Origin of the sequence: Oceanobacter mangrovi, assembly GCF_019740315.1 — a bacterium.
In the GTDB taxonomy this organism is placed as follows: Bacteria; Pseudomonadota; Gammaproteobacteria; order Pseudomonadales; family Oceanobacteraceae; genus Oceanobacter; species Oceanobacter mangrovi.
In genome coordinates, this window is the sequence record NZ_JAHXZR010000006.1 from 230,687 (window position 1) to 276,421 (window position 45,735).

Consider the following 45,735-nt stretch of genomic DNA (forward strand, 5'->3'; position numbering starts at 1 on the left):
TGTCGTACCTGCTCAGACCAGCAGCAGGGGTTGATTCTGTCGCCCGATACTTTTCAGCAGCTGGATATGGAAGAGCAGTGCGAAAAACAGCAGCTGGTGATTCCCGCTTCCGCCTTGCGGGCGGTGGCCGAGTCACTGTTACATACACCGCTGCAGCAACCGCTGAGATTTGATCCCGCGATGGACATGCGCAACCCGGCCATTCAGGCCTGGTGGCAAATGGTGCAACAGCTGATGGGACAAGGTTCGAGCATCCAGGCGCTCTACAGTCACAGCCTGCTGACCCGCGATCTCGAAACCGCCCTGATCAAGGGCTTGTTGCTGGCCCAACCCAACAGCATCAGCAACCAGCTGCAGCAAACCAGCAGCCAACCGCATTTACCGGCCTATCTGGAACGCGCCTGCCGGTTTATCCAGCGTCATATGCAAGATGATATTGGCATCGAGGCCATTGTTGCCTGCACAGGCGTTAGCCGCTTTACGTTGTTTTCGGCCTTTCGCGACTATCTGCACACCACACCCATGGCCTGGCAGCGTAATCTGCGACTGGACAGCGTACGCGAGTGCTTGTTGAAAGGAGCCGCTGGCCAAAGTGTCTCGGCAGTAGCGCTGGATTGTGGGTTTTCCCATCTCGGCCGTTTTGCCAGCCAGTATCGTGAACGCTTTGGCGAACGACCGTCCGATACCCTCGCACGTAGCAAGCTGGCGGCCGATTAACCGCCAGCCTGGCCTCTATATCAGGCGTTAGCGTCGAAAACGCAGGGTTTCTGACGGCAGCTCATCAAAACGCTGGCGGTAATCCTTGGAGAAACGCCCCAGATGACTGAAACCCCACTGGAAAGCCACATCGGTAATCGACACCGTCCCATCGGCATGCTTGAGCACCTGATTCACCCGATCCAGCCGCAGATCCCGTAGCAATGCCATCGGCGTGGTATCCCGGTACTTGCGGAAACCGGCCTGCAACGAACGCACGCTGACACCCACCTGTTCCGCCAGCGATTCCACCGACAGCGGCTGATCCAGATTAGCGCGGATATATTCTTCCGTTTGCTTAACGAAATACGGCGTCACCTTGATCATGCCCGGATTAGCCAGCTGTTCAGACAGGTTGCTGTCAATGCCGTACAACAGCGCGTTCAGCAAGGTCGACTCGAACTGTTTCATGACTAATGGCTGATGAATCGGATGGCGACTTTCCAATAGTCCTCCCACCAGCATCATCAGCAACTGCATCACGTAGGCACCGCCCGGGCTGTCGAAATCGAGTTCCGGCTCAAACGATGGCGTCTGCTGACTCCATTGATCCAGATGCTGACGGCAATGATGCTCAAAATCGGCTTTTTCAATGCGGATCACCAGCTGGGGCGAACCACCCTGCCACAACATCGACAGCGGCTGATCCGGCGACACCAGTGAAGCCACTTCCGGAGAGGAAATAAAGCGTTGGCTACCGCAGCTGATTTCGGCGTACCCCTTCATCGGCACCTGAATCAGATAAAACTGCTCCAGCCGGTCCGGCATGATTTGCACACCGTGGTTGTACTCCAGCCGGTGCAAGGTCAGTTTACCCAGCGACATCTTGTGCATCGTCGCACCCACCACGCTGGAGCCACAACGGGAGCGTAATTCGTGGGGTTTGAACACTTTACCAACTTCGTCGCACACCGCCCCGGTGTCATTCAACAGGAATAACTGGTTGCGGTTTGAGAACAGGGACGTTTTTTCAATCGATCCAGTGTTACCAACGTGTGTCTGAAACATGCTCGCCTCTGGGTACTTGTGTATCATACTGGTGCAGCGGCCCTCGACGGATATTGCGTTATCCGGATACTCGCTGCGCCAGGTGGATAAATAGCTCACCGACAGGCAGGTAAGATGCCTGAACTGACGGGATTTTATTGATCCAAAGCAAATACCAGGCCACTCAATTCGACAAACCAGACGCAGGAATCACCATGACCACAGCCATTATTCTGATCAAATGCGCCAGCATGAAACTTGAAGGCATCAACCAGTTTTTGCTGGAGCAGCCGGGTGTTCGACAAGTGTATTCCGTAGCGGGTAACTTCGATTTGGTGGCGATTGTTGAAGCCAGCAGCAATGAGCTGGTCGCCCAGCTGGTGACCCAGAAGATTCATCGTCTTGATGGTGTGCAGGATACCGACACCATGTTTGCTTTCGCTTCCTGCTCAAGCAAGGATATGGAAGCCATGTTTGACGTGGGCAATGAGTAACAGATAACAATCATTGCAGATGTAATCGCCCCAGGCCTATTACATCTGCAACCCGTTAGAGTTTTCAGGGTTTCAGGGCGCTATTCATAGACGTCCTCACCAACAACCAACCGGTGCCCATTGGTATCCACATTCGCCAGATTACCGCTGAAAGTACTGATGTAGCTGTCGGCGCTGAGCGTCCAGCGGCTCGACGGATCAAGAACAACACTGACGTTGCCGGCCGCGCCTGTCGGATTAATACTGCCTACCAGTTCTGACGCCTGTTTCATGGTCAGTACCAGCGACGAAATATCATCCACCAGAATTTGTCCTGCAGCCTGCTGGGCAATCAGGTCGGTTTCGCAGATACCACCATTGCTGCCTGGGCGTCCCCAGCCACGTTTTTCGCTATTCCCGGCGACCCGCAAAAACACATTCGTGGCGGGATGCAACGCCACATTTTGCAGCTGGATATGGGCATGGGTGTTGGTGACATAAAACAGGTCACCGCTGTGGCCAGTGAGGCTACCACCCTCCATCATAAATTCGCTTTCGCCCGATTCGGCATCACCCGACATACTCTGATACAACATGACGTTCTGGATGTTATCGGCGTCATCCCGCTGCATGAAGCCACTGACTTCGCTGTTGCTGATGTGAACCCGGTTGCGGCCTTCAATAACGACAGCTTCTGAGCCGGTCGACTCCAACACCGCATTGGCAACGGCAATATCCGCAGTGCTGTAGACCGCCGGAGAGCCCAGACCATGAGAAACATAACGCCCGCCATTCACTATCAGGGTGCCGCTACCACGGTCTGAACGAAGTGCTGCCGCAGATTGGCCAGTCGTTTCAATGTCGCCGTTGGCGACTTCCATCCAGCCCCCACCGGCAACCATGACACCACCCGAATTGCCCTTGAGGGTTCGAATCCGTATGTTATTCAGGTGTACCCGGGTACCTTCACCATAGGAAAAGACGCCATTACCACCGTTGGCATTGGTGTTGATTTGGCTATTGGTAATCGTCAGGTCGGCGCCATCCAATGCCAACACCCCGGCATTGGCGCCGTAGAAGTTACTGGCATCGCCTTGTGGGGCTTCGCCAGCGGTTTTTTCAACCCGAATCAGGTTGGCAACCACATGAGCGCCATCTTCTACCCGGATCACGTTTTCACTATCTCCATCCGCAACAAACTGCTGATTGGACACGTCGTTGGTCAGCTTGTTGGCGTAGCTGCCATGATCAATCGGTTGCATTCCAGGACCGCCTCCTGGCATTCCGCCCGGTGGTGGACCAGGCGGACGACTTCCAAAACCACCTGGAGGCGGGCCTGGCGGCATGCCTGTCGGTGGAGCCATAGCGTCATTTTGACTGGCCAGCGGCTGTCCATCTCTGGTGGTTGCAGAACTACAGCCACTGAGCAGCAATTGAGAAGATACAGCCACGACGATAGCTGCAATCAGGCGACGTTCCATCGCACGCTGTTTCATATCGAATCCTTGGGCAGGCTTTGAGAAAGGCATTGGATATCACCCTGAGAATAACAACCAGACAATCTCGGGTTAGTCGTAGGACTATAAAGTGGTTCCCCGTCAATTGCTGACAGGGAGTGTCAGAGGCCTGTATATCTGCAAGAGAAGTTAAAGAGACTCAAATCGACCGCTGCAGGTCTTTACCCCACTGCTCGGTCTGGCTGTCGAGCTTGTCCAGCGTGCGTTGCCACTGTTGACCCAGCTTGCGCAGTGTCTCTGTTTGCAGCTCATCCAGCCGCAGCCGAATACGTTCAAGCGTCATGCGGCTGCGAGTAACGGCTGATAGATTGTTGTCATCCAGCTGGTCACGGCTTTGTTGCAATTCTTCCACTGAGGCTTCCAGCAATTGCCGGTCAGTACTGTTGTCTGGCTGTTGTTTGAGCGCTTCATCAAGTGATTTTTCCAGCTCACGAATCTGCTGTTCAAGCTGGTCGCTGTAGTCTTCGATCATTTCATCGGCTTGCGCGCGGGCGTCGCGAGAAATATCTTCCAGCTCGCTCGACAACTGTTCCATTTGGGCAGTCCAGTCACTGGAACTTTGGTTAAACTGATCGCTGAGGCTGTTACCCAATTTGCTGAGTCGATCAAGCAGGCCGTTCAACAGCGAGCGTTGCTCCAGCGACTGCCGGGTGGCATCAAAGTCCACCAGCCATCGGTCCTGCTGTCGCACCAGGTAAGTGGTGAGGTCACGGCCCTGCTTGTTGTTGTCGAGTCCGGTAATCCGAGTGGTGATACTGGCCTGATCGCCGTCCACTACGATTTTGCCCAATGTGACGATGGCACGGTTCCAGTCCTGATCGCGGAATTTGGCGGCCGCCGGATTCTCCAGCGTCGACAGGCTGGCAATGTCGTTCTGGTCATGGTCACGCACCGCAAGCCAGAAAGCACTGGTCACTTCTTCAGGTGTTTCAGGCCCCATGCATGCGGCCAAAAGCACCGAACAGAGTACGGTGGCAAACAGCCGGTACAGTGGAAATTTCATCACGGGCTCCTGAATAATCCTTGGCTGGCGCATATTGTAGCGTCTGAAATGATTGGATGGCGAACCAGGATCAGTGTTCCGTGAAGCAGTTGTAATTTGGCCGGTCGTTGGGATTTGGCAGATATGAAAAACAGCGGGACTGAAACAGTGTGATATGGGCGGCACTGGGGATGCGCCGCCCACAGGTTCAAGCCTGATCAGGCACGCAGCAGCGCTTTGATCATTCGCTCGGACAGCTGGTCTTCAGTGAACTGTGGTTCATTGGGTGGATACAGGGAGTCTTCCACCAGTTCAAAACCATTGTCGCGAGCCAGGGCAAACAGCTCTTTCATTTTAACGCAGGCTTTCAGTTGTTCAGCCAGCTCGGCGTCGGAGCGAGCCTTGTCAGAAAATGCCTTGATCACTGCTACTGACATTGTTGGATTCCTTTTTCAGCTAATCGAGTGTTAGGTCTGCTGTTTTTTGCAAAAAGCAATCCAGCTCCAGAGTCAGTGAATCAGCCTCCAATTCAAGAGCTTTTCCTTATTTTTCATACACTTGAAGGAATTCAAGCATCCAAAGCAATAAATACGATTACAGACACATTGGCGACTTTGCAACAAGCCATTGTCTGATCATCAACAACCACCCGGCCAAATGTCGTCAGCCCATCAACCACTGATACACATACAGAGTGATGCAACACAGCGGAATCATCAAAGCGGCGTAATATCGGTTGGCCCAGGCCATTTTGCGGGCACTCATACCATAACGCGCCTGTAAACTCAGCTGCACACCAGACAACGGCGACAAGCCGACACCCACTGACCAGCCCATCAGCAAGGTAATACCAAACAGGTTGGGGTCCGTCACACTGGGGCCGATGAGACTTCCCGCCAACGCCACACTGGTCACCGGATGCATACCGGCAATGGCCACTCCAATCAGCACCAGCAAGGTCAGGCAGGCTTCAAAAGCACCGAACTGCGCCGGTGCCAATGAGATATTCAACGAATTCAGCGTCGCCGCCACTCCCGCCGCCAGCACCGCCGCACCAAGAAACAGGGCAACTTCGCTACACAGCCCTGGCAGCCCGGTTTTTACATGGCGTCCCATATCAATCAACCCCTGCCCCCTGCGGGTCAGCAGCGACCAGCACAGTGTGAACAGCAAGGCGATCAGGGTCACCAGTGTCAGTACGGTGGTATCAGGCCAGATCAGATGGCTGACAATCACCAGCAGCGCCAGTACCAGCGGCATCCATAATGATGACCACTGCAAAGGGTAGCCCATGGCATCAGCGGCGGCCGGGTTTCGCTGAATTTCCCAAGCAGAAAAAACCAGCGCCACCAACGCCAGTGGCAAGCCAAACATCACCAGCACACCCAACTGGGCACCAGGTGAGTTCAATAACGTCATCCCCATCGCCGCAAAAAACGGCGACCAGATAGCACAGGTCGAAAATGCCCGCAGCAGCACCATACTCTGGGCTGGCAACAATGGCTGGTTATTACGCGCATGAGCCAGCCGGTCGCCGACAATCAGTACAGCGGAGATATTCAATACAGAAGCAAACAGGTGGGTGCCAAAGAGGGTTTTCTGCAGCACTCGGGCACCGGTTGGCAAATGTTCTTCCGGAGCAATGCCAGCCAATGCCACCAGCCGCAAAAAACTCACCCCGATCAGCATCGCCAGCAGCGACTGGTTACCTTCCAGCGCTTTGAGGAAATAGCGCATGTCAGTGCCATTAAGGCCACCAAAGATCAGCCCGGCAACGCCAACCACCAGCAGGATTCCAATCTGTTTTTGCTGTGCCCGTTTGATTCGCGGTGCCAATAAAATAGCCGCCAGCCACAAAGGAGTACCGACCAGCCAGGCAGGTACAGCAGCACCCAGCAGACTGTTCAGCAAAACCATCAGTAGTGTCAGAAGCAACAACAGACCGGCGCTGGTTGCCAACAGACCCGAGCCTGACAACCAGCGTGTAAGTAGAAAAGACAAGCGTTTGACTCCGCAACAGCCTGCATGACAGATGCAGGCCAGATAAAACCGTCATCATGCCATCAAGGCTGGTCACAGAGCAGAGTCCTGCCAGCAATATTGTGTTTTATTGCCGTTTACAGAGTCAGGCCATATCGGGGTTTTCCAGACCCGTTTTATACCGGCCTGATTTTACACTACATGGCCTGGCGGAATATTTCGCAGACTTCCTCAAAGGTCGGTTGTACCGGATTGGTAACGCCACAGGCGTCCTTCATGGCATTGGTCGCCAGTGTAGGAATGTCCTCGACTTTGGCACCCAGCGCGGCAGTGCCGGTCGGTATATTGATGTCGGTCGACAAGGCCCGAATCGCTGTAATACAGGCGTCGGCAGCCTCAGTCATTGCCAGTCCCTGCACATTACAGCCCATCGCCACAGCGACATCAGCCAAGCGTTCGGCTGCAACCCGCGCGTTAAAGGCCTGCACATGAGGCAGCAGAATGGCATTACAAACGCCATGTGGCAGATCGTAGAAACCACCCAGCTGGTGTGCCATGGCATGCACATAACCCAACGAGGCATTGTTGAAGGCCATACCAGCAAGGAACTGGGCGTAAGCCATTTGTTCGCGAGCTTCAGCGTGCTGACCATCCGCAACGGCGGTACGCAGGTATTGGCTGATCAGCCGAATCGCTTGCAAAGCACAGGCATCAGTGATCGGCGTAGCTGCGGTTGATACATAGGCTTCAATAGCATGCGTCAGCGCATCCATGCCAGTCGCAGCAGTCAAAGACGCTGGCATACCCAGCATCAGGTCCGGGTCGTTAACGGACAGTACCGGTGTGGTGTGCTTGTCGACGATGGCCATTTTTACGTGGCGGCTGTCATCGGTAATGATGCAGAAACGGGTCATTTCACTGGCAGTACCCGCCGTAGTATTGATGGCAACCAGCGGCAATTGCGGTTTGGCTGATTGATCGACACCTTCGTAATCAGTAATCGAACCCCCGTTAGCTGCGACCAGTGCAATCGCCTTGGCGCAGTCATGGGGCGAACCACCGCCCAGCGAAATAACAAAATCACAGTCGTTGGCTTGCAGCACTGCCAAACCGGCTTCGACGTTGGCGACATTCGGATTGGGTTTAACCTCATCAAAGATGACGGAGGTAACCCCCTGAGCGGACAACAGCTCAGCAACCTGGCCCGGCAAACCAATGCTGACCAACGGTTTATCGGTGACGATCAGAGCTTTTTTCCAGCCGTATGAACGAATTGCGGTGGCCGCCTCGCTGAGACAACCACTGCCCATCATGTTGACACTGGGAATAAAAAAAGTGGTAGCGGACATAAGGCCTGACTCCCTTGTATTGGAAACGAGGGAACAGGCTATACCGACCGGTTGATGATCATCTTGACAGGGAGCAACTTCGAATGGGCGGTAGTGTAAAAATAGTACCAGCGAATATTCCCCTGACGCCTGACCAGCCAGTCAGCAGTACAGCCTCAGGAAGTACCAGCGACAGCCGCTGAGCCAGCATCCGGCATTGGGTTTTCGCTGGGCAGCGCACAAACTCGATTGCGGCCCTTGCCCTTGGCCTGATAAAGCGCCTTGTCAGCCCGTTCAATCAGCTCATTCTGACTGATACCATCGCCTGCAACATGACTGGCCAAACCAACCGATATGGTCACGCGCTGCCACGGAATTGACAACTCATGAGGCATCCCGGCATCATGAATTTTCTGCCGTAACCCTTCTGCCAGTTCGCGCGCCCTCGCCTCGCCCACCCCCGGTAACAGGGCGATAAACTCTTCACCGCCGTAACGTGCGACCATCGCATTAGTGCCCGCAAAATACTCCCTCATCGCGATAGCGATACTTCTGAGGCATTCATCGCCCAGCATATGGCCCTTGCTGTCGTTGTAGCTCTTGAAAAAATCAACATCGCACAACAACAGGGAAAACGCTTGCTGAGTAGATTCCAGTTGCTGCCACAATTCATCGTAGCGACTATTGAAGGAACGCCGGTTGGCAATTCCAGTGAGACTGTCAGTATGCGAGTAGCGGTATAGCTGGTCAGCCAGTTGGCGGTTTTTTTCCGCCAGCAAAATGCTGTCGTACAGGGTACGGTAAATCCGTTGCGATGAACTGATCGCCAGAATGGTGTAAACCAGAAAACCAGAGGCCAGAATCAGACCATCACGGGTTCCGGTAATCGCCTCAAAATAGATCAAGGGTCCCAGTGCTGGTATCAAAAAGGAAACCAGACCAATCCTTGAGGCAGATGACGTTGAAGCCGCACCGGCACAATGACCGGCTTGCAGAATGACCATCACGCCAACTTCAGCGGCCGGGACATTGACCACCACATAACCACCCCAGGCCCCCCAAACCAGTCCATTGACCAGAGAAATCAACTGCAGAATATGGCTGTGGTGACGAAGACTGCGATGCTGAAAGCCATGATGGCGATAATTCAGGAACAACAGCACCCGAATAAGTGGCAGTAGAATGGCCGCCATGCCATAAGACCACAACACTGCGGGATCTATTTTTTCGTGGTAGGCCAACAGGTTACCAACAACCAGAAAGGTATTTCCGATCGCGACAATTGGTAACTGGGAATAGATAGAAGAAACCAGTTCCTGACGGGGACGAGAGAATTCTTCCCGTAATGAATTCATCGAGTCGAGCTTCCATTACTAACAATGTTGTCAAACAATCCGATCATAACGAATCCCGCCAGTCTCAACAGTAAATATTTTTTCCCGGTGCGCCAATTCCCTATAGTTTGGCAGACAATTCAGGTTTTGGCTGAAGATTGGCTGCGAGACACCTATACTGGCGCACAATTTCGCTTTCCTGCTATTACGAAACCAGACATGTCGCGCAAGCTCCCCGCTCCTGACCAAGTACGTCCCCAAAAATCCCGACCGCAGAGTGGCAAATCGGCTCGTCGGCCAGGAACAGCGTCCAGCAGCAATCCTGAACCGGCAGCTGGCAAGCTGGCCAAACGCGGAAGCCTGCACCCGCGTAACCGCCATCAGGACAGCTACGACTTTGGTGCCCTTAGCGCTTGCTGCCCGGAGCTGCTGCCGTTTATCCGACTGACGCCAAAAGGCAACCATTCTATTGATTTCACCGATCCGGCTGCCATTAAAGTTCTTAATCGGGCACTGTTAAAACACTGGTACCAGATCGAGCAATGGGACATCCCCGAAGGTTATTTGTGTCCGCCAATTCCTGGCCGGGCCGACTATATTCACAATCTCGCCGATTTACTGGCAGAGGCGAACCAGGGCAAACAACCGGCGGGGAAAAATATTCAGGTGCTCGACATTGGCTGTGGCGCCAGTTGTATTTATCCGCTGATTGGCCACAGCGAATATGGCTGGCGTTTTATGGCTGCCGATATCAACCCCGGCTCACTGGAGTCATCCGCCGCCATTCTGACTGCCAACCCCAGACTGCAGAAAGCCATCACCCTGCGCACCCAGACAAACCGCCAGCACTATTTCAGCGGCATTTTGCAAGCCAATGAATTTCTCGACCTGACGCTCTGTAATCCACCCTTCCATGAGTCTGAGCAACAAATGCAGCGCGGCAACGAGCGCAAATGGAAAAACCTCGGTAAATGGGATGGTAAACCGCAGGACCAGAAGCAGCTGAATTTTGGCGGTCAAAGCAACGAACTCTGGTGTGAAGGCGGCGAAGTCGCCTTTATCAGCAACATGATTCGGGAAAGCCAGCAATTCGCCAGCCAGGTCTACTGGTTCACCTCACTGGTTTCCCGTCAGGCGGCTATTCCGGCGTTGCAGAAGGTGTTACGGTCGCTTGGCGCAGTCCAGCAACAAGTTGTTGAAATGTCTCAGGGCCAGAAAAACAGTCGTTTTCTTGCCTGGAGTTTCCTCACTCCCGAACAGCAGAGCGTCTGGCGCCAATTGAGGTGGCTGAAAAACTGAGTACCCGCCAATGCTGTTGTGCTGATTGTTGTCTAGACTTACCACGATAACCAGATCATGGAGCCGGGCATGCTATTCAGACGTACAAGCAAGGTCGATGAATCGGCGGAATCAGTCACCGCACTGAAAAAACGGATTCATCAACTTGAGCAGGAAAATCAGCTGCTGCACAAGGTAAGAGTTGTCGCCGATATGCGCAGCGATTACAGCCTTGAGCGTATGGACCGCAAACTCAATTTGCAGACTATGGCGTCCGAATCCGCTAACGCGATCAATGATATTCGCCACACTCTTGCCGCCATGGCAGAAGGCATCGGCGAGACCGCTGTCTCCATGCGCCAGTCCAGCAGCAGTATTGTCGACATCCAACAGGTGCTGTCACAACTCGGCAGCCAGCTCGGCTCCATTCATCAACAATCCAACGATGCCTCCCAGGCAGTCACCGGACTGTCGCAGGTCGCCCGGGATATTGAGGGCTTTATTGGCCTGATCAAAAGCATTTCCGAACAGACCAACTTGCTGGCCCTGAATGCTGCTATTGAAGCCGCACGAGCTGGTGAACAAGGTCGCGGCTTTGCCGTAGTTGCTGACGAAGTCCGTAATCTGGCCAAACGCACCGCCGATGCCACCGCTGAAATCAGCCAGTTGATCGGCACCATCAGCACTGAAGTCAATCGCGTTTCCAGCGGTATTCAAACAGTTGGTGATCAGGGAGCACTATTGATTCGCGAAACCGACACTATCTCAACCGGCATCGATGGCATTGCCAACCTGGGAGAACAGGTCAACTCCAGCCTGGCTTACGCGGCTTCGGTCAGCTTTCTGGAAGCGGTCAAACTGGATCACGTGGTCTGGAAAAGTCAGGTCTACGCCTTTATTCGCACGGAAGACAAAGACGGCGCCAACAGTCTGGCCGACCATACCAGCTGTCGTCTTGGCAAGTGGTACCACCAGGGCCAGGGCCACGAGATGTATCGTCAGTTCAGTGCCTATAAACGCCTGGATAAATGCCACCGGCAGGTTCATGACAATGGCTTCGGGGCCATTAATGCTGCGCTTTCTGGCAAACACGGGGAGTCCATCAGCCGCTTGCAACAGATGGAAGCAGCCAGTGTTGAGGTGATTCAGGTTCTGAGCGAACTGGAAGAAGAAATTCGCAACCAGTAGACAGGCAGTTAGACAAGCGCTGCCCGTTCAGGCAGCGCCGTCAAAGATCAATGGCGAGCGTGATCGACCATGTCTTCAACAATTTCCTGCTCTTCGTGCAGGTCATTGGACTCATCCGGATGAGGCAACAGCAGGTTCAGTGCAATGGCAACAATACCGCACAGACTAACGCCTTGCAGATGCCAGTCGCTGGAACCAATCGACATACCGCCAATCCCAAACACCATGGTCACTGCGACGATCACCAGATTGCGCTGGGCGCTGAGATCCACCCGGCCCTTGATCAGAATGTTCATACCTACACCGGCGATCGAGCCAAACAACAGAATCATGATGCCGCCCATCACCGGCGTCGGGATGGTTTGCAGCAAGGCACCAAACTTGGCGATAAAAGCCAGCAAAATCGCGAACACCGCTGCCCAGGTCATGACCACCGGATTAAACGCCTTGGTCAGCATTACCGCACCCGTTACTTCAGAGTAAGTGGTGTTTGGTGGCCCACCGAACAATGACGCTGCCGACGTTGCCAGACCATCACCCAGCAAGGTGCGATGCAAGCCCGGTTTCTGGACGTAATCCTTGCCAGTCACACTGCCAATCGCCAGCACATCACCAACGTGCTCAATTGCAGGTGCAATCGCCACCGGCAACATAAACAGGATGGCTGCCGGGACAAATTCCGGCATCACAAAACCCGGCAGGCTGATCCAGCTGCTGGCACTGACTGCGCTGTAATCCACCATACCGTTAAAGGCCGCCAGTGCGTAACCGACTGCTACCCCAGCCAGGATCGGCACCAGCCGGAAAATGCCTTTGGCAAACGTTGCCACCAGCAAGGTGGTCAGCAAGGCGGGCATCGACACCATGATGGCATCGGCATAGGGGAACAGTTGCGCTGAGGCATCACCGGTTTTGCCCAGCGCCATGTTGACAGCAACCGGGGCCAGCCCCAGACCAATCACCATAATGATCGGACCGGTAACCACTGGCGGCAGCAAGCGATGCAGGAAACCCGGGCCACGCAGAGCTACCAGCGCCGACAGCACCACATACACCAGACCGGCACAGAACAGGGCCCCCATGGTGGCAGCCTTACCCCAGGTTTCGACGGCAAAAATAATCGGTGCAATAAAAGCAAACGACGAGGCCAGGAATACCGGAATCGAGCGTTTGGTGGTGAACTGGAAAATCAGCGTGCCAAGACCGGCAGTAAACAGCGCCACACTGGGGTCCAGACCGGTAATCAACGGCACCAGCACCAGCGAGCCGAAGGCGACGAAAAGCATCTGGCCACCAGCCAGCAGCAATCGCCAGCCAGAGTACAGATTAGCGTTTTGAGTTTGCATGAATCGTTTCCCTTGGTTTTTTAAACGGGGTTAACAGCGGTTTTTGACAACGTTTATTTGGTACCAAAAATCTTGTCGCCCGCATCGCCCAGACCCGGCACGATGTAGCCGTTTTCGTTCAGGTGGCTGTCAACCGAGGCGGTGTAGATATCAACGTCCGGGTGAGCTTCCTGCACCTTGCGAATACCTTCAGGAGCGGCCACCAGTACCAGCGCACGAATACTTGTACAGCCGTGTTTTTTCAGCAAATCAATGGTTGCCACCATAGAACCACCAGTCGCCAGCATAGGGTCAACAATCAGCGCCATACGCTGGTCGATATCTCCCGCCAGCTTGTCAAAATAGGAAACAGGTTCGAGGGTTTCTTCATCACGGTAGAGACCAACCACACTGATCTTGGCACTGGGAACCAATTCCAGCACCCCGTCCAGCATCCCCAGACCGGCACGCAGAATTGGCACCACAGTGATTTTTTTGCCGCGAATACGCTGACAGGTTACCGGGCCGCACCAACCATCCTGCTGGTAGTCTTCCAGTTCCAGATCCTTGGTCGCTTCGTAGGTCAGCAAGTTGCCAACCTCTCCGGCCAACATGCGAAAACCACGGGTACTCATATGCTGGTTACGCATCAGGCCGATTTTGTGGCGCACCAACGGGTGACGAATCTCATGAACGCTCATGTTTACCTCTGGAATTAACGCTGTTGTACAAAAAAGTGCGCAATTTTCTCACAGAGACAAACCTGACGCTAAGGTCAAGATTACTAATTTGTTAAAAACGGCGAGAGGATTCCCTGCCAGAGCTGCTAATTGACCATTCGGACAGCCCTGCCAGGGTCGGGGAAAGGAAGTACCTAGAACGCAGTAGAAGCGGTGCTGCTACCCGGTGCGGAAACCACAATCTGATCATTTTCGACGATAAAGTCCGGTGCACCATGAATGCCGTATTGATAATACAAGGCCAGCGTCACTCGTTCGCACAGTTGGTCAAAGTCCCTGAACAACAACCGGGCCGGATGATCACACCGGAGGATCCCCGCCTCATCGGCCAGCTCAACGTGGTTAATGCGATCAATGTCCGCAGGATGGGTGTGCCAGAACTCGGTTTGCTCCAGCTGCAGATCGTATTCAATCTGCAATAACAGGCTGCGGGTGTTCTTGTCTGCAACGCTGACCACTTCTGCCGGAATGTTTTTCAGCAGCTGATCCTTTTCATCGAGCGCGGCAAAGTTGCTGTCGAGCACCCAGCTGGCCGCCCGGGCCAATTTCCGCAGATTCACCGAAGATGCGCGGAACTGCTTGCTGCCAATCAGTTTGGCTTCGTACAGGTCGGCATCAAATTCCATCTGTCGAGACATGCTTCGGGTCATGCGGATATGCAAGCGCAGTAACATGGCAAACAGCCTGCTGATCTTGTCCATCAGAAACGCAGCAATGACCAAGGCATACTGCAAAGGTGCATACTCCACGGTTTCCAGCCACTGTTCAATTTTCTGGGTCCAGTAATCGCGACCACTGGCGCATTCTGCAAGCCAGCTGCTGACACGATTGATCCAGAGATAAGCCATCATGGATTTGGGCTGATTGAAGTGGCCAAATTCGTGGGCAATCACTCCCAATAATTGCTGCACAGAAGAGCCCGCCACCAGCGACAACCCAAGAATCAGCTTCATTTTGCCCCGTGCCAGGCTTCGGAAGCCATTAACCGGTGCGGCAGCAGCATTGACTTCACTGTTGAGTTCGACAACCTCGGGAGCTGGCACTCCCATGGCTTTCGCCATGGCATCGATCACCTGATAAAACTCACGGTGATGCTTACGCTCCAGCACCACTTTTTTGCCGGAATCCGGCTGTGGCCACAAAGGGTACAACAAGAACAGCACCAACAAGCCACCGGCGATCAGCGGAATCGCCAATAGCAGCAGCCATACTTGAGACGTCAGGTAATACTTGCGGTCACTGAACTCACCAAAAAGCTGTGCATGACCATCGGTTACGTACCAAATAACCGTCAGCAGCACGGCCAGAATCACGGAGCCGTATATTGCCGGAGCCAATAACGCCGACACCAAAGCCTGAAGGACGGACTTTTTGTAGTGCAGCGACTTTTCGGCAGGCTTCAATGGCTGTTCGAATACCCCATTCAGTTCGCCAAATACCACCGCTGAAGAAACCGAGGCCTGTGGATCTTTAACCGTATAAGCCTCCAGCCGCACATCCAGACCGATTTCCCGAAAACGATCACAGACCCTTAACGCCAGTCCCTGATCCATATCCCGCTTGATGGTCAAATGGTTGTTCAGCAGTGCCCGGGCTTGTTCCGGTCGCAACTGCATCGCCAGCAATGACTGGTAAACCTCATCTTCGCGAAAGCCAGCCAGCGGCGCGGCTTTAGAGATCAGTTTGAATTTTTTGGTCACGTGAATTTTCCGGGTTTTCTGAAAACCCGTTCAAATTAGCGAATTTTATGGTTCGATTCCGGGACGTTTTCTGGATTCTGACAATTTATGACCCTGTATGGCAGTTGGTGTCAAAAATTGTCACTCAGGTCTCACTTTCCCTGCCGCTATCACACCTTCAGATAAATGGACAATGCGTTGTTAACGCCCAGGCAGCAGCAGGTCGATATTGTCCTGTTTCCGACACAAATTCTTATCGCGTCGCCTATCACACCACTCAAAAACTCAAAAAACCCTTCTATTTCAATGACTTGTCAATGGCCTTGCTATTGCACCCTGGCTGTAAAACAGACAACGACAAACTGACTCAAACCAAACCAGCAAGGTACCGCCATGAAATTTGTGATCGACAAACCCTTTGTAGACTCGTTGGTGGCAGAATTCGCCGAACTGGCCTTTCTGGCTGAACAGCTGAAATTCGGCCCGCGCGCGGAAGTGCCGTTCCAGCAACTGGCGCAGCAGCACATCGAACACCTGTATCAGCTGTACCTGGCAGCGGGTGAAAGCCATCGCAGCCAGTCAGCACTGGTCGCTACCCTGCTGCAAGCCTTGACCGACGGCCAGAAGGTCTATGCTAAAGAAGATCTCGAATCCATGGTGCCTGACCTGCTGGGTTACCTGGCAGACAGCGAACGCGGCTGGCTGTTCAAGGTCAACCAGGCTGGCAAACCACTGCCCTTTTTGGTCACCCGTCTCGATTTCACACCGCCAGGAGAAGAAGAATCCGGCCGTATTCTGCTGGAACTGAAAGCCAATTCGATGGCCAAGGTCACCACCACCAGCCTGAGTTTTCTGGAACGCGATATTGATGGCAAAACCCTGCCCGAAATGCTGATCGCCAAGGGCTATCTGAAAGAAACACCAGACATGCTGGCCAGTTATGACGATGCACTGGAGCGTTATCATCAGTGGCGGCCACAAACCGGCACCCAGTTTGAAGCCCGCGGCACGGGTATCTACACCGAAGACCCGGCATCTGCTCACCGCGCCCGTGACTGGACCCGCAAAACCCGAGTGGTGCTGTCATCAAGTGGCGGCTGGGCCCGCCTGGTAAACGACGAAGCCATTATTCAGGATCGTGAACTGACCTTGCAGGTGCCTGGCCAGGTAGCTAACAAATATCTGCGCAAGGCTGGCCGCAGCATGAACTTCAACGACAAGGTTGAACGGGCCGTTGAGCAGGTCGTCGGTGGCATGAACGACACGGTTTTCACCGAAATGCCGGTGCACGGTTACGTGCTGATGTTCCACCTCGACCTGCATCATCACTTGTGGGTTCACGTCGATGACATGCGCCTGTACCAATACAAGCCGGAACTTAAAGACAAGCTGGTGCTGCCACCAGAGCATACGGACCTGATCGACATTCTGACCGCCGAAATGGACTTGCTGATGGATGACATCGTCGAAGGCAAATCCGGCGGCACCACGGTACTGTGTGCAGGGCCTGCCGGGGTGGGTAAAACCCTCACTGCCGAGGTATATTCGGAAATCATCAAACGGCCGTTATATCGGGTCCACTCCGGTCAGCTCGGCCTCAACGTGATGGAGATGGAACAGGCCTTAAAAGACACCCTCACCCGCGCCCAACGCTGGGGAGCAGTCATGCTGATCGACGAAGCTGACGTCTATATCAAACGCCGTGACGACAACATCGCCGCCAACGCCGTGGTCGGCGTCTTCCTGCGGGTACTGGAATATTTCAATGGCCTGCTGTTCCTCACCACCAACCGTGTCAACGACATCGACGAAGCCATCGTCAGCCGCTGTATTGCGCTGATCAAGTACCATCCACCAGGAATTGAAGATCGCCAGCGCATCTGGCGAGTGATGTCCGACCAGTTTGGTTTGCCGCTGAGCGACGATATGGTCAACACCCTCGCCGAGCTGTTCCCGCAGGCCTGTGGTCGTGACATCAAGGGACTGGCGAAACTGGTGGCCAAGTATTGTCACCACAAATCCGTACCACCGACGCTTGATGTGTTCGAACGCTGCAGTGGTTTCCGGGGTATGGAATACAAGGTGTCCTGACCTGCTGAACGGATTGGCAGCGGCCTGCCGAATGGCACTCGCTGCGCTCGTTTATTCGACCTGCACAAACATATTTTCAGGTTGAATAAGGTGCGCAGCAGCCATCCAGATCAGGAAACCAGCGTTTGCTCAGCCCTCTTGCGCGGTGTCAGCAAATAAAACAAGGCTGGCACCACTACAATCGCAGTCACCGTAGACGCGCCCAAACCATAGATAATCGCCATACAGAGCGGGAACCAGGTCGGATCAGATATCGCCAGTGGTACCAGACTCAACACCGTCGTCAGACTGGTGCTGATAATTGGCCGCAAACGATCACTGGCACCCAGCACCGCCGCATCATGCAGGCTTTCACCAGCCTTGAGATGCTGATTCATCGTATCGATCAGGACGATGCCGTTATTCACCGCAATCCCCGCCAGCGACACAATGCCGATCATGCCCGAAAAAGTCATTGGAGTGGCACTGAGGAAATAACCAAGGAAAGTCCCTGTCATGGCCAGTGGTACCACCAGAAGAATAATCGCCGGCTGCAGGAAGGAGTTGAACATCAGCGTCAGCAATACATAAACACCCAGCATGGCGATTACAAAGGCAGCCCCCATATCGCCGTAACTTTTGCCGGATTTGGCGACTTCACCGCCGAGGCGATAGTGATACCCGGCTGGCCATTGCTGCTGCATCTGCTGTAATACCGGAGTGATGTCGTTAACGATTTCAGTCGCGGTACGACCATCGGTCTGCGCCATCACAGTCACCGCCCGCAGGCCGTTTCTGTGCACATAAACCCGAGGCACATCCACCACTTCAAAGTCCGCCAGCTGCCACAGGGACACCGTTTCACCGGACTTGCCTGCCACCTGCAACATACCCAGCTCAGACAAGTGCCGAGGCCCACCAAGATTCCCCTGACGACTCGGCCAGTCGACACTGAGACGAATCTTCAGGTCATCCGCGATACCGGCAACCTTGTAATAGCCGACTTCGTCATCAGACATCGCTACCCGGATCTGGCGCGCCAGCTCGGCTTCATCCAGTCCGTGAAAGCTGAGCATTTCCGGCCGCGCGTGAAATCTCAGCTCATGCAGCACCGGGCCAAGGTTGTCCGCCACGTCGGTTGCTCCTGGCACCGCCTGCAACCCCCGCTTTAGTTCCGCCGCCTGGCCAATCAAGGTGGCATAGTCGGCGCCAATCAGATCAATTTGCACCGGTGCCGAGGTGTCCGGATTACCACCGATGTGGACCAATTTGTAAGTCAGCCCGGCCTCATTGGCCAGTGCCTTGTCCAGACCGTCACGAATCAGCGGCAAATAGTCGAACGACAACATTTCGCGCTGCTCTTTTGGCTGCAACGTCAAACTGAAGCCAACCAGATTGGAACTCTCGGATGGTAATAGCGCATCACGGATACCAGCCATGGTCATCGGGCTTTTCGCCCCCACATAGACCACTACTTTTTCGATCCAGTCCTGCTGACGCAGGAAAGCACCCGCCTTATCTGCCACCTGCTGGGATTGCTCCAGCGTGGCATCTGGCGGCAATTCAATCGACACCCCGATCTTACGGTCGTCCGACTCCAGATACATCAGCGAAGGCAACAAGCCCGCCAGCAACACAGCAGCAACAAACAGGCTGAAAGCCAATCCGACCCAGGCGACAGAATACCAGCGGCTGGCCACCACATAACGGCGCAACCAATTGGCCAGCCCGGTCTTCATGGTGTCTGTCAAACGGTCGATAGGCAGTGTGTGAGGCGTCTGACGAGCACCGGACTCCAGCACATAACGCGATAGCGGAATACAGATCAGGAAGGCCACCAGCAGGCTCAACAACAGCGTTACGACAATGGTGATTGGCAGGATACGAATGAACTTACCGTCGATACCGCCGACCATCATCATCGGCACCATCGCCAAAATAGTGGTCAGCTGTCCGGCGACCGCTGGCAGCAGGAACTGTTTGACGGTACTAACCGCTGCCTCGCCAAATGATTGTTTACGCACGTAGAGGTTCTCGTGCATGCCCTCCATTACCAGAATAAACACGTCGACCATCAAGCCCAGCGCCAGCACCAGACCAATCATAATCATACTGTTGAAGGAATAACCGACCACGGCCATCACCGCCAGCACACCCAGAATACTGACCGGCAACGCCAGCCCGGCCACCAGCGCCTCACGCCAGGTCAACAACAGCATCAGCACCAGAAAGACGATCACGACTGCCTGTTGCATCGATGAAGAGATGTAGTTAAACGACTGCTCTATGATTTCGCCATCATCACTGATGTGCGTCAGCGTCAGACCAGCAGGCCAGTTTTGTTGCTGGAATTGCTGTGCCAGCGCCAGCGTCTGGTCAATGACCGCAAAGCTGTCAGCCCCCGGCAGCTTTTTGATATCCAGGGTTACGCCAGGCTGATAGTCACTACCATCCATACTGAAGAAAGTACGACTGGTTTCACGATCCAGCCGCAGGCTGACATTGGCAATATCACCAAGCCGCACCGTGTGATCGTCACCACGCCGTAACAAGGGCAGCTGCTCAACCTGTTGCAAGGATTCAAACCGACCCGCCATATAAAGATTGAAGGTGTTTTTATCGGCTTCAAATTCGCCCCAGGCCATGTCGGTATTGGCCGCCTGCAAGCGATTCAGCACCAGCAGAGGCGATAAACCCAGCTCATGCATGCGCGAAGGGTTAAGCTCGACGTGCAGACTTTTTTCCCGCAAGCCGCTGATGTCAGCACTTTTGACCAGCGGCAGGCCTTCCATTTCGTCCTGCAGTCGTGAAGCCGTATCAGACAGCAACAGATCATCCACCGGGCCACTCAACGAAAAGCTGATCACCGGCATATTGCTCATCGACATTTCTTCGATGTCCGGCTTCTCGATGCCAGCATCGGAGGGGAATTTGGCTTGAGCCTTGTCAACCGCCGCCCGCAACAGCCCCATGGCTTCGACCTTGGACATATCGGCATCAAATTCTACCGAAATCACCGAATAGGAGTTGTAGGAACCACTGGAATAGCTGTCCAGCCCTCGCAGGCCGTTAATCTCATCTTCCAGATATTTGGTCACCTGCTTCTCGATTTGCTCTGGCGCCGCGCCCGGCCAGACAGTGGTCACCACCGCCGACGGTATATCGAGATCCGGGTAGTTTTCCCGCACCATGCCGGTGTAAGCCATCAAGCCACTGACCAGCACCAGCGCCAGCAACAGCCGCGCCAGCAGGGTTTCAACAAAAAGCTTACGCAGTAACGGGCTCACAGCATCAGCCTCCTACTGCCACAGCATCAGCACCATCTACCAATAAATGCTGACCACGGCTGACCACCTCGTCACCTGGCTGCAGGCCATCGCTGACTTGCAGCAACTGCAAGCCTGCCGCCCCCAGTGTCACATCGCGGCGTTCCACCTTGCCACTGGCGGTATTGAGCACAAACACAAACGGTTGGCCTTGCTGAAACGACAAAGCATGAATAGGTATCGCAACAATGTCCGTGAGCACCCGGGCTTCAATCCAGGCCCGCACATACTGACCTTCCAGCAAGCCCCGATTACCATCACCAATACGTACTCGCACCCGCTGGGTACGGCTTTGCAAATTGATTGCCGGACTCACCGACCACACCCGGCCTTCACTGATCTGGCTGAAGTCAGCCTGCTGCTCGGCCTTGTAAAGTGCGGCATCGTCACCGGCCAGCATCACACGTTGGCCTTCTTGCAGCAGCGCCGCCTGACGGGTGTCCAATTCGACTGACACTTCCAGGCTGGCATCATCAACCACCACAATCGCTGCCGAAGCTTCCTGATCGCGATCGTTGTTACCACTGCGAGACGGATAAAAATAATTCTGCTCACGGATATTCATGGCGGTGATCACACCATCAAACGGCGCAAACAAACTGGTTTTTTCGAGAGCAATAGTGGCGCGATTAAGCTCTGCCACGGCCCGGCGGATTTGCGAGTCAATCTGGCTAACAGCTGTCTGGGCCACCTGTACCGCCGTCGCGGCGTTGAGATTGGAGGTTTTTTCGCGGTCAAAATCCTTGCGAGAAATCGCGCCGGTTTCGAACACTTCCTGCGAGCGGGCGAAGTTGGCATCACTCAATTGCTGCTCGTTTTCAGCCTGTTGCAAACGGGCTTCCGCTTCGCGTTTCTGGGCCCGCATGCTTTGCAGCTGGGCTTCCAGACTTTGCACATTTTCGTAGTTATCCCGACTGTCGATCTGTGCCAACAGCTGGCCATGACGGGCACCGTCAACCGGCCCGAACACCCGTATGCCCTCGCGCAACTGACTGCCATCGGCCAGCCGCGCAATCCGCTCAACCCGGCCACTGCTTTCGAAATTCAGATACGCCTTGCGACTGGCCTGCACCGTACCTTCGGCAAACACCCATTGAGTCAGGGTTTGCGGCACCACCTGAATGGTTTCCACCTTCACCGGTGGCTGGACCTGAGGTTGCAGCTCTTCTGAGCCTTGCAGCTGCAGCCAGCGGTACACCAGTAAAACCACCAGCGCGACCGGCAACAGCCACCACGTACGACGTAACGGCACACTCATGACAGTTTTTCCTGATCCAGCTGCTGACTGCGCAACCCGGGATTGAGAGCGCCATAATAGAAAAACTGTTCGACCGCATCGGCCACCTGCGCCGGTGCCACCCGGCCGCGACGCTCAGCGTCGATCATGCTGCCGATCAGGGCCCCGAAGAATTCCGACAGCACTGGCATGGCCAGGTCAATACGGAATATGCCTGCTTGCTGGCCGCGCAAGATAAAGCGGTCCAGTGCCTGCTGATACATCAGCATCATGGCCAGTTCCTCAAACGGCAGACACACCACGATGTAGCGCAGCACTTCCTTGTTCTCAAAATGCAGCCGAATCATGGTCTGCAATGTTTGACGGTAATCGCCGATAGGCTGATCCACCAACGTCGTCAGGTCAGCAACAACCCCCTGGGCCCGCGCCACCAGGCAGGCTTCGATATCTTCGCGAACGGTCAGGTCACCGGAAACGCCAAACATCCGGTGCAGCGTCGCCTTGCTGATACCCACGGCTTCAGCGAGGTCTTTGAGCGTGGCGCGGGGAGAGTTCACCAGCGCAAACGCCAGTGAGTCGAGAATTTGATCACGTGAATCTGACACAGCATCACCGCATTTAAATCCAATTTGGCGCAGATGATACTTTTTTGTCTCACAAGGGATCAAATATTATCAGGAGTTTTTTAGAACGCTTGTGAGAGAGGCTATCGAGATGGATGGCTGCCCGATAGCAGTCGGATGGCACTCGCTACGCTCTTTTATCCGACCTACGCATTTGTGTAGGTCGGATAAGCTTGCGCCATCCGACAGTCAAGCACTTACTCAGGCAATTGCAGCAAGGCAGCCAGATCTTCGTTGGAGGGAGCAAACCAATAGGAGCCGGTAACGGCTTTGGAGAATTCAATCAAACGGTCGTGCAGCCCGTCCTCAGTGAGGCCAAACATGCGTTCCAGCTGAACGCTGATGCGCTTCAGTTCGCAGGCAAAACAAAGGAAGTACAACCCCTGCTCGCTGGCCGACCCATATGGCCCACTGCGCCGCCAGATTTTCATACCAACGCCGTCGATCTTGACGTCGGTACGACTGACGTGGGAGTTGTTCGGCATGGCGTCGCCTTCCAGTTCAATGTCATCAGCCTTGGTGCGACCAATCACCTTTTCCTGTTCTGGCACCGGCATTTTGCCAAAACCAGCCAGGTCGTGAACCCATTTCTGGCTCAGTACATAACTGCCACCAGCACCTGGCTGGCCTTGTGGGATCAGTGCCGCCAGCTGCCGGGCGTCTTCCTTCGGGTTGGCGGTGCCGTCGACAAAACCGGTCAGGTCACGGGCATCGTGGTAACGGAATCCCGGCAGGTCGAGCTGCAATTCCGCCACCGTTTGCATGGCGTTCTGGATTTGCATAACTGCGTCGAAGTTGTCGTCCGGGCTGCTGCTGTGAATCCAGAAAAATACATCGCGCTGGGTTGCCGGGCTGGTATGGCCATTAACCCCTTCGAGTGTCGTGAACGGTACCAGGTCCGCTGGTGCCCAGTCAGGATTCAGACGATCCCAGGCCTGTTTACCAAACGCTACCACCACCGAAACACCATCAATGGCAACACGGTTTGCCTGTTGCAAGGCCTGTTTGATCAGGGCGACGGTAGCCGTGTCACTGAGCTGATATTCGAGGTAATAGAAGGCGGAATAACCTTCCCGAAAGATGCCGGCTTGCGGGCTGTTCATTGGACGTCCTTGGGTAACAACGTAAAACAGTGAACCTACCACTGGCCGATTCGGTTTGGCAATCTTGAGGGGGCAACCTGCACCAGCGCCGCCCCTTTTCTGCTCTTCCCTGAATCGACCCGGAATCAGCCCAGGTCCAGAGCCCGGGTCAGGTCTCCCGGCGGCGTACCACCGTTTTCCACCATCGATAGCTCACGTTCCAGCAAACCCGGCAATTTCGGCAATCCGAAACGTCGACAGATAAAGCGGGCAATCGAACCAGTATCGTAGAGTGAGTGGTCAACAAAACCACGTTTGACGTGCGGCCCCATCAGGATAGCCGGAATGCGGGTACCCGGTCCCCAACGGTCGCCTTTCGGTGGCGCGACGTGATCCCACCAGCCGCCGTTCTCATCAAAGGTCACGATTACCAGCATTTTTTCCCACTGCGGACTGTTACGCAGTACATCGACCACACTGGCAATATGACGATCTCCGGCGTCTACATCGGAATATCCGGCGTGCATGTTGAGATTGCCCTGCGGCTTGTAATAGCTCACCGCTGGCAGCTTGCCAGCGGCAGCATCGGCCATAAACCGATTGGTTTGCGGCGTCTCGCCAACACCACCATCACGCAGGTGACGCTTGCGAGCCTCACTGCCCGGCTCAAATTGTCTGTAGTAATTGAATGGCTGATGATGCGCCTGGAAGTTCGGCCGTGGCGGGAACTGGTCACTGCCCTTGTCGATAGACTCCAGCGCTGCAGCCCAGCCACCGGCGTACCAGGCCCAGTCGATATTGGCACGACTGAGCAGGTCGCCAATGGTGTCATGGTGTTGTGGCACCAGCGTATGATCCGAACTCGCATCGGCATAACCAGGCTTGTTGGGATCCAGCTGCCAGGTCGGCGCATACGGCGGTGTCATGGTATTCACCACCCAGTGATCTGGCGTCAAGGTGCTGTGAACGAACTTGGCCGGCCCCATCATGGCGCTTTCCGGCGTCGAGGGGTCCAGCTTGAGCTTGATTCCGGTGGCGTCATCGCCCTCTATCTGGGCAATACGATGACTGGCCGGGCTTTTATCAGCATTCGGGTAGTAAGGCGGATGAGCGGCTACCAAATACTGGTGATTGAGGAAAGAACCGCCGAAAGCGCCCATAAAGAAGTTGTCACACAGGGTATATTCACGCGCCAGATGCCAGAGCCGCAGCTTGCCACTGTTGTTGCCGTAATAGCCCATCACCAGCGCCCCACTGTCGCCCCAGGCAACAAACTGATCGTTCTTGCCATCGTTGATTTGCCACTGGTTTTGATAAAAAGCGTGTACCAGGTCGCGGGTCACCACACCCTGCGGCAGCGGTTCGCCCTGCTGGTCGACCAGTTTGAACGGTGCGTTGGCCAGCCCGCTAATCTGATCTTCCGGAATATGGTATTCAGTGTGATCCACCACCTGACTACCAGGCACCATGCCTCCCCAGATTTTTGGCAAGGCTCGCAGTGGCTGGCCGTTGCGATCCAGTTGTGGCGGCAAATCTGCAAGAGCCTTGGCGAGTGGTTTTTCAAGCCCCGGGAAATCCGCAAACAGATTATTGAAACTGCGGTTCTCGGCATAGATAACCACCACATGATCAATACTCTGGCGCAAGGCGTCATCAACACCTTCGGCTTCCGCCAGGCTGCTGTGCACGGGTTCAATCTCGATTTCCGGCAGATTCGCAGCATTGGCGCGGTTATGCCCCAGCACCGCTGATCCGACCAGGGCGGCCGTAAACCCACCCAGGAAACTGCGTCGCTGAGGATTAGTGACAGACTCTTCTTTACTATCTGCTGAATCTTGCTGACTCGGATCGGTCGACTTCATAAGGACGTTCCATAACCAATGTAACCAATAACGATGATGTTGCCGTTCAATACGGCAACCCGGGGGGAGGATGGCCCGGCCAGAAACCACAGTGATGAGAGAGAACCGCTTATTCAGGGCCGGGCACGCCAGAAAGACTGGATTTTGCCAGATTGGTTCAGCCAGCTTCAGGCCGCCGCCAAGCGGGTAAAAAAACGTCAAGGCCAGTCCGTATTTCCGCTGGCCTGTGTTTACACTGTCTCCCTCCCTGGTAGTACGGCCAACATAGCTCCCCATGTCCCTGGTAATTCTGAATCTGCAGCAAGTCCCCGAACTAATCCCAACGCTGGCGCATTGGCATCTGGATGAATGGCAAGCACTCTACCCGTTCGAATCTCTGGTCGACTTTGAAAACGACCTGCGCCGATCCCTCAACACCGATCTGGTGCCATCCACCTGGGTACTGCTGCAAGACGGTGAGTTGGTCGGCTCCGCCAGCCTGCTCGACAAGGATATGAACGCCAATGAAGACCTCGGTCCCTGGCTCGCCAACGTCTATGTTCATCCTCCATTTCGTGGCAAAGGACTGGCCAGACTGCTGATCAAACAGGTTTTACAGCAAGCCGATGCTGGCGGTTTTGAAAATATCTACCTGTTTACCGAAGGCCATCGTGACTGGTACCAACAGCAGGGCTGGCAACCTTTGCGCCGCCACCCATATGAAGGGGCCATGGTCGATGTAATGAAGTGGACGATGTGATGGAGTGGACGATGTGATGGAGTGACTGCGGTGATGAAGTGACCGCTGAAAAAATCAGTGGCCAGAATCAACTCCCTCTAACAAGTTCAACCAATAGAGGTGATCAATCAAACCATTTGGACAATTTGTCCGGCGATTTCAGCAGTCCTGACTAGACTCCATACAGGACCCCCGAAATCGCAGGGATCTGCGCAAGCCAACAGCCATTCAGGAGATCCCATGGCTTCATCGAATAGCGGTATATTCGACAGTCTCAGAAACCGCATACTTATCCAACTGGTACTGCCGGTTGTTGTAGTGTTCAGCGCCTCCGTTGCCTACAACATTTACATCAACGCCCAGCAAGAAGAGCTGGCAGCCTCGCGCCTGCTGGTGGCCCAGGCAACCGCCATTGGCCGTAATATTGAACTGGGCAACCAGAAAGCCCTGCAGACTGCCCGCGTGATGGCCGAAGCCCAGATGAGTGGAATGTTTGGCCAGCGCGAAGACTCCATGAACTACGCTCGCTACGTACTGCAACAGAATCCGGACTTCCTGGCTGCCTACTTTGGTTATGAACCCAATGCCGACAGCCAGGACAATCGTTACACCAACCAGCCTGCCACCCACTCCGACAGTGGTCGCTTCCTGCCCTACTACTATCGCGATGGCAGCACCGTTAAATCCATGCCGTTGACCGATACGGAAACCGCCCTCTACTACGACGGCGTACGCAAGCTGTATCAGCAAACCGGCAAACCGACCGGGCTGATTACCGAACCTTATGTTTACGACAACTTGCTGTTGATCGAACAGGTGTACCCGATTGTTCTGGATGGCAAATTCAAGGGCATGGCGGGCATCGACCGTTCACTGAGCTTCCTGGATGGTTATCTGGCAGAGCTGGCGAAAAAAGAAAATGCCGACCTGCTGCTGCTGAGCCACGGTAACCGCGTCATTGCCTCATCCGTCACCGCAGCGGCTGCCCAGCTACGAACCAAGCCGATTGCAGAAACCCCTTATGGCAAGCTGTTTGACCGTATGCTGAAAGCTCCGGCAACCGTCATTCAGGATGTTGATCCTGCCGACAACAGCGAGTTTTATTACACGGCCGTCGAGATTCCAACCGGCGACTGGAAACTGATGCAACGGGTTTCCAGGGAATCGGTAATGGCCCCGATTTACGCCGCTGCGATCAAGAGCCTGATTATTCTTGCAGCCATCATTGCCCTGATCGTCGGCATCGCGATTGCTTTTACCGCCTCGATCAGCAAGCGTACCGCCCAGACCCTCAAACTGGCCCGTCAGGTTGCCGATGGCGACGTTGGCAATGTTGATACCAGCAGGGCCAACCATCAGGGCGGTGATGAAATTGACGCCCTGTACCGCAGTACCCAGCGGGTCGCCCAATCGTTTCAGCGGGTTGCCCAGGTGTGTCAGTCAATCGCTGCCGACAACCTGTCTGATCGCTCCCAGCCCAGCTCTGCCAACGACCTGGTTGCCCATGCCATCAACGCCATGGCCGACAAGTTGCAATCTGCCGATACCATAGCCCGCGAGCATGGCCAACAAGTGCTGCGCAGTACCTCGATGCAGGCGGAGGAAATCGACAGCGTTGCCACCGCCATGCAGGAAATGCACAGCACCATTCGTGAAGTCTCGTCGCTGGCCAGCGAGTCGGCGGCTCAGGCCAGCTCGGCTGTCGATGCCACCAGCGATGTACGTCGTACTCTGGCGACCGCGGTACAGGCGGTTTCGACCCTCTCCAGCGATATGTCGCACACCAGCACCACCATCGAAGCGGTGGCCGCCAGCAGTACCAACATCAACAAGATTGTTGATGTGATCAATATGATCGCGGAACAGACCAACCTGCTGGCGCTGAACGCCGCTATTGAAGCTGCTCGCGCTGGTGAACAAGGTCGTGGTTTTGCCGTCGTCGCCGATGAAGTTCGGACCTTGGCGGCCAAAACCCAGAGTTCAACTGAAGAAATCAGTGGCCTGATTACCGATCTGACGGTCAAGGTTCGTGAGGCGGTCGCCATGGTCAGCAAAGGGCTGGAACGCGCAACCGATACGGTGGAGTCAACCACTGCCGCCAATGAATCACTGGCCGCTGTCGCCACCACCATTGATTCGATCAGTAATCACATGCTGCAGGTCGCTACGGCGGTTGAAGAACAGAGTGCAGCTACCGAAGAAATTAACGGCAATATTGCCCGTATTCGTGATGCTTCTGGCGAACTGGCCAGTTTTGTTGATCGCTCCTGATAACGCCACGCTGCTGTTCTCACAACCTCCAGGGCCAGGTGATGAATATGATCACGCGGCCCTGGGACTAAGGCACCAAAGCCGCTATGACACCAAAGCCGTTATGCAGGCGGGCCATCTGCACTCCCGGCCGGTTATCCAGGATACAGTTATCCGGGAGACTGTTATCCAGGATTCGTTTATTCAGCCGTTGCCAGCCAACACTGCAACTGCCCCTTCCACAGCACCAGCGTGGAATACAACATCACCAGCAATGACAGCAGCAAACCGGTTAGCGCCAGTGCCCTGTCGATTCCCTTGCCCTCTGGCTGCAATAATTCATAACCCATCCACACCGCCAGCGGCATAAACGCCAGCCACAACCCGGCCGCGAACATGCGCCAGTATTTGCGCTTGTGCGTCATCAGCCCCATAAACACACCAATAACCAACAGATGCAAAGACACCAGACTGATCAGGCCAATGGCCGCTACCAGCAGCTGTAATTCCGTCGACATACGGATTCCTTGTTGACCAGAATAAGAAAACAGAGCGGCCTATTGTGCCGAAACAGAGGGAATCTACCAGAGGGATCAGAGAAGGAAATTCAAGGAGAAACCGGGCAGGCAAATCGCCCGGCGTCAGGGTTAGCAAAGACTCAGGCTCCTGGAGCCGTATGGATCCCGAATCTGCTTCGCGTTCGGGATGACGTGCGTTGATAACGGCGTATATCTACGCCGCGCTCTGCTTCAGTCGTGCCTCCAGCCGGTTACCGGCAGCGCCAAAGCCGAGAATCTGCATGGCTTTTTCAGCGATCACACTGCCCGCTTCCAGCGCTGGCAAACCTTTCGAATAAATGTTGGAGATAACGGTATATTCCCAGCGAATATCCGGATTGCCACTGAAGGCCACCGCCTCTGCCCTGTCGTCATCAGACACCCGATAGGCAAAATATGCCGACAAGCTGCGCGATGCCTGGGCGTCACCTCCCGGGCGTTCGCCGATCAGCAGAATCACCAGCCGGGTGGCCAGCGCGTCACCTAACGGCTCGCAGAGTTTGACCCGGCCATAAGGCACCACTGTGGTCATGCCGAGCTGGTAATCCCGGCTTGCCAGGCCATCCTGCAGCACCGGAATCAACTCAGGAATATTGTGATGCACGGCTTCGGCACTGAGGCCATCCGAGATCAGAATCTGCACGTCGGTGTGTTCCGGCTGCAGCGACTGCAAACTGGCATCGCTGAGGAAAGACCCCAACTCCGGGTTACTGAGGTGATCGTGTTTGGTCGCTGCCCGACTTTCCAGCCAACGCTGTGGGCCTACCGCCGCCAGCAACTCGCGATCCAGATCGGCATAAATCGCCTCACGCGCCACGGCCTGGTTGGAACGCAGCACCCGGGTCACCTGATCCGCTGGTCGCGGGCCAGCGTTGTCAAAGCCGTAAGCGGCCGGAACAGACTCCAACAGCCGCTGATAATCCAGCTCTGACTGACAGAACTGCTCCGGTTTGCCCCAGTTCGGCCCACGTTGCAGCTGGCCATCTTCATCGCGTTCGAAAATACCACGAGCCATCGCCCATTCGAGATATTCCGGCGCTGGCTCCAGCCCATGTACTTCACGCAAGGTCTGGTCGTCATGAGCGCTGGTATCGAAATACGCCAGCATCCGGTCGTTGCCCAGATAAACGTCCATAAAGAAGTTGGCACCGGCAGCCGTTAACAGCTCAGTGGCCATTTGCTGGCCTTCCGCCGTGATCTGGGAATGCAGCGTAAAGCATGGCGCCATGCCCATCGGCAGCCCCATCAGCTTGCCCATAAAGTGATCCTGCAGGCAGGAATAGGTCATTTCGAAGTTGTCGACGTGGGTTTCCGGGCCAATGAAGCCCGTGACGTTGTTGACCATAAAGGGTGAATAACGGCGAGCCAGCCCGTAACACAGGGCCTCACAGGTAGCCATGTCCATGCCGTCGTGTTTGTTGTAGGTCAGCTCACTGCCCTGGCCAGTCTCGAAATACATCATGTTTTCGGCGCTTTCCAGTTCGCCATTTCCAGCACGCAGCGGCCCCTGCTCGCGCATCACGTTATAAGCCTTGTCGAGCAGCTCAACCGTAACGTCGAACTCTTCTGTAAGGGTGCTTTCCGTGCCCGCCAGGCTCTGAAACATGATCTCTACCGGCGCGCCCTGTTCCAGACAGGCCAGCTGGGTTTTGATATGCGACAACACACAAATCTGGGTCGGTGCGCCAACGTCTCGACGAATCTTGTCAAGGTGATGCAGCACTGTCGAGATATTTTCCACCGTATCGATGGCCGGATTCAGACCCAGCAAGGCATCACCCGCGCCCATCGAAAAGCCGGTGTAGGCCAGCAATGTAATGCCAGAAAGGTTATCGGTCGGGTGATTCGGCTGCAGCCGTGACGACAGCGTGCCGGTCAGGCCAACCCGGGTACGAGCCTTGGCCGAGGCGCCATTCTTCAGCCGTTTGGCCAGCAGTATCAGCTCATGAACGTCCAGCAATTTGGCCAGCGCCGATACCATTACGCCAGTCATGGCCTGACCACAGGCACGGATTTCCGCGCCTTTGGAAGCCAACAGATGGTCTTTCAGCTGCCCCAGCGTCAGATTTGCCAGGCTGTCGAATTTTTCCAGATCAATGTCGTAGTTCACCTGCATCACAGCATCAATACGGCCACGACGATCCAGCAGCGGCCTGTCGTACAGCTGTTGCAGCGTCAGGCTCGACAACAGTTTGCGGGCGGCTTCACGCTCAACCTCATCTACTGCCGCCAACCCCGCAATACGCTCGCCAGCCTTGCTGATGTCCGCTGCACCTAACAGCTGCTTGAGATCGGCAAAGCGGTAGCAGTTGTCCATCAATTCAATTGACAGCTCTGGCTCAGCCGCAGACGAAACAGGGATGGACGGCAAACGAATAGCACTGATGGGCTTGAGCGGTTTCATGAACGGATCTCCTGGTTCATGCCAAAAAAGGAAACGGGAACAATATGCTGGTGCGGTCGGCCGATTTGCACAAAACGGGCGTCCCGCAGGGGAATTTCATCAACCACAAACAGCCGTCTGGGTTCACAGCCCCAATCGGTGATGTACTGGCCCAGGGTTTTGCCAAGGTTGCTGTCTAACAGCAGTACCAGCGGTTGATCGGCACTGAACTCGCTGCTTTGCAGCGCCGCACGAATATGACTGGCCAGCTGCTTCAAACTGGCATGACTGGCGGTGGTCGACTGCTCAATCGCCACACAGGCACCGGCGCGGCAACTGGCAGCCAATACCAGGGCTTTGTGCCAATAGGATTCCGTGGCATCAAAATCGAGCCGGGCGACAATCGGCAAATCGCGCAGCGGTAATAAATCGGGATCTGACAAATAGAGGCTGCTGCCAGAAACGTCGCAGCTGTGCAGGGTCAGCCCCATCACAGTGGCGCGCCCGGCATGTTCAGGGGCATGTTGCAGGCTGGCGGACAGTACCGGCGAACGCACAATCGCCTGCGCCAGCGCGATTCCCAGATCGCCAAAGGCGGTGGTGGCCGGCCATTCGCCGGACTGCCGGTATTGATAGATCAGCTCACCAACACCGCCAGAGAAAGTCACCAGCGGCGGCTGGTTTCCGCCCGTTTCATCCGTCAAAAATGGCTGTTGCAGCAATTGTTGATGCCAGTCGGATTGCTGAAAAAACTGACTATCACCCGTTACTATGGCTTCCAGACCAGCCACCCAAACGGCGACCAGTTGCTGCACTTGATCAGCAGTGAGCAAGTCACCAATGGCCGCTGCAATGCCCAGCTGTTTGAGCAGGCCAGCGCCGATATCAGACCAGCCCAACAAACGATAGCTGCCAGGCTCAAAGCGGAAATGGCGGGCACCAATAAAATAACAGCCGCAATCACTCACCTGACCATTCAAACCCAATGCCGGATTGGTGGTGCCACCACCGATATCCAGATTCAACAAGGGCCGTTGCGGCCAGGCGCGGCTCAAGGTTGCGCAACTGCCCATAAAGGCCAGCCAGGATTCCAGTTTGGGGTCATCTGCACGGGCTATCAGGCTGTCGCCAATGCGCTCGCCGATCAGCCGGGCCAGCATTTGGGCGTTATCTGCACGCGCCGCCAGACCGGTAATCAGTGCGGCACCAGCCACTGCCGGAGTGGCTTTGGAGATTTGTTCGGACTGGTCCCAGCCTGCCAATTGCAGCCATTGGTCCATCAAGGTGGCAACAGCGTCAGCATCCAGCAGCTGGTCTTGAAAGGGGGTGAAGACGGCGTCGGTTTGCAGCAGGATTCTGGGTTCACCAAAGCCCATCCGGCCAGTCAGGCTATGGCGGCCAATCTCGACTTCAGCCAGCATCATACTGCTGGTCGTTGAGCCGAAATCCAGCCCAAGCAGTCGCAAACACCGTCCCCCTGCGGGATTGGGGGACGATGTTGCGAACTCAGGGTCAGGTACAGTTTCAGGAACTGTGTTCGGTACAGTCTCTGGTACCAGGCATACGGGTTCTGACATTACGGACCTGAAATTTAAATTCCTGAAAGGAATATTCAGGAATTGTGCCAGCCTCCTGTAAAAGTCCAAATTCAGCCCTTAAAAGCCATCTAACCCATTGATAGCAATGAATTTCTGTCGACCGGTCAAAACCTGCCAGACAGCCATCAAACATTCCTGCCGCAGACAAAATGCACACAAGTCAGGCACCTGCCCTGACGATATGCCCATCTGCGTGCAGCCATGTTCGATCCAGATTGGGAGAGCAGGCGTCCCGCCTGCAGAACGATGCCCGCTCTCCCGGCAAAATCAGGTAATACATGCGCGAATCGAGCCGGTTAAAACGCCGCCGGAGCCAAAGGCCTGGCCAACTCAGGCGCAGCCGCATCCAGCTGGAAGTCAGCGGCAATTTCCAGCTCACCCCACTGCCGCTGCAATGGCAACACGCCAGCCAGTACTGGCCAGTCGAGATCGGCCTCGTCATCTATCGGGTCACCATTACGGACCTTGGCCGATGCCTGATCAATGCGAACCCTCACGACGCCGGTGGCTTTCAGCTCGGTGTCGGTCATCGGCCGTAACTGCTGCCAACGCTGTGGTGAAATCTTGTCGACCATGTTTTTGAGCTGCCGGGCTTTTTCATCGGCATCTTCAATCCACTCGGGTACACCAAACAGAGTGACCGAGCGATAGTTAACCGAATGGTGGAAAGCCGAACGCGCCAGCACCAGACCATCCAGTAAACACAGGTTGATACACACCTGCTGGCCTTCACGCTGGTCGTCGGCAGCAGAATCATGAACGTTACGAGCCCGGCTGTGGCCGTGCCAATAGAGATATTCGCCATCACGCCAGTGACAGGTCGGAGTAACAAACAGCTTGCCATTTTGCTGCTGGGCGATATGGCAAATCAGGCTTTCATCAATGATCTGATGAACCGTTTGCTGGTCGTAGGCCGCCCGTTTGGCACCGCGTTTAACTGTGCTTAAAGGGCTTTGCAGGGATATTTTCGAAGGACTTTGCTCAGGCTGCTGAGCGGGATGACTGGTCTGATTCATAACAGGATTCCATCAGTAACAACAATAACAACTGCCCGAATGATCCCGCCTTCTGGTATTGTTATGAATAGCCAGTTTTTATATTTTAAACCAGTCCAGATTGACTTATTTTCAATATGAAATCCCCCACCAAAACAGGCTCCCTGGCAAGTTTTGCCAGCCTGCTGTTATCGCTCACTCATAGAGGCGAAAGTGGTCAGGCCGGTTACCTGCAGCTGGTCGAGCAGATCCAGCAGGCGATTCTGCAAGGCCAGCTGACCGGTGGGCAGAAACTGCCATCGAGCCGAATACTGGCGCAGCAGCTGGGCGTTTCCCGTTCGCTGATAAACCAGGCTTACGACCAGCTCAGCGGTGAAGGCTTTTTGCAGTCAGAACCCAGACGCGGAATTTTTGTGGCACTGAATGCCACTGAATTACAGCCATCTGCCCGTCGTTCGAAACCCGCTGATTCCACAGCCCAGTACAAAACCCAAAATCCCGCCGCTTGCCAGGCTGCTCGACCAGACCCAGACCCGGAACCAGATCCGCTCCGGCTCGACTCAGGTGCTGACGTCAGCCATTTTCCGGCCCGTGAATGGGCCGCCAGCCTGCGCCGAAGCTGGCTCAATCCAGATCCCAAAATGTTGCTGGGCGAATATCCGTTCGGCTATCCGCCGTTGCGAGTCGCCCTGTGCCAGTACCTGCATCAGGTGCGTCAGCTCAGCTGTCAGCCAGAACAAGTGTTCGTCACTGCTGGTAACCGCGACAGCCTGACCCTGCTGCAACATGCGTTGCATAGCGCTGAGGGCATTGAACACTGGTTGGTCGAAAATCCTACCTACCCGCCGATTCGTTCGGTATTGGCCGACCGTCTGGCTGGTTATCTGGAATTGGACGAAGAAGGCTGTTGCCTGCCGGAATTGCCACGACCGCAGGCAAAGCCGGAAAAGCTGGCTGCGGTGGTTACTCCCAACCGCCAATACCCAACAGGCGTTAGCTGGAGTTCGCGCCGCCGCCAGCAATGGCTGCAATTTGCCAGCGCCAGTAACAGCTGGATTATCGAAGACGACTACGACAATGAATTTGTCTACCACAGCCGCCCGGGCATACCACTGATGCAAACGGCCAGCAGTCGGCCCAGCGAACAACAACGGGTGATTTTTCTTGGCAGCCTGTCGAAAGTCATGTTTCGCGGCCTGCGACTGGGATTTATGGTGGTGCCACCAGCCTTGATCAAGACGGTACAGAACAGCCAGCGCGAACTGGGGCTGGCAGCCTCGCTCCCCATGCAACCGGCACTGGCGGATTTTATTGACAACGGCCAGCTGGCACGCCATCTCAACCGCATGCGTCGGCTCTACCGGCAACGACGGGATCAGGCTTTGCAAGCCTGTGAAGCCTTATTGGCCGACTGGTTTGAATGGACTATTCCGCCGGGTGGCTTGCACCTGCTGCTGCGACTCAAGGTCGATCAGGGCAAGCTGGCCGAACCCGAAACCTGGCTCAACGAACGTCTGGTACAGCCACTGGCAGCCGAAGGACTGCGGTTGTCCCTGCTGTCGCGCCATTACGCCCAACCGCTTTCTCCTCAAAGCGGCCAATCAAAACAGCCGCCAGCTGGCCTGGTGATTGGCTTCAGCGCTCATTCGGAAAACGTGACCCGTTATTGGCTCGAACGCATACGGTTTTATCTGCAATCTAACTGACCCCGCCACCAACCAGCTCTTTGTGGATGCCCCGAAACCCGCCAGGATCAGCAGCTCCAACAGTCAAGCAGCTGGTCTGCTGCCTCTTTCAGCACCTGCCCGGACAGCCCATCTCTGGCCTGTAACGAGATGCCTTTGACAAAACAATCAAGCATAAGGGTATAGGCTTCAACATTCATGGTTTGGGGTAACTGCCCCTGCTCAAACCCACGTATTACGCAGCGCTGAATGGCGTCGCGGGTATCCTTGCGTACCTGACGGGTTAGCGCCTCCACTTCCTTGTTTTCATCAAGGCAATTCAAACCAGACAAGACAGCCATACAGCCAGAAGGCGAAAGCGGCGAGGTTTGCATGCTGATGGTGTCGTACAACATGGTCTGCATACACTCTCTGGGACTCATCAGATTGTCATCCAGTACCGAACTGGCGGCGCCACAGGACTGAACATAACGCTCAAGACACTCTTTATAGAGCGCCTGCTTTGATCCAAAAGCGGCATAAAAGCTGGCAGAAGACATCTTCCCCAGTGTTTCTCGCAGATCCGCCAGCGAGGTGCTTTCAAAACCTTTTTCCCAAAAAAGATTCATTGCCTTGCTGACCGCGTCATCACGATCAAACGCCCGTGGGCGGCCGGTTCTTGCCATCTTGGATACCTGTTTTAACGACTGGTCTGAACGCCTTTCAACGGCATTTAAAGACTAGTCGATCCAGAAATCATTGACAACCAGACAGCGCGCCTCTAATTTATGGATCAATCATTCCATAAATAAGGTATCTCTATGCCCATTGCTTTGTATGCACTGGCCGCAGCTGCTTTCGCCATTGGCATGGCGGAGTTTGTTGTGGTCGGAATTTTGCCCGCTATCGCTACCGATATGGGGGTTGATATCCCCACCTCCGGTCAGCTTGTATCCCTTTATGCGCTGGGCGTTGCAGTGGCTGCTCCCCTGTTGACCGCTCTGACCGGCAAGCTCGACCGGCGCCTGCTGTCCGTCGGGTTGATGCTGTTGTTCATCCTCGCCAACCTGATTGCATGGGCGGCACCCAGCTACGCCCTGTTGCTGGTTGGCCGGGTTCTCGCTGGTGCGGTTCAGGGGGTGTTTTATTCCATGGCCACCGTGCTGGCGGCCAGCCTGGTCGCAAAGGAAAGGTCTGGTCAGGCAATTGCTATTGTCTTTACCGGTCTGACCGTAGCTCTGGTTGCTGGCGTCCCATTTGGCACCTTTTTGACTGAGCTATTTGACTGGCGTTCTGCCTTCCTTTTCATCAGCGCATTGGGGCTGGTATCCGCGCTTGCCCTGTGGTTCCTGCTGCCTGACAAGATTGAACGGCCAGAGCCCGCCGGGTTGATGAAACAGCTGAGCGTTATCGCGGTACCGCGTATGCTGCTGGTATTTGCCATTACCTGCGTCAGTTATGGCGGTGCCTTTATCGCCTACACCTATTTGTCTGAAATTCTGCAAACCGTTACCGGTTTCAGTCAGGCCAGCGTCAGTCTGGTGCTGGTTATCTATGGTGTGGCCGTCACGCTGGGCAATATCTATTGCGCCAAACTGGCAGACCACAAAGGTGCCGTTAAAGCCCTGATTGCCATGATGATTGTGCTGACGGTCATTCTCTCGCTGATCAGTTCAGTCGCCGCCTCACCCTACCTGATGGTGCCTTTGATGATGGTCTGGGGCGCTATGGCATTTGGCAGCATTCCGGTGCTCCAGCTCTATGTCGTGCAACAGGCGGAAAAGCATGCGCCACAGTCGGTAGATGCGTCGTCCAGTATGAATATTTCTGCTTTCAACGCCGGGATTGCCCTCGGCGCCTGGGCCGGAGGCCTGGTTGTGGCGGACTACGGCCTGCTCGCTACCGGCGCAGCCGCAGCCCTGGTGGTTGGCTTCAGTGTGCTGTTGATCCTGATCAGCGGTTATCTAGACAAACGTCACCATGCATCCCTACTACAGCTCGGCAACGAAGCTGCCTGAATACAAACAACACCCAACCAATACGAGAAGCAATCATGACTGTTAAATCCATTACCGTTGAAGACTTCAATAAACTACTGGAGCAACAATCCGGTGTGCAACTGCTGCGCTTCTGGGCACCCTGGTGTGCTCCTTGCCGAATGATGTCACCACTATACAAGGAGGCTGCAGCCGCTGTCGGCAACAAGGCATTGTTCTGCGAAGTCAACGTCGATGAACAACCAGAACTGGCGGCTGCGCACAGCATCAGAAGCATTCCCGCCGTAGTGGTTTACAAGGATGGCGAGCCGGTAGAAAGCTTTGTTGGTATCAAAAATACCCAGGAACTGCAGCAACTCGTCGAGAATTATCTGTAATTCTGTAGAAGTCATTTGACGCGGCCTGTCAGCAACTTACGACCAAAGAACAAATTCTTAACATTGAAAGTTTGCAGGCCGAGCCATAGAATCAACATTCAATTAAATAATTGAATGTTGATATCGTGACTACCTCTGACTCTGAAATTGACAACCTTGCGGAGTGTGCTGCTGCCATTGCTCACCCGCACAGACTCACGCTGCTGGAAGCCCTGCGAGCAGGCCCGCTCAATGTCGAGCAGCTGGCCCGGCGGGCAGACTTATCGGTCGCCAATACGTCGCGACATCTGCAAATTTTACGGCGCTGTTATCTGGTTGAGTCATCACGCCAGGGCAAACAAGTCTTTTACCAGCTGATGGATATCGCCGAATACACCGCTTTGCTAACGGCATTGCGCTCAATACACGAACGTCGCAACAGCGCTATCCGCCAGCTGCGTGCCGATTATCTGAGCGCCCGGGAAAAGCTGGCACCTGTTAGTCAGGACGAACTCCTTGCCTTGATGCAAGAGAACAAGGTGCAGGTGATTGATGTAAGGCCCGCCTCCGAGTACGCCAATGGCCATATCGACGGCGCGATTAACGTCCCGCTCGGTGAATTGGAACTGCGTTTGAGCGAGCTTCCGGCCGGGCAGGAAATTGTGGCTTATTGCCGCGGACCACACTGCATCCTTTCATTTGAAGCAGTGGCCAGCCTGCAGGCACTTGGCTTCAAAGCCAGACGCCTCAAGGAAGGCCCAGTGCAATGGGAGGCTTCGGGTCTGACACAAGCCAGGCAATAAACGGATTTCATCAAGCTCCCTGCACTGTTTGGCAGCCATGTTCCATGCCAGACGAACACCCTAACCCGCTCATCAACTCCCCTTTCTGAAGGACTCAGCCATGTCACAAACCCTGATGTACATTTTCGTCGTTGGTATCGGATCAACCATCGCCCTGGACCTGTGGGCAACCTTTGCTGCCAGAATCGGCTGGTTGCCCGGCACACACTGGCCGAGTGTCGGGCGCTGGTTACTGGGTATTCCCAAAGGCAAGCTGGTTATCGACGGCACCGACAGTACGCCCCATTCGTTCATTGAAAGCGCCGCCGGTTGGGTATTCCATTATCTGGTAGGCATTGGCTACGCAATCTCATTTCCATTGTTCTGGGGAATTGGATTCATCAGCGCTCCGACCATATTCCCCTTTTTCCTGATTGGCGTGGTCATCAGCAGCCTCGCCGGGCTAATGATTTTGATGCCGGGGATGGGAGGAGGATTGTTTGCCCGCAAAACGCCAAGTCCTGCAGCTATCTGGATCTACGTGGTCGTCGCACACATCGTGTTTGCGGTCGCTGAATATGCGTTAGCCTTGCTGTTCAAATAACTGCCATTCGGGTCAGCAGCCTGTCATCCGCTGGAAAATAGTTTAATAATCCAGCAATTGCGCGCTTGACAGTCACCTGCTTTTGCCCCGACACTAAAAAAACGTTCAACAGACTTCCGAGACGAATTCCATGCACATCAGCAGCGTCGTTCGCCAGATTATGATTATTCACACTATCAATCGATCGGTGGGATAGTCTGTACCTGAACAGCAAGACTCAAAAAACCCGCCAACCGGCGGGTTTTTTTATGGCCGCTGCAAACGGGAACACCAGCAAATCCAGAAACAGGAAGACACCATGACAGACACAGCCGCACTGCTAACCGAACCATCGACAACTGCCCTGCCCAGCCAGGTACTGCCAGAGCTGAAGGACATTATTAAAGCGGCGGCCCGCATGAAAGATGTGGTGCGTCGTACGCCGCTGCAGCTGAGTCAGTATCTGAGCCAGCGCTACAACGCCAACATTCTGCTCAAGCGTGAAGACCTGCAGCCGGTACGTTCCTTCAAGTTGCGTGGTGCCTATAACCGTATCGTCCAGCTGACGGCGGCCGAACGGGCACGCGGTATTGTCTGCGCCAGCGCTGGCAACCACTCCCAGGGCGTGGCCTATTCCTGTCAGGCGTTAGGCATCAAGGGCACGGTATTTATGCCAGCCAACAGCCCGCAACTGAAGATCAACAAGGTGCGTCAGTTCGGCGGTAACAAGATCGATGTGGTGCTGGTTGGTAACACCTTCGACGAAGCCTGTCAGGCGGCAGTGGAATTCCAGCGCAACACCGGTGCCTGTTTTATCCATCCATTCGATGACGCTGAAGTCATCAGTGGCCAGGGCACCCTGGCACTGGAAATTCTGCAGGACGCCCCTGCCAGTGTTGATCTGGTATTAACCCCGGTCGGTGGTGGTGGTCTGGCTGCTGGCATCGGCACGGTATTCCAGGCCCGTTCACCCAAAACCCGGGTTATTGGCGTTGAACCGGAACATGCCGCGGCCCTGCAAAATTCGCTGGCTCACGGTGCCAACCAGTCGCTGGCCAGCATCGACCCCTTCGTTGACGGTGCTTCTACCCTGCGAGTGGGAGAACTGGGTTACGTCATTTGCTCACGCACACTGGATAGTGTGGTGGCCGTGCCAGACCGGCTGACCTGCCAGGCCCTGATCGACCTGTATCAGGAACAGGCGATTGTGGCTGAGCTATCCGGCTCTCTCGGCATTGCTGCACTGGAACTGCTGAAAGAGGAAATCGAAGGCAAAACCGTGGTGTGTATTCTGAGCGGTGGTAACAACGATTTCTCGCGCTTTGGCGAGATATTACAGCGCGCTAATACCAGTACCAGTACCACCAATACAGACTACCCGGAAGAGTCAGCAGCTTGAGCCTGTGATAGCAGCGGCATTTGTAGAGACAGTCCAGGCATGCCTGGACCCTACACAGCCGCGCCGATGTTGCACTGCGGTCAACCTTGCCAAACCTCGATCAATACATGCCTTGCAGCTGCTGTAATCCAGCCTGATAGATACCACTGATCAGCTGTTCCGCTTCTTCAGTGGTTGCTCCTTTGGGCATAAAGGTTGAACTCCACACCACTTCCGACTGGTTGTCGCCTTTGGCGATCACCCGCAAGGTACCTTCATAGCTGCTGACAGGCAGCGGGCTGTGCAGAATCCGGTAACTGTAAATCATCCCGGCATCGTCCATGGAACCCAACTGCTCAACGATTTCACCACCGTCAGCCAGAGTCAGATACCGAACGTCGCTGACTTGCTTGCTGATGGTGATAGCCTGATTCCATTTTTCCAGGTCGTTAAAATCACCGACCAGCTGCCATACCTGCGCCGCTGGAGCGTCAACCATAACGCTTTGCGTCACAGTGGCCGGACCGTTGTAATCCGGTTTGCTGGCGCACGACGCCAGTACCACAGAGCCAGCCAATACCATCCAGCCAGTTGTTTTGTTCATTGCGGGCCATCCTTTTATTGTTATAGAAAAGGTTACTGCCGAGCTAACTCATCAACATCGTTAATGAATTAACAGACCCGCCCTAGCATGCGCAGCCCAAGCCTCAAGCCATATGCTGCTTTTTGACGAAATTACAGGGCCGAATGGAGCAGTACTTGCCACCGCAGGTAGTATCGCAAATGAACTTTACTGACTGGATCATCTGAACCGGATATAGCGGTCTGCATGGAGCATTACCATCCAGATCGACTAGTATTCCTCGAACGTTGAATCATCACCGATAAAATACAAGAAATTAGCAAATTAATGTGTCTGGTTTTGTTGACCACTACAGCAGGATTCGTATTGGTATTGGTCGGTGATGTTGCCGTTCTGGTCAGACAGTGCGCGGGTAGTCCCCAGGCCGTCGTAGAGGTAGAAGCGGAAGTCGTCGACTTTTTGCTGGCTGACCAGGTCAAGGCCGTAGACGTAGTGTTTGTACGGCTCGTCATCCACCAGTTCGAGTACCACCTGGGCGTAGTCGCGGTTGGCGTCGACCACAAAGTCGATGCTTTGGGTCGGGTCGGATTTACCGCTGCGGATACCATCCGGGTTGTATTGATAGTCGGTGGGGATGCCGACAGCGGTCATGCTGATCAGCTGGTTACGCTGGTTGTAACCGTAAGTGGTGATCTGGCCATCGTCGTTCTGGCTCAGGGTGTTGCCATTCGGGTCGTAGCTGTACGACACGGTGCCGTGGCTGGTTATACGGTCGTTGTCGTCGTACTGGAAAGCGGTGGAGACGCCGTCGATGACGCTGTCGGTGCGATTGCCGACCGGGTCGTATTGATAGGCTGCAGAGTAATTGCCGTTCGCAGGATCAACAATGCTTTCTGACGTCAGACGATAGAGTTCGTCGTAGTCGTAATAGCTCTCGCGGCCGCTGCTTTCCAGAATGGCGGTACGGCGACCGGTGTTATCCAGCTCGTAGTCGAGTTTGGCGATAACGCTGGCATCCGCTGACAGCGTGGTCAGGGTTTGCAGGCGGTTGAGGCTATCGTATTGGTAGTTTTGTGATACCCCATTTGGATAGACAACGGTCTCCAGCGAGCCAAACTTGTTGTATTCATAACGGGTGGTCTGGCTCTGGTTGTCGATCAGGGTTTGCAGGCGGTTCAGTGCATCGTAGCTGTAGCTGACCGTTGGGGTCTCACCGGCGGCGATCACTCGGCGTTCGAGGATGTTACCGGCCAGGTTATAGCCGTATTCGATGCGGCTGCCGTTGGGCTGGTCTTCGCCGATCAGTCGATCCATGTCATCGAACTGGTAGCTCCAGCTGCGGCTGCAACCGCTCAAGAAAATGGCACATTGTTAAAGAGCTAATGGATTGTAAAAATTGACTGACACAGAACTATGAACACCCTCATGTCCGATTTATCCGCACGATTTGTCCGCAGGACGACAGAGGTTAACCCATCCACATATGTCCCTATTTGCCCTCTAATTCTACTTTAAAATCTCCATATTCATCCCTTAATCTACTCTTCAATTCATTCAAATTGAGATTATAATGCCGTTTTTGATCCATCCGAATAGACTTCAATCTCGGCAGAGTTGATAAAATCTTCACATCACCGCTTAGAATCGACATTTCCAATGCCATAAAAACCTCCAAACCTGGCAATAAATTCAAAAAAGACAAATCACTGATATTTTTTTGGCGAAGAAGCCCTAACTCCTTAAGATTATTCAAACCCGAGATATCACAAGCATCCAGTTTATTACAACTACCAACATGAAAACACCACAAATGCTGCAATTTTTTAAGATCGGATACATCTTCAAGACTCCTCAAGTCATTCAACCTTAAAGCCCTCAATTCACTCAACTCTCCAATACCAGACAAGCTTCTAATCCTTCCCCTTATTATCTCCAAGGACTCGAGAGATTCAAGCCCCCTAAATCTCGATAAATCAAAGTCATTTACGCCATAAATTTTCAATTCTTCCAGGCAACTATGAGAAAAAACAGAATCTGAATTTTTTTTATCCCAGTGATATTCAAGAGACGTTAAACCAGTCAAACAATGAAAATCCATTTTTTCTTTAACCACTCCAGAAATGCTTAATCTATTTAATACTGATAGCTTTTCGACCCCTTTCCAATCCACATTATCCGACTGAATTCGAAGCCGTTTCAATGGAGGATCCAATTCGGATAAAAATGATAAGTCGTGCCAACTACCCTTCCAAATAGAAAGACTTATGCACTTACTCTTCTTTATTGCTCTTATCATCTCATCAGATAGACCAACCGTACAAGAACCATGCTGATCATCAGGATAGAAGTTAAAATTTTCAACATTTTCAAAACTCACAAAAACCTCACGGACAAAGATCAATTGTATTATTTAATATTTTCCGTATTCTCTTACTATTCACAGATTTTGGTTTTTTGGCTACCGAACTGGTTTTGTTCGAGGATTCAATACCCAACTCATCGTTAACATAGTCTATAAACTCTTGTTCTAAAGCTCGCAATACATTATCAATGGGCTTTCTTTTCATCTGTTCTGGTCAACAAAACCGGACACATTAATTTGCTAATTTCTCGTACTCCACCGGTGATAAATCACCGTTCGAAGAGTGCCTTTCTAACACGCATCACAAGCGATACATGTTAGAAAGGATGAACCTTCACAGCTAAACCATATCGTTAGAACAAGCTGGTCACATCGATTTAGTTGAGTCGAGGTAACCCAAATACTCTTTATATTTACCGCCCAATAAACCAAGAACATCTTCAAGCATATTTTTTGTTGCGCCTTCAATATCATCAGCTTTAATAGATCCGGGAAACAACTCTTCGATCATATCCCATGAATGATAAGCCCTCTCCTCCTCCCAATTTCTAATCTGATACAGATCTTTTACTGCGTCAGCCTTGCCATCGGAGAAGAGTTCTTTCAACCTATCTAGTCGGGCATACTCACAATCTAAATCGAATGCATTAGAAAAATAGCCAAACTCAGTTGCTGACAAAAACACTTCATCATCACCATCAAGAACGCTCCAGTCTTCTTCAAACTGATCATAATGCGATGAATCAATGCAATCTTCTGTTGGAACTTTACTTTTCCGTGTCCACAGAAAATTAGGTATAACGTAATCTTTATCTGCAAAAAAGCGGAACAGTATAAAAACTGTGATGCCGTTATTTAACTGTTTTGAGAATTGCATCTTTTTTCCGGTACTCTTACATACAAAGTCAGAATACTCTGACTGCATATAGGTCAGAATACGTTCCTGCAAATAGCTTCGAAACAAATCAATCAAAATCAATCCTCTATACACTCTTCAAAATAAACTTCTGCTGACCAACGCGCAAACTCAAGCGCGCCATTAAAGAAATCAATTGCAGATAAATCCACTCCAGCCCGTTCCAAATAGCCTAATGATTTCTCTAATCGATTGTTAGAAATCTTATCGACACCTACAACCTTTACATTGGTAGCATTCCCTTTTTGAGCTGCGAGCAATTGATCCTTCAGTCTCCTTAAAGCCTTTGATCCATAGCTAGGTATTTTTGACTTAGTCTCTATGGTCAACAAAACATCTTCACCTTTAGCCAACAAGTCCAACTGCTTTTTACTACCCTTGATCTTTGGGTTTTTAGTTAACTTTTTAGGCTTAATGCACTCCTTTACAATTCACTCTACAACTTTTTCAGAATCCTTCCCGATTCTATTCAAAAGTTTACCGCCCTGCCTAGAAGCCCCTTGTGCAAACAACCTACCAGCCGTCGCTGTATTTCTCCCTATATTATTTATAGTAACGCTCAATTCACCCAATGAAAGATAACCACTAGGATCAACCATATTGACAGGATCAGCATTACCGTAGAGATATTTATTTAACGTTACTGGCTCAAGTGGCAGACCTACAAATTCATCCATCTGCGTAAACCTTCCCACGCCCTGATCGTAATACCTTGCTCTCAGGTAATACTGGTCGAGGTTTTCGTCGTATTGCTCGCCGGTGTAGAGGTAGTAGTTGTCGCTGTCGCCGGTTTGGTTCAGCAGGCTGCCGAAGGCTTCGTATTGGTATTGGTCGGTGATGTTGCCG

39 protein-coding genes (1 of these 39 running past the window's edge) are annotated in these 45,735 nt (G+C 53.9%); 13 read left to right on the forward strand and 26 right to left on the reverse strand.

Features of this window, described 5'->3' with window-relative positions:
- A protein-coding gene (locus K6123_RS14375) for an AraC family transcriptional regulator (RefSeq protein ID WP_221798903.1) crosses the window boundary here: on the forward strand, positions 1-717 show its 3' portion. The gene continues 285 nt to the left of window position 1, outside the view; only the last 717 of its 1,002 coding nucleotides appear in the window; the start codon falls outside the window, past its left edge; its stop codon occupies positions 715-717.
- Positions 718-744: 27 nt separating this feature from the next.
- Here K6123_RS14375 and K6123_RS14380 read toward each other — a convergent pair whose 3' ends face one another.
- Positions 745-1,764 (reverse strand): AraC family transcriptional regulator, encoded by a 1,020-nt coding sequence (locus tag K6123_RS14380; protein WP_221798905.1) that lies wholly within the window; start codon positions 1,762-1,764, stop codon positions 745-747.
- A 194-nt stretch (positions 1,765-1,958) separates the two neighbouring features.
- Between K6123_RS14380 and K6123_RS14385 the strand changes: the two genes are divergently transcribed.
- Positions 1,959-2,237 (forward strand): Lrp/AsnC family transcriptional regulator, encoded by a 279-nt coding sequence (locus K6123_RS14385; RefSeq protein ID WP_221798907.1) that lies wholly within the window; start codon positions 1,959-1,961, stop codon positions 2,235-2,237.
- Between the two features lie 80 nt (positions 2,238-2,317).
- On the opposite strand, the gene K6123_RS14390 is transcribed toward K6123_RS14385, so the two are convergent.
- The 6 genes from K6123_RS14390 to K6123_RS14415 form a co-directional block, all read right to left on the reverse strand.
- On the reverse strand, positions 2,318-3,478 hold the full coding sequence (locus tag K6123_RS14390) for a hypothetical protein (RefSeq protein WP_221798908.1): 1,161 nt from the start codon (positions 3,476-3,478) through the stop codon (positions 2,318-2,320).
- Between the two features lie 394 nt (positions 3,479-3,872).
- Complete coding sequence (locus K6123_RS14395; protein WP_221798911.1) at positions 3,873-4,736, reverse strand: hypothetical protein; 864 nt, start codon at positions 4,734-4,736, stop codon at positions 3,873-3,875.
- A 197-nt stretch (positions 4,737-4,933) separates the two neighbouring features.
- Positions 4,934-5,152 (reverse strand): Nif11-like leader peptide family natural product precursor, encoded by a 219-nt coding sequence (locus K6123_RS14400; protein ID WP_221798913.1) that lies wholly within the window; start codon positions 5,150-5,152, stop codon positions 4,934-4,936.
- 226 nt (positions 5,153-5,378) lie between these two features.
- Positions 5,379-6,716, reverse strand: coding sequence for a hypothetical protein (locus tag K6123_RS14405; protein ID WP_221798915.1), 1,338 nt, complete (start codon positions 6,714-6,716; stop codon positions 5,379-5,381).
- A 176-nt stretch (positions 6,717-6,892) separates the two neighbouring features.
- A complete protein-coding gene (gene yiaY / locus K6123_RS14410; RefSeq protein ID WP_221798917.1) occupies positions 6,893-8,044 on the reverse strand; it encodes an L-threonine dehydrogenase in 1,152 nt (383 codons plus the stop codon).
- A 155-nt stretch (positions 8,045-8,199) separates the two neighbouring features.
- Positions 8,200-9,378 carry a GGDEF domain-containing protein gene (locus K6123_RS14415; protein WP_221798919.1) on the reverse strand — a complete coding sequence of 393 codons (1,179 nt, stop codon included), beginning with the start codon at positions 9,376-9,378 and terminating at the stop codon, positions 8,200-8,202.
- 198 nt (positions 9,379-9,576) lie between these two features.
- On the opposite strand from K6123_RS14415, the gene rlmF reads away from it, so the two are divergent.
- Entirely contained in the window at positions 9,577-10,656 is a 1,080-nt protein-coding gene (rlmF, locus tag K6123_RS14420) for a 23S rRNA (adenine(1618)-N(6))-methyltransferase RlmF (protein WP_221798921.1), read from the forward strand.
- A gap of 69 nt (positions 10,657-10,725) precedes the next feature.
- Complete coding sequence (locus K6123_RS23550) at positions 10,726-11,823, forward strand: methyl-accepting chemotaxis protein (RefSeq protein ID WP_221798923.1); 1,098 nt, start codon at positions 10,726-10,728, stop codon at positions 11,821-11,823.
- Positions 11,824-11,870: 47 nt separating this feature from the next.
- On the opposite strand, the gene K6123_RS14430 is transcribed toward K6123_RS23550, so the two are convergent.
- From K6123_RS14430 to K6123_RS23385, 3 genes are all read right to left on the reverse strand, one after another.
- A complete protein-coding gene (locus K6123_RS14430) occupies positions 11,871-13,169 on the reverse strand; it encodes a uracil-xanthine permease family protein (RefSeq protein WP_221798925.1) in 1,299 nt (432 codons plus the stop codon).
- 53 nt (positions 13,170-13,222) lie between these two features.
- Complete coding sequence (gene upp / locus K6123_RS14435) at positions 13,223-13,849, reverse strand: uracil phosphoribosyltransferase (protein WP_221798927.1); 627 nt, start codon at positions 13,847-13,849, stop codon at positions 13,223-13,225.
- Between the two features lie 173 nt (positions 13,850-14,022).
- Positions 14,023-15,588 carry a M48 family metallopeptidase gene (locus tag K6123_RS23385; protein ID WP_221798928.1) on the reverse strand — a complete coding sequence of 522 codons (1,566 nt, stop codon included), beginning with the start codon at positions 15,586-15,588 and terminating at the stop codon, positions 14,023-14,025.
- 372 nt (positions 15,589-15,960) lie between these two features.
- On the opposite strand from K6123_RS23385, the gene K6123_RS14445 reads away from it, so the two are divergent.
- Positions 15,961-17,658, forward strand: a complete 1,698-nt coding sequence (locus tag K6123_RS14445; protein WP_221798930.1) for an AAA family ATPase — start codon at positions 15,961-15,963, stop codon at positions 17,656-17,658.
- Between the two features lie 110 nt (positions 17,659-17,768).
- On the opposite strand, the gene K6123_RS14450 is transcribed toward K6123_RS14445, so the two are convergent.
- The 5 genes from K6123_RS14450 to acpA all read right to left on the reverse strand — a co-directional run bounded on the left by K6123_RS14450 (position 17,769) and on the right by acpA (position 25,767).
- Entirely contained in the window at positions 17,769-20,924 is a 3,156-nt protein-coding gene (locus K6123_RS14450; RefSeq protein ID WP_221798932.1) for an efflux RND transporter permease subunit, read from the reverse strand.
- Between the two features lie 4 nt (positions 20,925-20,928).
- Positions 20,929-22,221, reverse strand: a complete 1,293-nt coding sequence (locus tag K6123_RS14455; protein ID WP_221798934.1) for an efflux RND transporter periplasmic adaptor subunit — start codon at positions 22,219-22,221, stop codon at positions 20,929-20,931.
- Positions 22,218-22,805 carry a TetR/AcrR family transcriptional regulator gene (locus K6123_RS14460; RefSeq protein WP_221798936.1) on the reverse strand — a complete coding sequence of 196 codons (588 nt, stop codon included), beginning with the start codon at positions 22,803-22,805 and terminating at the stop codon, positions 22,218-22,220. Before K6123_RS14460 ends, K6123_RS14455 begins: the two co-directional genes overlap by 4 nt.
- A gap of 215 nt (positions 22,806-23,020) precedes the next feature.
- Complete coding sequence (locus K6123_RS14465; protein ID WP_221798938.1) at positions 23,021-23,926, reverse strand: Dyp-type peroxidase; 906 nt, start codon at positions 23,924-23,926, stop codon at positions 23,021-23,023.
- Positions 23,927-24,051: 125 nt separating this feature from the next.
- Positions 24,052-25,767, reverse strand: coding sequence for an acid phosphatase (gene acpA / locus K6123_RS14470; protein ID WP_221798941.1), 1,716 nt, complete (start codon positions 25,765-25,767; stop codon positions 24,052-24,054).
- 274 nt (positions 25,768-26,041) lie between these two features.
- Here acpA and K6123_RS14475 point away from each other — a divergent pair, with 274 nt between their 5' ends.
- Positions 26,042-26,506, forward strand: coding sequence for a GNAT family N-acetyltransferase (locus tag K6123_RS14475; RefSeq protein WP_221798943.1), 465 nt, complete (start codon positions 26,042-26,044; stop codon positions 26,504-26,506).
- Between the two features lie 219 nt (positions 26,507-26,725).
- Positions 26,726-28,756, forward strand: a complete 2,031-nt coding sequence (locus K6123_RS14480; RefSeq protein ID WP_221798945.1) for a methyl-accepting chemotaxis protein — start codon at positions 26,726-26,728, stop codon at positions 28,754-28,756.
- 179 nt (positions 28,757-28,935) lie between these two features.
- Here K6123_RS14480 and K6123_RS14485 read toward each other — a convergent pair whose 3' ends face one another.
- The 4 genes from K6123_RS14485 to K6123_RS14500 form a co-directional block, all read right to left on the reverse strand.
- Positions 28,936-29,253 (reverse strand): hypothetical protein, encoded by a 318-nt coding sequence (locus K6123_RS14485; protein ID WP_221798947.1) that lies wholly within the window; start codon positions 29,251-29,253, stop codon positions 28,936-28,938.
- A gap of 214 nt (positions 29,254-29,467) precedes the next feature.
- Positions 29,468-31,696 carry an ethanolamine ammonia-lyase subunit EutB gene (gene eutB, locus K6123_RS14490; protein WP_221798949.1) on the reverse strand — a complete coding sequence of 743 codons (2,229 nt, stop codon included), beginning with the start codon at positions 31,694-31,696 and terminating at the stop codon, positions 29,468-29,470.
- Entirely contained in the window at positions 31,693-33,141 is a 1,449-nt protein-coding gene (locus K6123_RS14495) for an ethanolamine ammonia-lyase reactivating factor EutA (protein ID WP_221798951.1), read from the reverse strand. The genes eutB and K6123_RS14495 overlap by 4 nt, the downstream gene beginning before the upstream one ends.
- Positions 33,142-33,569: 428 nt before the next feature.
- Positions 33,570-34,289: a pyridoxamine 5'-phosphate oxidase family protein gene (locus K6123_RS14500; protein ID WP_221798953.1), complete on the reverse strand. Its 720-nt coding sequence runs from the start codon at positions 34,287-34,289 to the stop codon at positions 33,570-33,572.
- A gap of 116 nt (positions 34,290-34,405) precedes the next feature.
- Between K6123_RS14500 and pdxR the strand changes: the two genes are divergently transcribed.
- The gene (pdxR, locus tag K6123_RS14505) at positions 34,406-35,974 is read left to right on the forward strand and encodes a MocR-like pyridoxine biosynthesis transcription factor PdxR (protein ID WP_221798956.1); all 1,569 of its coding nucleotides are present in this window, start codon (positions 34,406-34,408) and stop codon (positions 35,972-35,974) included.
- A 47-nt stretch (positions 35,975-36,021) separates the two neighbouring features.
- Here pdxR and K6123_RS14510 read toward each other — a convergent pair whose 3' ends face one another.
- Complete coding sequence (locus K6123_RS14510) at positions 36,022-36,618, reverse strand: TetR/AcrR family transcriptional regulator (protein WP_221798957.1); 597 nt, start codon at positions 36,616-36,618, stop codon at positions 36,022-36,024.
- A gap of 135 nt (positions 36,619-36,753) precedes the next feature.
- Between K6123_RS14510 and K6123_RS14515 the strand changes: the two genes are divergently transcribed.
- The 5 genes from K6123_RS14515 (at position 36,754) to ilvA (ending at position 41,049) form a co-directional block, all read left to right on the forward strand.
- The gene (locus K6123_RS14515; protein WP_221798959.1) at positions 36,754-37,950 is read left to right on the forward strand and encodes an MFS transporter; all 1,197 of its coding nucleotides are present in this window, start codon (positions 36,754-36,756) and stop codon (positions 37,948-37,950) included.
- 35 nt (positions 37,951-37,985) lie between these two features.
- A complete protein-coding gene (locus tag K6123_RS14520) occupies positions 37,986-38,306 on the forward strand; it encodes a thioredoxin family protein (protein ID WP_221798961.1) in 321 nt (106 codons plus the stop codon).
- Positions 38,307-38,431: 125 nt separating this feature from the next.
- Entirely contained in the window at positions 38,432-39,088 is a 657-nt protein-coding gene (locus tag K6123_RS14525) for an ArsR/SmtB family transcription factor (RefSeq protein WP_221798963.1), read from the forward strand.
- Positions 39,089-39,188: 100 nt separating this feature from the next.
- Entirely contained in the window at positions 39,189-39,671 is a 483-nt protein-coding gene (locus K6123_RS14530) for a DUF2938 family protein (protein ID WP_221798965.1), read from the forward strand.
- Between the two features lie 298 nt (positions 39,672-39,969).
- Positions 39,970-41,049 carry a threonine ammonia-lyase IlvA gene (gene ilvA / locus K6123_RS14535; protein ID WP_221798967.1) on the forward strand — a complete coding sequence of 360 codons (1,080 nt, stop codon included), beginning with the start codon at positions 39,970-39,972 and terminating at the stop codon, positions 41,047-41,049.
- A 100-nt stretch (positions 41,050-41,149) separates the two neighbouring features.
- Here ilvA and K6123_RS14540 read toward each other — a convergent pair whose 3' ends face one another.
- The 6 genes from K6123_RS14540 to K6123_RS14565 form a co-directional block, all read right to left on the reverse strand.
- Positions 41,150-41,632 carry an SRPBCC family protein gene (locus tag K6123_RS14540; RefSeq protein WP_221798969.1) on the reverse strand — a complete coding sequence of 161 codons (483 nt, stop codon included), beginning with the start codon at positions 41,630-41,632 and terminating at the stop codon, positions 41,150-41,152.
- Positions 41,633-41,935: 303 nt separating this feature from the next.
- Entirely contained in the window at positions 41,936-42,967 is a 1,032-nt protein-coding gene (locus K6123_RS14545) for a hypothetical protein (protein WP_221798971.1), read from the reverse strand.
- Between the two features lie 133 nt (positions 42,968-43,100).
- Positions 43,101-43,988, reverse strand: a complete 888-nt coding sequence (locus K6123_RS14550) for a leucine-rich repeat domain-containing protein (protein ID WP_221798973.1) — start codon at positions 43,986-43,988, stop codon at positions 43,101-43,103.
- A gap of 352 nt (positions 43,989-44,340) precedes the next feature.
- Complete coding sequence (locus K6123_RS14555) at positions 44,341-44,946, reverse strand: hypothetical protein (protein WP_221798975.1); 606 nt, start codon at positions 44,944-44,946, stop codon at positions 44,341-44,343.
- Positions 44,947-44,948: 2 nt separating this feature from the next.
- Positions 44,949-45,242 carry a hypothetical protein gene (locus K6123_RS14560; RefSeq protein ID WP_221798977.1) on the reverse strand — a complete coding sequence of 98 codons (294 nt, stop codon included), beginning with the start codon at positions 45,240-45,242 and terminating at the stop codon, positions 44,949-44,951.
- Between the two features lie 78 nt (positions 45,243-45,320).
- Positions 45,321-45,735, reverse strand: a 415-nt coding sequence (locus K6123_RS14565; protein WP_221798979.1) for an RHS repeat-associated core domain-containing protein, incomplete at its 5' end; no start/stop codon positions are given.

What these genes read in the sequence shown, in the direction of transcription:
- K6123_RS14380 (WP_221798905.1), bottom strand. Translation starts at nt 1,764, where the DNA reads ATGTTTCAGACACACGTTGGTAACACTGGATCGATTGAAAAAACGTCC.
- K6123_RS14385 (WP_221798907.1), top strand. Translation starts at nt 1,959, where the DNA reads ATGACCACAGCCATTATTCTGATCAAATGCGCCAGCATGAAACTTGAA.
- K6123_RS14390 (WP_221798908.1), bottom strand. Translation starts at nt 3,478, where the DNA reads ATGCAACCGATTGATCATGGCAGCTACGCCAACAAGCTGACCAACGAC.
- K6123_RS14395 (WP_221798911.1), bottom strand. Translation starts at nt 4,736, where the DNA reads ATGAAATTTCCACTGTACCGGCTGTTTGCCACCGTACTCTGTTCGGTG.
- K6123_RS14400 (WP_221798913.1), bottom strand. Translation starts at nt 5,152, where the DNA reads ATGTCAGTAGCAGTGATCAAGGCATTTTCTGACAAGGCTCGCTCCGAC.
- yiaY (WP_221798917.1), bottom strand. Translation starts at nt 8,044, where the DNA reads ATGTCCGCTACCACTTTTTTTATTCCCAGTGTCAACATGATGGGCAGT.
- K6123_RS14415 (WP_221798919.1), bottom strand. Translation starts at nt 9,378, where the DNA reads ATGAATTCATTACGGGAAGAATTCTCTCGTCCCCGTCAGGAACTGGTT.
- rlmF (WP_221798921.1), top strand. Translation starts at nt 9,577, where the DNA reads ATGTCGCGCAAGCTCCCCGCTCCTGACCAAGTACGTCCCCAAAAATCC.
- K6123_RS23550 (WP_221798923.1), top strand. Translation starts at nt 10,726, where the DNA reads ATGCTATTCAGACGTACAAGCAAGGTCGATGAATCGGCGGAATCAGTC.
- K6123_RS14430 (WP_221798925.1), bottom strand. Translation starts at nt 13,169, where the DNA reads ATGCAAACTCAAAACGCTAATCTGTACTCTGGCTGGCGATTGCTGCTG.
- upp (WP_221798927.1), bottom strand. Translation starts at nt 13,849, where the DNA reads ATGAGCGTTCATGAGATTCGTCACCCGTTGGTGCGCCACAAAATCGGC.
- K6123_RS14445 (WP_221798930.1), top strand. Translation starts at nt 15,961, where the DNA reads ATGAAATTTGTGATCGACAAACCCTTTGTAGACTCGTTGGTGGCAGAA.
- K6123_RS14455 (WP_221798934.1), bottom strand. Translation starts at nt 22,221, where the DNA reads ATGAGTGTGCCGTTACGTCGTACGTGGTGGCTGTTGCCGGTCGCGCTG.
- K6123_RS14465 (WP_221798938.1), bottom strand. Translation starts at nt 23,926, where the DNA reads ATGAACAGCCCGCAAGCCGGCATCTTTCGGGAAGGTTATTCCGCCTTC.
- acpA (WP_221798941.1), bottom strand. Translation starts at nt 25,767, where the DNA reads ATGAAGTCGACCGATCCGAGTCAGCAAGATTCAGCAGATAGTAAAGAA.
- K6123_RS14475 (WP_221798943.1), top strand. Translation starts at nt 26,042, where the DNA reads ATGTCCCTGGTAATTCTGAATCTGCAGCAAGTCCCCGAACTAATCCCA.
- K6123_RS14480 (WP_221798945.1), top strand. Translation starts at nt 26,726, where the DNA reads ATGGCTTCATCGAATAGCGGTATATTCGACAGTCTCAGAAACCGCATA.
- K6123_RS14485 (WP_221798947.1), bottom strand. Translation starts at nt 29,253, where the DNA reads ATGTCGACGGAATTACAGCTGCTGGTAGCGGCCATTGGCCTGATCAGT.
- eutB (WP_221798949.1), bottom strand. Translation starts at nt 31,696, where the DNA reads ATGAAACCGCTCAAGCCCATCAGTGCTATTCGTTTGCCGTCCATCCCT.
- K6123_RS14500 (WP_221798953.1), bottom strand. Translation starts at nt 34,289, where the DNA reads ATGAATCAGACCAGTCATCCCGCTCAGCAGCCTGAGCAAAGTCCTTCG.
- pdxR (WP_221798956.1), top strand. Translation starts at nt 34,406, where the DNA reads ATGAAATCCCCCACCAAAACAGGCTCCCTGGCAAGTTTTGCCAGCCTG.
- K6123_RS14510 (WP_221798957.1), bottom strand. Translation starts at nt 36,618, where the DNA reads ATGGCAAGAACCGGCCGCCCACGGGCGTTTGATCGTGATGACGCGGTC.
- K6123_RS14515 (WP_221798959.1), top strand. Translation starts at nt 36,754, where the DNA reads ATGCCCATTGCTTTGTATGCACTGGCCGCAGCTGCTTTCGCCATTGGC.
- K6123_RS14520 (WP_221798961.1), top strand. Translation starts at nt 37,986, where the DNA reads ATGACTGTTAAATCCATTACCGTTGAAGACTTCAATAAACTACTGGAG.
- K6123_RS14530 (WP_221798965.1), top strand. Translation starts at nt 39,189, where the DNA reads ATGTCACAAACCCTGATGTACATTTTCGTCGTTGGTATCGGATCAACC.
- ilvA (WP_221798967.1), top strand. Translation starts at nt 39,970, where the DNA reads ATGACAGACACAGCCGCACTGCTAACCGAACCATCGACAACTGCCCTG.
- K6123_RS14540 (WP_221798969.1), bottom strand. Translation starts at nt 41,632, where the DNA reads ATGAACAAAACAACTGGCTGGATGGTATTGGCTGGCTCTGTGGTACTG.